This window comes from Bradyrhizobium sp. C9, assembly GCF_002532045.1.
Lineage (GTDB): Bacteria > Pseudomonadota > Alphaproteobacteria > Rhizobiales > Xanthobacteraceae > Bradyrhizobium.
In genome coordinates this window covers 1-57,671 of sequence record NZ_NWTG01000031.1, presented here as the reverse complement: position 1 = coordinate 57,671, position 57,671 = coordinate 1, and the positions used below count along the sequence as shown (strand labels likewise).

Below are 57,671 nucleotides of genomic sequence, written 5' to 3'. Positions count from 1 at the left end.
GCTGCTCGCACATGCCGGGGCCGACGATTTTTCCGCCTGGGTTTCGGCCGGCTTGCGCGCAAGCGGCGGCCGCGCTTCGCGCCGGCGCGCCTATTTCGCGCTCGACGATCCGCTCTCGCTTCGGCTGTTCGCGGTCGGCCGAACCGGCGATGATCTTGCGCGCCTGGAAAAGCGCCTCGCCGCAACCACGATCGCGCTCTGGAACAGGAAGCCGCGTTTCCGCAAGCTTGCGGTTGCGCCGACGCCGGTGCCGCGGCGCGCCTCGCTCGCCGCCGGCCTGATCGGCCTCCCGGAGACCTTCCCTGGGTTCGCGGGCGAGGGGGCGGATGCCATCTATCTCGCCGCGGTCGCGCATGCCGGCGCGCATTTGGTGCACTCCACGGTCCGCTTTCCTGTGGGGCGGCTGAAGGCGCTGCAGATCGCGCTGGTCTCGTTGATCGAGGATGCCAGGGTCGAGACGCTGGCGCTTGGCGAGATGCCCGGGCTGCGCCGGCTGTGGTTGCCGTTTCACAGTGCGACGCCATCAGGCCAGGCGACTGCCGCCGGACTGATGATGCGGTTGGCGCGGGCGCTGATTGATCCGGACTATCAGGACCCGGATGCGTGGGTGACCAAGGGGCGCGCGCTGTTTGCGGCAGCCGCCGACCGCTGGATTGATCCGGCCATCAGCCGCGAGATTGGCGGGCTGCTCGGCAACGACATCGGGCAGATGCGGCTGCAGTTCAACGCCAAGAGCTACGTCGTCGAACCGGCCTATCGCGATGACAATCTGGCGCTGTGGGATTTCGGCGATCAGCCGGACAGCCCGACTGAGACGATCGAACTTGCGGTCGATTCGGTGCGGATCGAGCGCCGCGACGACGCCGATGGAAAATCCACCGACGACAACGCAAAGCCCGACGAAACGCTGCGCGCGAAGGCCGCAGCGGTCACGCTGCTGGATGGATTTCCGGTCGCGACCTATCCTGAATGGGACTATGCGACGCGGACCGAGCGAGCGGACTGGACCACGATCCTGGAGGCTGATGCCGCGGTATCCGCGCAGCCGTTCGACCCTTCGACGGAATCCGAGGCGATGCGCTGGATCACCGAGTTGACCCGCGACGCCTCGATCGGCCGCCGCATCAGACACAAGGGCCAGCGCGACGGTGACGCGCTCGACATCGACGCGGCGATCGCGCTGACGATCGAGCGCCGTGCCGGCAGTATCAGCGAGCCGAGGGTCTACCAGCGCGATGCGCCGGGACCGCGCGATCTTGCCGTGCTGCTGCTGCTCGACCTGTCGCAATCGACCGCGGACCGCGATCGTCGCGGCCGGACGGTTCTCGACGTCGAGCGCAAGGCCGCCGCGATCATGGCGACGGCGGTCGAGGCTGCCAATGACGCGATCGCGGTGCACGGCTTCAGTTCCGACGGCCGCGAGCGCGTGCGCTATCTCCGCATCAAGGGTTTCGAGGAGCCGATGGACGCCGTCGTGCGCTCGCGTCTCGCGGGCCTTGGCAGCAGCCATTCCACCCGGCTCGGTGCCGCGTTGCGTCACGCCGGGGGCTACCTCGCGGGGCGGCGTGCGTTCCGCAAGGTGTTGCTGGTCCTGACCGACGGCGAGCCGTCCGACGTCGACGTGCCCGATTCGCAATATCTGGTCGAGGACGCGCGCCGTGCCGCTCAGCAGCTGCGGCGGCGCGGCACCGATATTTTTGCCTTCGGCATCGGTGAGGACAGATTTCCGCAGCTCGATCGCATTTTCGGCGAGCGCCATGCACTCCGGGTGCCGCGTATCGAGGTACTGCCGCAACGGGTGATGCAGCTTTATGCGGAACTGAAGAAATAAGCTGCCGCCGCGAGCGGGCTCGGATCCCATTCCATGAGCCTACGCACCGCTGTCACACTTCGACGCTAACGTTGCAGATTGGACACAGCCGCCCGCCCGGGAAACAATCGACGCGGATACGATGAGCAATGGATATCTTTCGAGGGGCCTGGCAGGGCGCCCCTCAGACGCTCGTCGGTTGTGCGTTTTGATCTGCCTCTGCATGCTGGGTGCGGGCAGCGATGTTGCGATGGGGCAGCAGAGTCCGACTGCCGCCGCGCCGCGCCTCGCCTTCGATATTCCGTCGCAACCCCTGACATCCGCACTGGAAAGTTACGGCGCCACGTCGCGGCGTGAGGTGCTTTACGATGCGCGGCTTGCGACTGGCCGGCGCTCGGGCGAGGTGAGGGGCGTCTTCGCGCCATCAGAGGCCTTGCAGATTCTGCTTGATGGCACCGGCCTTGTCGGCCGCCTGACGTCGGAGAATGCCGTGGTGATCGTGCCCTCGGCTCCGGCCGCCGGGCAGCCAACGACGACCGACGTCGATGCGCGAAAAGGCGATCCGATCATTCGCGCCCGTTACTATGCCGTGGTGCAGGAGCGTGTTCGGGACGCTTTCTGCCGCGACGCTTTGCTGCGGCCGGGCCGCTATCGGATCGCCGTGCAGTTCTGGATCGCGCCAACGGGATCCGTGCACCAGACCAGGTTGTTGAGCAAGACAGGCGATGACCGCGTCGACAGCGCGATCGAGACGACGCTTCGCGGATTGAGAATGAACGAGGCGCCGCCGCCCGACATCTCGCAGCCCCTCACGATGGTCGTTGCGGCGCGACCGCCGGAATGGACGCAGGACTGCGCCGGGATCGACGCAATCCGGACCAGCGGTGGGGTGAATTGAGCGTGCCGCAATGAGCGACGCAACCCGGACCATGCTGCGCAGCTTCCTGGCTGCCCGTTATGACGATCTCAAGCTGCGGCTGAGCCGTCGTCTCGGATCGGCGGAGCTTGCCGGCGATGCGTTGCAGGACACCTATCTGCGTCTCGGGCGGGCCGAGGTCACCGAGGCGGTGCAGAGCCCGGCCGCCTATCTGTTCCGCATGGCCTTCAACGTCGCAATCGACCGGCAGCGGGCTGAAAAGCGGCGTCTGGCGCGCAATGAGGTTCAGGATCTGCTTCACATTGTGGACGATGCGCCGGGGCCGGGTCAGATCACGGAGGCTCGCTTCGAGATCGAGGTGCTGGAGAAGGCGATCGCGGAGCTGACGCCGCGCCGCCGGGTCATCCTGCTGGCCGCGCGGCTTCAGGGGATGCCGCAGCGGGAAATTGCCAGCCGGCTAGGAGTCTCGTTGCGCCTGGTTGAGAAGGAACTTCGTATCGCCCAGGAACACTGCGCGCTGAAACTGGGAAAATAGTTGTGCGGTTGATGGCTATCGCGAACGTCAAGTGGATAGGCGGACGGTTCGGCCGCATAGGCTGCCGTTTGCCGGCGCGGCGAGGCAAGGCCGCATGACGCGCGAAGGCGGTAAATCGACGATAGGGCTCGGCGCGATGGAGCGGGAGGCACATGCCTGGGTGAGGCGCTTGACGTCCGGAGACGCAACGGTCGAGGACGCCGAGGCATTCCAGCTGTGGCGCCAGCAGAGCGCTGCCCATGCGATTGCCTTTGCCACGGCAAGCAAGCTTTGGGAGACGGTCGGCCAGGCCGGCCATAACCTCCGGTATGACCAAGCGTCGCTCGGCGCGTTGCTTGACGGCGAAGCCAAGCGCGTGATGACCCGCAGGCTGGTGCTCGGCGGGGGGCTTGCGACCGCCGCTGCCGCCGTCGGAGCCGTGACGCTGCGGCCCCCGCTCGAGCTCTGGCCATCATGGTCCGAACTTGCGGCCGACTACCGGACCGGTACGGGAGAGCAGCGCAAGGTTGCCTTGAGCGGCAATCTGTCGGTCAACCTCGACACACGAACCAGCATCGCGCTGCGCCCGGATCATGGCGACACCAGCCGGATCGAATTGATCACGGGACAGGCATCGATCGCGACGGCCCCGCAGCAGTCCCGACCGGTGACGGTGATCGCGTCCAGCGGTCAAACCGTTGCATCGCAAGCCTCGTTCGACGTGCGCTACCTCGGAGCCGAGGTTCGTGTCACCTGTCTCGGCGGTGAGGTTCGCGTCGAGCATCAGGGGGACGCCCGTATTGTTCGTGAAAGGCAGCAGATCGTCTATGACGAGCGGCGCTTGAGCGACATCGTCGCGATTGATCCGGCCGTCGAGGCGGCCTGGCAGGATGGATTGCTGATCTTCCGTTACACGCCGCTGCCCAAGGTGGTGGAGGAGGTCAACCGGTACCGGTCGGGTCGGATCTTCATCGTCAATGCCGGGCTCAACGCCCATCTGATCAACGGCCGCTTCCATATCGATCGGATCGACGAGGTTCTCCTGCAGCTCGAACAAGCCTTTGGCGTGAAAGCCAAAACACTTCCCGGCGGCATTGTGCTGCTCAGCTGAGGAGGCTTGCCGCGGCCTTGCAAAAAATTTCGAGTCCGGTGTGCGGGCCGGCCCATTCGGGATCGTCACAGCCGCGAGGGTCTCGGTACTGGCGCTGAGACGCGAAATCTTCGGCTGTCGTCGCCCCTGCGCAAGAAAGCGATTCCATGGTTCCCCGACTCTCCAGGTCTCTCACCCGCGCGACCGTTCGCACCACATTGTTCGGCAGCGTCAGCGTCGCGGCACTTCTCGCCAACACGCCGGTGGTCGCGCGCCCGTTCGGATCGAGCTGGACGGTATCACCGTCGGCCGCGGCGATGGCGGCTTCGCAGTCGGCAGCCCAGGACGCGGCAGCAGCCGGCAAGCAAGGGCAGGATGCGATGGCGCGGGCCACGCGCGCCATCCAGGCGATCCAGGGCCTGCAGAACGCGGCGCGTGCCGCGGCGCAGACCTCGCAGCGTTCGGTGACGCTGCCGCAGCTCGCCGTGCCCAACGGCCTTGCGCCCGGCGGCCTGCAGGTGGCGCCGGGATGGCAGGGCGCGAATGCGCCGACGCAGGCGATCGATGCCGCCGGTCAGACCCAGGTCGGCATCGCGCAGACCAGGGCGCAGGCGATCCTCAACTGGAACTCATTCAACGTCGGCGCGCGCACCACGCTGACCTTCGACCAGCAAGGCCATGCGAATTGGGTGGCGCTCAACCGCGTCGTCGGCAGCACGGCGCCGAGCCAGGTCCTCGGCAATATCAAGGCCGACGGCTCGGTCTATCTGATCAATCAGAACGGCATCATCTTCGGCGGCGCGAGCCAGGTGAATGTCGGCTCGCTGATCGCCTCGACCGCCAACATCACCGACACCCAGTTCCTGCGCAACGGCATCTACTCGCAGCAGTCCGGCGGCCAATACGCGCCGAGCTTCACCGATGCCCGCGGCGCGGTGAGGGTCGAGGCCGGCGCGCTGATCTCGACCAGCGCACCGTCGTCGGTGACGCAGGGGGGCGGCTTCGTCCTGTTGATGGGAACCGAGGTCAGCAATGCCGGATCGATCAGCGCACCGCGAGGTCAGGTGCAGCTCGCCGCCGGCAACGACTTCCTGTTACGGCCGGGTCACAGCACGGACGCCAACCAGGCCTCGACCACGCGCGGCAACGAAATCTCGCCGATCGTGCGCGACGCGGTCGCGGCCGTCGGCAATTCCGGCCTGATCTTCAGCCAGCAAGGCGACATCACGCTTGCCGGCCGCAGCATCACCCAGAACGGGGTGCTGGTCGCCACGACCTCGGTCAACACCCGCGGCACCATCCATCTCCTCAACGCGGCCTCCGATGCCGCGGGCAGCATCACGCTCTCCGGCGGCAGCCTGACCGCGATCCTGCCCGAGCTCGACAGCAGCGACACCGCGCTCGACAGCCAACGCAGCCAGTTGGTCGCCGATTCCAAGGCCTTCACCCACGCCCCGGTCGCCAACGCCCAGTTCGATAACCTCTCGCTGCTTTCTGACCGGCTCGACCAAGGACGTATCGAGATCGTCAGCGGCGGCAGCGTCAACTTCAAGGACGGTTCGACCACGCAGGCGCAAGGCGGTCAGGTGGCGGTCAGCGCCGGTCGCCGCGTCTTCGCCGAGAGCGGATCGATCATCGACGTCTCGGGCGTGCGCGGCGTGCTGCTGCCGATGTCGACCAACAATCTCCTGATCAACGTGCAGGGCAACGAGCTGCGCGACTCGCCCGCCAATCGTGATCGGGACAATCTGAAGAACGCGGATGTCTGGATCGACGCGCGCGATCTGGTGTTGTTGCCGGCAGGCACCGGCGGCTATGCGACCGACCGCTACTACACGCCGGGTGGCCTGCTCGAGGTCTCGGGATATCTCGCCAATACCGCCCACCGGATCGGCGAATGGGCCGCGGTGGGCGGCACCGTCACGCTGTCGGCGCAGGAAGTCGTCGCGCAGAAGGGCGCGGTATTCGACGTCTCCGGCGGCTCGGTCAGCTATCAGGGCGGCTACATCCGCACCACCAATTTCCTTGGCGCGGACGGCCGTCTCTACAGCGCCAACCAGGCGCGCGCCGACATGCAGTTCTACGGCTTCGGTGGGGGTTTCATTCGCGAGCACATGCTCGGCGGCAAGGTCGCACCGAATCTGACCGAGATCTGGACCAGCCCGTTCGGCAAGGGCCGCGTGACCACCCGCTGGGAGGACGGCTACACCATCGGCCGTGACGCCGGCTCTCTCGTCCTGTCGACGCCGACGGCAGTGTTCGAAGCTAACATCGTTGCTGATGTCGTCACCGGTTCGCGCCAGACGACCGCGCGGCCGGACGGCACCACCGACGGCTACAGGCTGTCCCAGAATGTCGCGCCGCTCCAGGGCAGGCTCGCGCTCGGGGGCTATTCGGGGCTTGGCCTCACCGGTGCATCTGCCGCGCAGGTCGTCTTCGGCCGGACGCCCGAGATCACCGATGCGCTGAACGCCACGTCGGTCCTGCCCGACGATCGGATCGGGACTGCATTGTTCAATTCGGACGCGCTCAGTGCCGCCAGGCTGGGCGGTCTCAGTGTTGCGAGCAGCAAGGACATCCGCGTCGAGGCGCCGCTCGAGCTTGCTCCCGGCGCGCAGGTGACCTTCATGGCGCCGCATGTCGAGATCGGCGCGAACGTCACGGCGCATGGTGGCAGCGTGACGCTGACCAATCTCATGCATGCCGTATTCGGCCAGGGCCAGAACGAGCAATGGTGGGCGCTGCGAGACGCCGACGGCAAGTCGCAGGTGACGGTCGGCGAGAACGTTACCGTCGATCTCAGCGGGCTGTGGAGCAACGCGCTGACCGGAGCGGATATATCCGGCCAGGCACATGTCGATGGCGGCAACTTCACCGTTTCGACGACCGGCGGCATCACGCTCGCGGGCGGGTCGCAGGTCGATGTGTCGTCGGGTGGTGCCATCCTGGTGACCGGCAAGACGAAGGGCGGTAAGGGCGGCAATGCCAGCCTCGTGGCCAATGACTATTCGCATCTAGCCTGGACGCAGTTCTTCACCAACCCGCTCATCCTCGACGGCACGATCCGCGCCTATGGCTTCACCGGTGGCGGCACGCTGACGCTCAACGCAGGCCATGAGATCGCGATCGGCAAGGCCGTGGCCGATGCGCTGGTGCTCGATCCAGCGATCTTCCAGTCCGGCTTCACGGCCTACAACATCAGCAGCAACACCGGCATCCGGATCGGCGAAGGTGTCCGCGTGGACGCCGAGGTGCCGGTTTATCGCTTCACCTCGCGCAGTTTCACCACGCCCAGCGGGAGCCTCGTCACGGAGGCCGCGGAGCTCTGGACGCCCCCTCGATTCACGATCAATTCCTTCGCGCGCAGCGCCACGCAGCGGGTCGGCGCCGATCTGACGTTCTGGAGCCTGCACGATTTCACACTGGCGAAGGGCGCATCGATCGACGTCGATCCAGGGCATTCGGTCTCGATCTTCGCAAATCGCCAGACCGTGATCGACGGTGCGATCAAGGCACCTGCCGGTAATATCCTGATCACGAGCCTGCAGGATGCACCCGGCGACACCCGCTACAACATGGGTTACGGCGAGTTCGGCCTGACGCGTTCGTTCTGGATCGGCGACGACGCGGTGCTGGACGTCTCTGCGCGCGACGCGGTCGGGCGCGATGACCATGGGATCTCCTACGCAGTCGTGCCGGACGGCGGGACGATCCGCATCGGCGGCACAGGGGCGCTGGATCCCAAATATCCCATTGTCAGCGATGCCTTCGTGATCGTTCGCCCGGGTGCGCTGATCGATGCGTCGGGCACCTCCGCGGTGGTCGATGTCCAGAGCGGCAACCGCTATATCCCGACTCTTGCCGCGAGCGATGGCGGGACGATCTCGCTCTATTCCAGCTTCGGCATGGCGCTCGACGGCACCTTGCGCGCGGCGGCGGGCGGCAGCGGCGCGTCCGGCGGCGCGCTGAACCTGACCATGTCGTGGCGTGGCTACATCGTCGGCCAGCCCGACTCCAGTTCGCCCTATGCCAGCAGCGAACTGCCGCCGGAGTTCCAGAGGTCTCGCGATATCACGCTGGTGCAGAACGCTACGGGTAGCGGCTTGAGCGCCGGTCTGTCGCCCGGCCAGGCCGATCCGGCGCTGCAGTTCGGGCGGACGGTGATTGGTGTCAATCAGGTCGAGAAGGGCGGCTTCGGCTCGCTCGCGCTCTACACGCGCGATCTTCTCGTGTTTGACGGCAATGTCGATCTCAGCCTGTCGCGCAGCCTTCGGCTGTCGAGCGGCGTCATTGCGGCGGCGGCCGGCACGCCCAACAGCACCGTCACTTTGTCCGCGCCCTATGTCAGGCTTGATGGCGTCTACAACGCCGCAGATGCGCAGACGGCGGTTGGGTATTCCCCCGGGATCAACAATCTCCGCGTCCGGAACCCGGCTGCGGGCGGAAGCTTCACAATCTCCAGCGATTTGATCGATGTCTACGGCGCCGTCCAGTTCGGAGCCACCGGTGATCAGGGCAGCGGTGCTGTGGATCTCGGACCTGGTCGTCCGATCAGCCTTCCATTCGACGCTCGTGGTTTTCATCAGGTCGCGCTGCAGAGCAGCGGCGACATCCGCTTCGGTACCGGCGGGCTCGATGTCGAAAACCTCGCGCTGACCGCGGACCAGATCTATCCGTTGAGCGGCGCGGTTGCCGTCATCAAGGTCGGGCTTCGTCCGAGCGGGACCTTTTCCGCCTATGATCCCGACGCGGATCTCATCATTCGGCGCAACGACGACGCAACCCCGGCGGTTCCTGCGTCGGTGTTCGGCGATCTGGTCTTAATTGCAGCCAATGTCGATCAGGGCGGCGTCGTACGTGCACCGCTGGGGCGCATCTGGTTCAATAATTATACGAGTATCGTTGTCAACAATACGCCGTCCAATGCGCGCGTCACCTTCCGCAGCGGCAGCATCACCTCCGCGAGCGCGGCCGGCCTGGTCATTCCTTTTGGCGGGACCTCGGACGGGGTCGCCTATCAGGGCGCGGACGGTACGCTGCGCAATCTGGCGGCCGCCTCCTATGACGATCATGCAAGTAACGTCCTGATCGCAGCCGGTATCTCGATCAACGCCGCATCAGTCATCGGTGAGGCCGGAGCCGTGCTCGATCTCACCGGCGGCGGCAAACTCACTGGCGCGGGCTTCATCTCCGGCCGCGGCGGCTCGGTCGACGTGCTGAAGACGGCGCTCGTCAACGCCAATCCGGTCAACAGCTACAGCACCGCCGGCAACAAGGTCTATGCGATCGTACCGGGATCCGCGGTCGATTACGCGCCGGTGATCGCGACCAACGGCGCCGGCGATCCCGTGATCGGCCAGCAGATCACGCTTCCCTCCGGCGCGCCGGGAGTGCCGGCGGGCACCTACACGCTGCTGCCATCAAGCTACGCGCTGGTGCCGGGCGGCTATCGCGTCGAGCTCGGCGCGACCGGAACGACTGTGATGCCTCCGGTGACTGCCGGCAATGGCTCCGTGGTCGCGTCGGGCTTTCTCGGCATCGCTAATACCGGAATCAAGGATACGCTGCCGACGCGCGTCATCCTGACCTCCGGCCAGACCACGCGGCTCTATTCGCAATACAACGAGACCAGCTATGCCGATTTCGAGCGCGCGCAGGCGGCCACGTTCGGCGGCTTCCGGCCGCGTTTGCCGGAAGACGGCAAGGTGCTTCAAATCAGTCTTCTGCCGCCGCTCGACGGCAGCAGCTCGCTGTCCTTTGCCGGCACCGCATTGTTCGATGGCGCCAAAGGCGGCATTGACGGCACGCTGATCATCAAGCCGTCGCTCTCCCCGTTGGGGGCTGCCGTGCTCGACATCGCGGCGCCAGGCGCAACGCCCGTCGCCGGGCACACGACGGTTTCGAGCGACGTCATCAATGCCTTCAAGGCACCGACGCTCATGCTCGGTGGCACGAGCACTTTCTACGCGGAAGGCCCCGGCGATGGCGCCAAGATTTTTTTCAGCGGGGTCTCAACCGAAGCCGTCAACCTGCTCGATGGCGCCACCATCCGCGCGGGCCGGGTGTTCCTGGTCGGCAAGGCCGTCAACATGGCGGGTGGCGCGACTATCGATACGCGTGGGCTGAACAACAACGCCGTCGATTCGACGCTCGGTTATGTCTATTCCAACATCGCGCCGTATTCGACGGCCACGCCCGATGGCAGTCCGGCCGTGCTCGCGGTCGCCAATGGCTGGTTCCAGTTCCTGAATGCGGTTGGACCGGGCAAGATCAACATCGCGAGCGGCGCCTCGCTGCTTACCGATGGCAGCATCGTGCTGGCCGGGCCGGGCGGCCTCACCATGGGCGACGTCAATTTCGCCGCGCGCTATCTCAATGTGACGCAGGAACAGGTCAATGTCGGCACCGAGGCTGCGCTAGCAGCGATGCGGGCCGCGGGCCGGTTGCCGTCCGGATGGAACCTGACCCAGACGGTGCTCGACAAGCTGTTGCGGCCGTCGACGACCGCGGGGAGTCCGGCGCTCGAACAACTCGTCATCACAGCGAGTGGCTCCTTTAATTTGATCGGCAACGTCGACCTGGATGCCACGCGCCAGGGCGGCTCCACCTCCGATCCGCTCGAATTCGTTCTCAATACGCCGGCGGTCTATGGCCTTGGTTCGAGCAGTGAGACCGCGAGCATTACCGCCGACACGATGATCTGGAACGGTATCCGCAGCGGCAGCGGCTCCTCGTCAGGCCCCTTTGGCAGCCAGGCGCCTGCCGCCGTTGTGCCCGGCGGGCCCGGCACGGGATCGGGGCATCTCGCCATCGCGGCCAATGAGATCCTGTTCGGCTACGACGCTGTGCACAGCAGGCCGACCGATGGTGCAACGCTGAACCGTCTCATCCTCGGCTTTTCGGACGTTACGTTGACGGCGGCGAAGCACCTCACCGCGAACAGCGATGGCACGCTGAAGGTCGGCCAGAGCCAGGACAGTAGCGGCGCCCTACAAGGCGGAGCTCTCACTGTTGCGACCCCGCTGATCACGGCAAGCGGTGGGGCAAAGCTCGACGTCAGCGCGGGCGCAGCCCTGCGGCTGGTCACGCCGGCCGGAAGCGCTCCCGCCGATACGCGTAGCGTGACGGATCTCGGCGGCACGCTCTCTTTCACCGGCGACAGTGTCCTGCTCGACACCGCGTTCGCGCTGCCTTCGGGCAAGCTGACGCTCAATGCGACGCACGACGTCGTGCTTGGCGGAAACGCAATGATCGATCTGTCGGGCCGCGGTATCGCCTTCTTCGACGTCACCAAGTTCAGTTGGGGCGGCGATCTCATTTTGAGTTCCACGAACGGCAATATCGTCCAGAACGCGGGCTCGGTCATCGACGTCTCCGCCGCAATCAATGCCGCGGGCTCGATCTCGGCCAAGGCGATCGACGCTGCGCATGGGCAGGTCGCGTTCGGCGGCACGCTCAAGGGATCATCGACGGGTGGTTTCGACAGCGGCCAGTTCACGGTCGCGGCGCAGAGTTTCGGCGATTTCGCCGCGCTGAATGCCAAGCTCAACGATGCCGGATTCTTCAGCGCCCGCAGCTTCGATCTCCGTCAAGGCAGCCTTGTCATTGGCGATGGCGTCAAGGCGCGCTACCTCGCGGTCTCGGTCGATCAAGGCAGCCTCACAGTCGCGGGCAGGATCGACGCGGGCGGGGCCAAGCCCGGCACCATCCGCCTGTCCGCGCGCGACGATCTGAGGCTCACCTCGAATGCCGTGCTCGATGTCCACGGCAGTGTGCTGCAGACCGATTCTTACGGCGCGCCGATCGAAGCGAACAACACCGCGCACGTCGAACTCACCGCCACGCACGGCACAATGACGCTGGCCGCGGGCGCGACCATCGACATGACATCGCCGGACGGTGTGGCCCGCGGCAGGCTCGAGCTCAACGCGCCGCGCCGCGGCGGTGCCGGCGGGGACGGTGCGGGCGCCAACGATATCGCAATCGACGCGCGCGGATCGCTCAATATCCGGGGTGCCGGCAGTATCGCGATGAACGGCTTCCGCACCTACGATCTTCCGGGCGGCAGCGCCATCGATCAGGCCTATCTCGACGGCCTGCATGACGACAGCACGAAGTTCATCAACGCGGCGCTCCAGAATGGCGATCTGCAGAACCGCCTGGCCGGGCTTGCGGCCTATGGCTCGGCCTTCCATCTGCGGCCCGGCGTTGCCATCACCTCGAGCGGTGATCTGTCGACGAAGGGCGATCTGGATCTCTCCGGCTATCGCTACGGGCCGAATGCTGATCCGGCCGTGCGGGGCTCGGGCGAGCCGGGCGCGCTCGTCGTCCGGGCCGCCAATGATCTCAAGATCAACGGCAGCATCAATGACGGCTTCGCGCCGCCACCGGCGTCACCCGATGCAGTGACCGTGATCGTCTCCGGCACCTTGTCGGACGCCTACACGGTCAAAACGGGCGGTGTGCTCCTCGGTGCCGGCTCGACGATTTCGAGCAATGGCACCATCAACATGGAGCTCAACCTCGTCGGCGGAAGTGTCGAGCGAAGCCCGGACGCCGCAAATCCGCTTCCCGTCGCGATCAAATTGACGGAGGACTTCACGGTGAGGGGACCCCCCACGCCAGCAAGGAAGGTGAATGGCGGGCGTATCATCACGCCGGACCAGATTTACAACCCGGGTGATACGATTCCCGTTGGAACGGTGTTTCCGGCCGGCACTGTATTCGAAAAAGGCCTCTATTTCACCGGAAGGGTCTTCATCAATGCATTCAACAGTCTGGCGCTTGAGCCTGTTAATCTGCCGGCGGGGACCAGCCTTGTCCTGTTCGGCGGATACACGTTCACGGCCGATACTCCGCTTCCCAAGGGGACAGTGCTGCCGGCCGGCATGACGAACGTCAATCTGACCGGACCAGGCGATCGCCAGATCTGGGCGACTTCGCCAATGCTCGATCCGGGAACGCAATCCTGGTCGATGCGGCTCGTCGGCGGCGCCGATCTCGCCAGCGCCGACAGCCGCGCGCTGCAGACGGTCGGTGCGCTCGCCGGTTCGGGTAACGTGGTGTTGAACGATCCGTTCAGCGTCACCATCAACAAGCCGTCCTCACCAGGCGTCAGCGTCGTCCGCACCGGCACTGGTAATCTCGAAATTCTCGCCGGCGGCGACTACGACCAGCAATCGCCGTTCGGGGTCTATACCGCAGGCACCGCGATCAGGACGACCGGCACGGCGGAGAATGATCCCTACAATGTCGACCGGGGCACTTTGGCCGACGGCACGGTGCTGGGATCGGCCAATGCAGGTTATGAAGCGACGCTCGGCTCGCAGCGGATGTACTACCCCGAACATGGCGGCGATTTCCTGCTGGTGGCGCAAGGCGACTTGAACGGCACGCTGACGAAGGGAGCAACCCAGATCGGGTCCTGGCTGTGGCGCCAGGGCGGCTCGGAGATTGGTCAGCGGACCGCCTGGGGCGTCAACTTCGGCAGCTATACGCTCGATCAAGTCCGTGACCCGAGCATCTTGTCTTTGGGACTATCGGCGTTCTCCGGCCTCGGTACGCTCGGCGGCGGCAACGTCACGTTGCAGGCCGGCGGCACGATCGGCGACGTGGGCCGGGGTCTGGTCATTGCCGTCGGCGGCAGCGGTCGCGTGATGGCCGATGGCTCCCTGGTGCAGACCGGCGGCGGCACAATGTCGGTGAGGGCCGGCTATGTCGGCACCGGCGGCAATCAGTTCGTCAATCTGCGCGGAGCGATGGATGTCGCGACAGGGGATTTCGGCAGCCTCGTCGCAACCAACGACCGCAATGCCAGTGGGGTGGATCCGCGGCCGATCAACCCGCTGACCTCCTATTCGATGACCAAGCTCGCCGGGGGAGATTTCGCTCCGGGCGACAGCGTGATCAACATTCGTGCGCGCGGCGACCTGGCCGCGGGATCCATCCTCGATCCGGGCCGTGTCGGCCTCACCAGCCTGACGGCAGCCGACAACGGCAACGCGGCCGGCCGGGGCGCGAGCTGGTTCACGCTGTGGACGGGGGCGACCGCGGTCAACGAGTTCGCGGCGGGCGGTTCGCTTGCACCGGGAAGCGCTTCGCCGTATTTCCGCTTCCTGCCTTCGATCATGCGCGCGGTCGCCGCCAACGGCAGCATCTACAATCCAGGCGACGGGACGCTGCTGCCGTCGGAGGACGGCGTGCTGGAGGTGCTCGCGCAAGGATCGATCTTCGGCGATACGATCCTGATGGGCCCGTCAATGGCGCCGCCGTCGACGCTCGCAACGCCGTTCCGGCCCGGCTGGGCAATCCTGAACGGTCCAATCGGACTGACCGTCGCGGCTTCCAATTATTGGAGTGGCAATGCCGTGAGCGACGGTGGCAGCTCACTGGCCGTGTACGCCTATGATGCCGGCGGGTATCCCTTCGTCTTTGATGCAAACACGGTCAAGGACAGGGCGCTGTCGTACGACGGCAATCTGTCGCGCATCTATGCCGTGAGTGGCGACATCTCCGCAATCACCTATGGGCAGATCGCTACGGTGCGCCAGACGATTGCCGGCATCGACGTGAGCAATACCTACTATCAGGCAAGCGGACCGCTGCGGATGCTTGCGGGCGGTGACATCGTCAATACCAAGGGCTTCATCCTCCACAACGATCCCAACGATGTGTCGACCATTGCGGCTGGCGGCAGCGTCATTTACGCCGGCTGGCCCGGGGTCGACTTCGCCGCGAATCGGGGCTGGGCGATCGCCGGACCGGGCACCTTCGAAATCACGGCGGCCAAGAACATCTACCAGGGATCGACGGCGACGATCGAAAGCATCGGAGCACTGGTCGCCGGCGACAGCCGGCAGGGCGCAAGCGTCGTGATGCAGGCCGGCGTCGGCGCGGGTGAAGTCGGCGTCGGGCAGGTCGACTGGACCGGCTTTGCCAGGCTCTATCTCGATCCGGACAATCTCGCAGCCGCCGGTCCGCTCGCCGACCAGCACGGCAGGGTGGCGAAGACCTACGCGGACGAGCTCTATGCCTGGCTGACGGAGCGCTTCGGCTATAGTGGGGCGAAGGCCGATGCGCTCGGCTACTTCCTCGCGCTGCCAGGCGAGCAGCAGCGCATCTTCCTGCGGCAGGTCTACTATGCCGAGCTGACCGCGGGCGGGCGCGAATACAACGAGGTCGGCGGCCCGCGCGCGGGCTCCTATCTGCGCGGGCGGGAGGCGGTCGCGGCGCTGTTCCCGAACCAGTCCGCCTATCGCGGCGACATCACGATCTTCACTGCGGCAACCGGCACACCCGGCGCGGCGAACTTCGCGATCACGAGCGGCTTTGTTCACACCGATTTCGGCGGCGACATCCAGTTCTTGACGCCGGGCGGCGGCGTCACGATCGGCACCGAAGGGCTGCTGCCGGGCGCCGATGCCGGCCTGATCACGCAAGGCGCGGGCAACATCCAGATCTATTCGCAGAACAGCGTGCTGATGGGCCTGTCGCGCATCATGACCACGTTCGGCGGCAATATCGTGATCTGGTCGGCGGAGGGCGACATCAACGCCGGCCGCGGCGCCAAGACGACGGTGATCTATACACCGCCCAAGCGCGCCTACGACAATTACGGAAACATCACGATATCGCCGGTGGTGCCGTCCAGCGGTGCCGGCATCGCAACGTTGCAGCCGATCCCGGAGGTGGCGCGCGGAACCGTCGATCTGATTGCGCCGCTCGGCACCGTCGATGCGGGCGAAGCCGGAATCCGCGCGTCGAGCTTCGTCAACATCGCTGCCTTGCATATCGTCAACGCCGCCAACATTCAGGCGCAGGGTGGCGTGATCGGCGTGCCGCAGGTCCAGGCCCCCAACATGGGCGCCCTGAGCGAGGCCTCGAACACGGCGGGCGCAGCTGCCAAGCAGGCGGCCGTGCCGCGGCCACGAACAAACGAGCAGCCCTCCGTCATCATCGTCGAAGTGCTCGGCTATGGCGGGGGCGACGGCAGCGACGATCAAAAGCGGCGCAGCAACGACAAGCAAAGTCAATACGACCCGAACAGCGCCTTCCAGTTGATCGGCGACGGACAGTTGACCGCGGAGCAGATGAAGAAGCTGACGCCGGACGAGCGCCGTCAGGTCGCGAACTGACTTCAGCCTGCGTGGCGGCCGCTGCGACTTGGCTTGAGCGATGCCGGTCTAGCCCGCAGCGCGGGGCAGGGAGCCGTTGGCCGTGATCTCGGCCGAGAGCTCCTCGATGGTCTTGCGCTGTTCCATGGCGGCCCGCCGGATCAGCGCAAAGGCGGCCGGCTCGGCGAGTGCATGGGTGTGCATGACCTGAAGGACGGCGGCGAGCACGACGCGGCGGGATCGAAGACGCTGTTCGAGCTTGAGCACCTGCTGCTTCAGCTCGCTGGTGCGCTCGCTTCGCTCGAAGGCCAGGACGAGCGCGGCATAGATGCCGGCCGAGCGCAGCGGCTTGACCAGGAACGAGGCCGGATCGAGATCGAGCACCAGCTTGAGGCGGCTCGGCGTCTCGGTACCGAGCAGGGCGATGACCGGACTTCGCCCAAGCGCCGCGCGCTGCGCCGGCGAGGCGAGCGGCAGGAATTCATCGTCGATCAGCGTCACGTCGGGCCGGCAGTCGATCTTGGCGCCAGGCTCCCATGTGACGATGTCGATCCCGAGACGCTCGAACTGACGCCTGACGATGGTGGCGTCGCGCTCGTCCTTGATGGCGACGAGCGCCTTGCGTCCGCGCAGCGAAAATGACGACGGCTTGCTCATTTCACGACCCGCAAATGGGGCGCATTCGGCAACGTTCCATCCCTTGCGGGGCTGGCGGCGATGTCGAGCTGCGTCAGATAGGGATCCGGCTTAACCGGCGCTTCAGCTTCCCAGAAGATGTCAAACTGTCCTTCGTCGTTGGAGACGGCGAGCCGCGGCGTCAGGACGCAGTGGTTGTTGCTGCCGTCGATCCAGACCGGACCTTGTGGCGAATTGTAGCGATGGCCGGCCGCGGCGCGCCGCACCTCGCCGATATCGGATGTGCCGGCACGTTGCAGCGCACGGGCCAGCAGATAGACCGCGACATAGGCGGATTGCCCGTCCACCGACGGGCTGCTGTGCGCGCCGTGACGCGCCTTCCAGCGCGCGACGAAGGCCTGGTTCTCGGGCAGGCGAATGCTTTCGAAATAGGCCGACGACGTGATGCAGCCGGCCGATGCGGGACCTGCGATCTTGAGTTCGGGCTCACACAGGCTGCAGCTCAGCATCGGGATGTCGAGACCCGCCGCAAGGGTTGCGGCATGAAACGCACGGATGAAATCATAGCTCGAACTGCCGACCAGCGTGTTGAACACGACCGGCGGCCGGCGCCGCACGATTTCGTCGACGATATGCGTGACCGCGCTTTCACCGAGCTCGAGCAGGCGTTCCGCAAGAATCCGTCCCCGCGCCGCCGTCACCAGCTCGCGGGTGACGCGATTGGTCTCCCAGGTCCAAACATAGTTGGAGCCGACGCAGAAGATCTCGCGCGACAGGTTGTCGAGCACGTAGCGCACCAGCGGCAGCACGTTGTGATTGGGCGAGGCGCCGACATAGATGACGTTGTCGGAGCATTCGAACCCCTCGTAGCGTGCCGGATACCAGAGCAGGCGGTCGGTGCGTTCGACGATCGGGAGCACCTGCTTGCGCGAAGCCGAGGTGTAGCAGCCGACGATGTGCTCGACCCCGACATTGCGAATGAGATCGTCGCAGACCGTATGATATTCGGAGATGATGCCGCGGGGGTCGCGGACGTGCGCCGATAGCGCGAAGTCGAACTCGTCCTGCTCGTTGATCTCGTCGACCGCCATCATGGCGCTCTTCAGGATCTCGCGCCCCATGGCCTGATAGGGCCCATGCTGCGAGCAGATGATGCCAACGGGAATGGACGGCTTCGTCATCGAGGACTTTCAGTGCACTTCATGCAGGAAACCATCTTCGCAGAGACCGGCGCAAGTGGTCGTGCCGATTTGCTGCGCAGCACCTCGCGAAATTTGTGCAGCCAGCCTCGTTGACAACGCGCTGCACACCTCCTTAGAATTTTCTCCTACAGGGCTTCCTGTCGAACCTTGCGTGCGTCGATCTGGCCGATGACGTCCCGATCGCCGCGCAGAGTGCTCCGTTCGACCCCGGACCCACGCGATAGTTCATAGCCGCGGCATTTGGGCCATTCGTCACCTTCGTTTCGGAGGGGCGGGTGGCTTTTTGCTTTTGCCGCCAAACAAATTGGCGACACGTCCGTGTCGCCAAGCCGGAGGCGCATGCGCGGTGATGGGCAGTGCCTGCGCTTGCGTCGTGCCAAGTGCGGGGACGAGAAACGATGCCGACGACGGATCTTCACTATCTCGGGCTCATTGAGGTCGGGCAGCAAATTCAGGCCAAAAAGCTCTCGCCGGTCGAGGTGACCAAGGCGATGCTCGGGCGGATCGGGCAGCTCGACGGCCAGCTCAAGAGCTACGCTCATGTGATGGGCGATGCAGCGCTCGCCGACGCCGCGGCCGCCGAAAAGGAGATCGCCTCCGGCAAGATCAAGGGGCCGCTGCACGGCGTGCCGATCGCCGTCAAGGATTTGTGCTGGGTCAAGGGCGCGCCGGCCGCGCACGGCATGACCATCCACCGTGATTTCCGGCCGAGCGAGGATGCCACGGTCGTCGCGCGGCTCAAGGATGCCGGCGCGATCATTCTCGGCAAGTTGCAGCAGACCGAGGGCGCCTATGCCGATCATCACCCGAAGATCGATCCGCCCAAGAACCCATGGAATGCCGATCTGTGGTCTGGCGCGTCATCCAGCGGGTCCGGCGTCGCCACCGCGGCGGGGCTTTGCTTCGGATCACTTGGAACCGATACGGGCGGCTCGATCCGCTTTCCCTCGGCCGCCAACGGCATCACCGGGCTGAAGCCGACCTGGGGACGCGTCAGCCGTTACGGCGCTTTCGAGCTCGCGGCCACGCTGGATCACATTGGTCCGATGGCGCGCAGCGCGGCCGATTGCGGCGCGATCCTCGGCGTGATCGCGGGGCAGGATCCCAAGGACACCACGTCGGTGCCGCTATCCGTGCCGGACTATCTCGCCGGCCTGACCGGAGATTTGCGCGGTGTGACGATCGGGGTCGATCGGCGCTGGACCAGCGAGGGTACCGACGAGGCCGCCGGCAAGGTGCTCAGCGAAGGCTTGCGGGTTGCCGCTGATCTCGGCGCGAAGATCAAGGACATCACGTTCCCCGATCCGAAGGCGGTGATCGAGGACTGGTTCCCGCTATGCGGCATCGAGGTGGCGGTCGCGCACGAAGAAACCTATCCCGCGCGCAAGGATGAATACGGTCCGGCACTCGCTGGCCTGCTCGATCTCGGCCGGGCGCAGTCCGGCATGGACTATCAGAAGATCGTGCTGCGTCGCGAAGCGTTTCGCGGCGCCGTGCGGCTGCTGTTCGAGACGGTCGATCTCATCGCGGTTCCAGCCCAGGCGTTCGCTGCGCCGACATTAGCCAAGATGGCGGCGCTGGGCGAGGACCCGTCGCTGATTACCGGGCTGCTGCGCTTCACCTGTCCGTTCGACATGACCGGCAGTCCGACCGTGACGCTTCCCGGCGGCTTTGCGCCGAACGGCGGTCCGGTCGCCTTCCAGTTCGTCGGCCGTCATTTCGACGAGGCAAGTCTCGTCCGTGCGGGCGATGCCTTCCAGCGCGTCACCGACTGGCACAAGCGCCATCCCGCGATCTGAGTTGAGGAGCCGTTCGCATGACCGAAGACTGGTTGAAGAGTTCCATCATGGCCAAGCGCGCCGTCGCCAAGGGCGCGACCGGCACGACCCATAGTTTGACCATCGAGCAACAGGGCAGCTTCCATTACGTCTATGGGCCCTACGCCAAGCCGACGCTGTCGATCGATCCGGGCGAGGTGGTCGTCGTCGAGACCGAGGATGCCTTCGGCGGTGTGCTCACCAGCGAAAGCGACAGCCCCACCGCGAAGCTGAACTTCCCCTATTTGAACCCGCAATGTGGGCCGATCGCGGTGAAGGGCGCCAGGAAGGGCGATTGCCTCGCCGTCTATATCCGCGACGTCGAAACCCGCGGCGCGCAGCCGGCCGGCACCACCTGCATCATTCCGGAGTTCGGCGGCCTGGTCGGGACTGCCTCCACGGCGCTGCTCAATCCGCCGCTGCCGGAGCGCGTCAAGAAGCTGCATGTCGATCGCAACGGCGTGCGCTGGAACGACAAGATCACGCTGCCCTACGAACCGTTCATCGGCACCATCGGCGTGTCGCCCGAGATCGAGGCGATTTCCTCGCTGCAGCCCGACTATCACGGCGGCAACATGGACCTGCCTGACGTCGCACCTGGCTCGATCATCTATTTTCCGGTGCATACCGAAGGCGGGCTGCTCTATGTCGGCGACTGCCACGCCACGCAGGGCGACGGCGAACTCTCCGGCGTCGCGCTCGAGCAGCGCGCCACCGTGACGCTGCAGATCGATCTGATCAAGAACTGGAGCTTTGCCTGGCCGCGGCTCGAGACGCGCGACTTCATCATGACGATCGGCAGCGCGCGGCCGCTCGAAGACGCGGCGCGGATCGCCTATCGGGAGCTCGTGCGGTGGATGAGTGCCGATTACGGCTTCGATGAGATCGACGCCTACATGCTGCTCAGTCAGGCCGGCCGCATGCGGCTCGGCAACATGGTCGACCCCAAATACACGATGGGGGCGTCGATCCTGAAGAATTACCTCAAGGCGTGACGTCCAACATCTTTCAACAAGGAACATCGCGATGAATTCGGGGCGTATATTTGGAATGGCTTTGCTTGGTGCCGTGCTCGTGACGGCTACAATTGGTGCAGCTCGGGCGGCAGACCCGCCGCTCAAGGTCGGCTTGCTGGAGGATGTCTCCGGCGACCTGGCATTCATGGGCATGCCGAAGCTGCACGGCTCGCAGCTTGCGGTCGAGGAGATCAACAAGAGCGGCGGCATTCTCGGCCGCCAGATCGAGCTGATTCACCTTGATCCCCAAGGTGACAATGCCCGCTACCAGGAGTTCGGCCGAAGGCTGCTCAACCGCGACAAGGTCGACGTGCTGATCGGCGGCATCACCTCTGCCTCGCGCGAGGCGTTGCGCCCGATCGTCGATCGTACCTCGACGCCATACTTCTATACGAACCAGTATGAAGGCGGCGTGTGCGATGCCTCCATGGTCAGCATGGGCGCGGTGCCGGAGCAGCAGTTCTCGACGCTGATCCCCTGGATGGTCCAGAAGTTCGGCAAGAAAGTCTACGTCATCGCCGCCGACTACAATTTCGGCCAGATCTCCGCGGAGTGGAACCGCAAGATCATGAAGGACCTCGGCGGCGAGGTCGTCGGCGAGGAGTTCATCCCGCTCGGCGTGTCGCAATTCGCACAGACGATCCAGAACATCCAGAAGGCGAAGCCGGATTGGCTGCTGACGATCAATGTCGGCGCCGCGCAGGACTCGTTCTTCGAGCAGGCGGCTGCCGCCAACCTCAATCTGCCGATGGGGTCGTCGATCAAGGTCATGCTCGGCTTCGAGCACAAGCGGTTCAAGCCGCCGGCGCTCAACAACATGCACGCGACCGCCAACTGGTTCGAGGAGATCGATACGCCCGAAGCCAACGACTTCAAAAAGCGCTGGCACGCCAAGTTCCCGGACGAGCTCTACATCAACGACATGGGCTACAACGCCTATAACGCGCTCTACATGTACAAGGCGCTGGTCGAGAAGGCGAAGTCGACCAAGCTCGAGGACATGCGCAAGGTGATTGCAACAGGCGATGCCTGCATCGACGCCCCCGAGGGCAAGGTCTGCATCGATCCGAAGAGCCAGCACACGTCGCACCGCATGCGCCTGATCTCGGTCGGGCCCAAGCATGAGGTGACGGTCGAGAAGGACTACGGGACGATCCAGCCGTACTGGCTCGGCGAGATCGGCTGCGACCTCACCAAGAAGAACGACAAGGACCAGTACACGCCGAGTCATCTTCCCAGCAAGTCGTGACGCGTACGGGCACGAATCTTGCTCGTGTTTTGCATCTCGAGTTTGAAGCGAACCGGCGCCGCAATGATGCGGCGCCGTGATCACGGAGAGCGGAATGTCGGCTGAACTCTTCTCGGTATTCTATCAGTTCGCCGACGTCTTCGCGTTCCTGATCCTGTCGGCGGCGGGCCTTGCCATCGTGTTCGGCATGATGGGGGTCATCAACATGGCGCATGGTGAGTTCATCATGTGCGGGGCCTATGTGACGGTCGGGCTCGTCAATCTCGGCGTGCCGCTGCCGATCGCTCAGATCCTCGCCGCACTGACCGCGGGGATCATCGGCATGGTCGTCGAGTTGCTGATCGTGCGCCGCTTCTACAAGCGTCCGCTCGACTCGCTGCTGGCGACCTGGGGCCTCAGCCTGATCGTGACGCAGTCGATGCTGCTGATCGTAGGTTCCGCTGTACGCGGAATCGGTACGCCGGAAGGAAGTTTTGCGATCGGGGGCTACACGTTTTCGACCTACAGGCTGGTGCTGTTCGGCTGTGCAGTGGCGGTGCTGGCCGGGCTCTACGTCATCTTCATGAAGATGCGCTTTGGCGTGATCGCGCGCGCCACGATGCAGAATGCGGCAATGGCAAAAGCGCTCGGCGCGCGCACCGGGCGCATCTATTCCATCAGCTTCGGGATCGGTACGGCGCTCGCGGGGCTCTGCGGTGCGCTCTACGCGCCGACCATGACGCTGATCCCGACCATGGGCGCGACGTTCGTAGTCGAGAGCTTTGTCACCGTGGTGATCGGCGGCGCCAATGTCCTGCTCGGCACCGCGCCGGCTGCGGTGTTCCTGGCCATGATCAGGATGGCGCTGAATGCCAGCTACGGCCAGATCATCGGGCAGATCGGCATGCTGTTTGCTGTCATCCTGATCATACGGGTTTTGCCTGAAGGACTATCCAGCGTGTTGGTTCGTCGTGGGCGCTAGACGGGAACTTTTGATGTTGAAGCTGCTCGACGGTCCGCAGACGCTCGGACGCGGAAGGATCTTCTGGTCCTGCTTCCTTGCCGTGCTGACAGGGGCGCTGATCTATCCGCTGTTCGCCGACTCCTACGATGTCGGCAACTTTGCTTACTTCCTGATCTGGATCTTCATGGCGCTCGGGCTCTGCCTGATGTGGGGCTACGGCGGCATGCTGTCATTCGGGCAGACCTTCTTCTTCGGCATCGCCGGCTACGGCTATGGCGTGCTCGCGATCAACATGGGCGGGGGAACGGCGACGATCGCGGCGCTCGTGCTCTCGGTGATCATTGCGATGATGGCGGCAGGGGTCCTCGGCTACTTCATGATCTGGGGCGGCATCAGCGGGATCTTCTTCGGCATCGTGACGCTGTCGGCAACGCTGGTGCTGGCCTTCTTCCTCGGGCAGACCGCAGGACCCGAATGGCATATCGGTCCGGCGCGGCTCAATGGCTTCAACGGCATGAAGGGGATGGACCCGCTCACCGTCGGCAGTTTCGACATCGAGGGATCGGCGCTCTACTATTTGATGATCGCGCTGATCGTGATCGTCTATATCGCGCTCCGCATGCTGGTGAACTCGAGCATCGGCAACGTGATCGTGGCGACGCGGGAAAACCCGCAGCGCGCCGAGATGCTCGGCTACGACGTCCGCAAGTACCAACTCCTGACATTCGTGATCGGCAGCGGCCTCGCAGGCCTTAGCGGCGCGCTGTACACGTCCTGGGGGCAGTTCATCACGCCATCCAGCATCGGCCTGCCGGCGGCGGCGATGCCGATCGTCTGGGTGGCGTTCTCCGGACGCAATGATCTGACCGCGACCCTGGTCGGGTCGTTCCTGCTGCTGTTCGGCTTCCAGACCATCACGGTCTACAGCCAGCAGGCGGCACTGGTGCTGATGGGCGTGCTGCTGCTCGCCACCGTGATGCTGGCCCCGCAGGGCTTCGTGCTCGGCATCGGCAAGCTCGTTGTCGACTGGTGGACGAGGCGCCGGCGGCGCGACGAGGCCCCCGCGCTGGCGGACGCCGGCCGTCTGCAATCGGATGGGACCTGATCCCATGGCGCTGGTCGATGTAAAAGGCGTATCGAAACGTTTCGGCGGACTGACCGCCGTCTCCGACGTCGACCTGACGGTCAATGCCGGTGAGGTCCATTGCCTGATCGGACCCAACGGCGCCGGCAAGAGCACGCTGTTCAAGCTGATCGTCGGCCTCTATCCGCCGACCACCGGCAGCATCTTCTTCGACGCCGTCGATATCACCGCGGAGCGGCCCTACGCGCGGGTGCAGCGCGGCATGAGCATCAAGATGCAGGCGCCGAGCGTGTTCAAGGAATTGCCGGTGCGGCAGAACATCCAGATCGCACTGCAGGAGCGGCTTTCGGGTGCGGAATGCCGGGCCGAGGAGGAGCGGCTGCTGGCGCTACTTAATCTGGCGGAGGACGGCGCCAAGCTAGCCGGGGCGCTGTCGCATGGCCAGCAGCAGTGGCTGGAGATCGGGATGGCGTTGGCGTTGCAGCCGCAGCTTCTGCTGCTGGACGAGCCGACCGCCGGCATGTCGCCGGAGGAGACCTACAAGACCGGCGAACTGATCAAGTCGTTCAATGCCGAGGGCATGACGGTTCTTGTCGTCGAGCACGACATGGCGTTCGTGCGTCAGGTCGCTCAGCGCGTCACCGTCCTGCATCTTGGCAAGATCTTCGCGCGCGGCAATCTGGAAGCCATTCTTGAAGACGAGAAGGTCGCGGAAATCTATCTGGGTAAGACCCATGCCCACTGATCGCATCCTGGACGTATCGGGACTTTGGGCGGGTTACGGCGCGACGCCGATCCTGCAGGGCGTCAGCATGCAGGTCGCGCGCGGCGAGATCGTCGGCGTGATCGGCCGCAACGGCGTCGGCAAGTCGACCCTGATGCGCTGCCTGATCGGGCTGCTGCAGAGCTGGCGCGGCACCATCACGTTCATGGATCAGGATGTCACGCAGCTCGAGGCGGACGCGCGGGCACGCGCCGGCTTCGGCTACATTCCGCAGGGCCGCGACGTGTTTCCGCAGATGAGCGTCGAGGAGAATTTGCAGGTCGGCGAACTGATCGGCGGGCCGGAGGGAAAGAAGCTGCCCGAACTCGTCTACGAGTATTTTCCGCGCCTCAAGGAACGCCGCAGGCAGATCGCGGGCACCATGTCGGGCGGCGAGCAGCAGCAGCTTGCGATCGGCCGCGCGCTGATCGGCAATCCGTCCTTGATGATCCTCGACGAGCCGTCCGAGGGCGTCCAGCCCTCGATCGTGCAGCACATCTGCGAGGCGCTGCAATCGTTCCGCAGCGAGCTCGGGACGACGATCATCTTCGTTGAGCAGAACCTCGACACGATCCTGGCGATTGCCCAGCGCTGCTACATCATGGAGAAGGGCAAGATCACGCGATCGCTGGCCGGTGAGGAGGTCAACGCGGACAATGTTCGCGCGCAATTGTTGCTTTGATCGGCCACGTCATGTGGTGAGGAAGTACGCGTTCCATAATCGATAACAACGGAGGGAATGGACATGGATCTGGGACTCAAGGGCGCAAGGGTTCTCGTGACCGGCAGCACCAAGGGAATCGGCCGCGCGATCGCCGACACGTTCGCGGTGGAGGGTGCCAATGTCGGCATCTGCGCGCGCAACCAGGCCGATGTCGACACTGCGGTCGCCGCGATCAAGGCCAAGGGCGTTGCGGCGTTCGGTGGGGCAGTCGACGTCTCGAACGGACCGGCGCTGAAAGCCTGGGTCGCCGATATGGCGTCCAAGCTCGGCGGTATCGACGTCGTGGTCGCCAATGTCAGCGCGCTCTCGATCGGGCAGGACGAAGAGAGTTGGGAGAAGGAATTCTCCACCGACATGATGGGGACGGTGCGGCTCGTCAACGCCGCGATGCCGTATCTCGAGAAAAGTGCGGCGGCGGCGATCGTCACGATCTCCAGCGTGTCGGGGCGCGAGGTCGATTTCGCCAGCGGTCCTTACGGCACCTTCAAGGCCGCGATCATCCACTACACGCAAGGGCTGGCTTACCAGCTCGCGGCCAAGGGAATTCGGGCCAATTCGGTGTCGCCGGGCAACACCTATTTCGAGGGCGGCGTCTGGAACATGATCAAGGACGGCAATCCCGAACTGTACAAGTCCGCGCTGGCGCTCAACCCGACCGGGCGCATGGGCACGCCGCAGGAGATGGCCAACGCCGCCGTGTTCCTGGCGAGCAAGGCGGCGAGCTTCATCACGGGGACCAACCTCGTCGTGGACGGTGCCCTGACGCGCGGCGTCCAGTTCTAGCCGGGGCCACAACGACATGTCAGCGGATCCATTGCACTACAAGTCGATCACCGAGATCTCCGGGCTCATTCGCCGCGGTGAGGCGAAATCCTCGGAGATCACGGAGGCGATCCTCGGCCGGATCGCGAAGCTCGATGGGCAGTTTCATGGCTACGCGCTCGTCCTTGCGGAGCGGGCCATGGCGCAGGCGAAGCAGCGCGACGCGGAGATCGCCAAGGGCATCTGGCGCGGCCCGCTGCATGGCGTTCCGATCGGGCTGAAGGACCTCTGCTACACCTCGTTTGCGCCGACCGCGGGCGGCACGACGATCCATGCGAAGTTCGTGCCGTCCTTCAACGCTACGATCGTCGACCGGCTCGAACTCGCCGGTGCGATCACGCTCGGCAAGCTCAAGATGACGGAGGGCGCTTATACCAGCCATCATCCGGCCGTGCAGACCCCGCTCAATCCGTGGAATGTGGACTACTGGGTGGGCTCCTCGTCGACTGGATCGGGCGTCGCGACGTCGGCGGGCCTCTGCTACGGCTCGATCGGTAGCGACACCGGCGGCTCGATCAGGTTTCCGTCGGCGACCTGCGGCTTGACCGGCATCAAACCGACCTGGGGCCGCGTCAGCCGCCACGGCATCTTCCCGCTGGCGGACTCGCTCGATCACGTCGGACCGATGTGCCGTAGCGCTGCCGACGCCGGAGCAATGCTCGGCGTCATCGCCGGCGCGGATGCCAACGATCCGACTGCCTTGCGGGCGCCGGTGCCGAACTATCTGGCCGGCGTCGGCGAGAGCATCCGGGGCCTACGGATCGGCGTCGATCGCAGATACACCCAGGAGGGGATCGATCGGCAGGTCGTTGCCGCTTTGGTGCAAGCCGAGCGCATGCTGGCCGATCTCGGCGCAGACATCCGCGAGGTGCATTTCCCGCCGTATCAGAAACTCGTCAGCCAGTGGATTGCGATGTGCTCGGTGGAAACGGCTGAAGCGCATTTGGACACCTACCCGTCGCGGAAGTCGGAATATGGGCCGGACCTCGCGCAGCTGATCGAGCAGGGCAGGGCGACCAGTGGCGTCGATATCGCCGCGATCCATCATGAGCGGCTGAAATTCAGCGGCAGCCTCGCCGCGATGTTCGAGGATATCGATCTCTTGCTGATCCCGACGATGCCGGTGCCGATCCCGACGCTGACCAAGATGAGCGAGTACGGAGCCGATCCCAACGTGCTCCTGAACATCCTGCGCTTCACGGCAGTGTTCGACTTCTCGGGCAGCCCGACCATCACGCTGCCGATGGGGATGGCGTCGGACCAGATGCCGCTCAGCATGCAGCTGGTCGGCCCGCATCTCTCCGAGGACGTGCTGGTCCGCGCCGGCGCCGCATTCCAGTCGGTGACGGACTGGCATACGCGGCGGCCGCCGATCGATTGAAGCGTCGTCGACCGTTCCCCCGTCGCAAGCCGTCAGGCCTTGCCGGCAAGTCTGGCCGCGATCGCGCGATAGCCGCGCATCCACATGTGATCGAGATCGAGATCCATCGGCAGGGGCTGCGAGGAGACACGCGCGATCACGGTCTCGTTCGTCGGATCGACGTAGATCCACTGGCCGTGGATGCCGACGGCCGCGAACGGCGTTTCGCCGCGGTCGAGCGTGTACCACTTGTTGCGGTAGTTGCCGTTCGGAAAAACCTTCGTCAGGTCGCCGCGCGACCAGGCCTCGGCATTGCCGTTCTGCCTGATGTCGTCGACCCACCAGGTGGGCACCACCTGCCGTCCGTTGCTGATGCCGTGGTTGCGCATCATCTCGCCGAAGCGGGCGAGATCGCGTAGTGTGGCGCAGATGCCACCGGCGACGCGCGCCGCGCCGCGCGAGTCGACGGTGATGTAGGCATCGTGCTCGGCGCCCATCGGCTGCCACAGATATTGCGTGAGGATCTTCGCATAGGACGTGCCGCAGGCGCGTTCATAGACCCAGCCGAGCACGTCGGTGTTGGTCGAGACGTAGTGGAAGGTCTGGCCATGGGGCGCGCCATTCGGCCGCAGCGTGCGCAGATAGTCGCGCAGATTGCTCGGCGGAATGGCCGGGTCCGGCAGCTCCCAGCCGGTCGAGCGCCGGTAGTTCATGACGTCGCCGTCGCGCGCCATGTAGTCCTCGTCGAAGCGGATGCCGACGCTCATGTCGAGCAGATTCCGCACCGTGCAGCTGCCGCCATAGACCGATCCCTCCATCTCCGGGATGTAGCGCATCACCGGCGCGTCGGGATCGAGCTTGCCGCGATCGGCCAGGATGCCGCCAAGCGTTCCCGCGACCGACTTGCTGACCGAGAAGATCAGATGCGGGGTGTCCGGCGTCAGGCCGTGGGCATACCATTCGAAGGCGATTTGTCCGCGATGCGACACGACGATGCCGTCGGTGTGGCTTGCACGCAGCGCCTGGCCGACGCCGACCGTTTCACCGCGCGGGTCAGCGAAGCTGACGTCGTCGAGATAGCGCGGCGCAAAGGACAGCGGCGTCGGCGCCGAGGCCCGTGCGATGTTGGCGGTGGGCAGCAGCTCGCGCACATTACGGAATGCCCACTCGCTGAACGGATGCTGACGCCAGTTGGCGAGCGTGACCTGTTCGTCGGCCGCCGACGGGAAGGCGGCCATGATGCGACGCGAATTCATTCTTGATCCAGCAATGACATTGGGAAGTGTGCGAAAGTTCCGCGTCGGTCGCGTTGCCCGCAATCAACCGGATGGTGGAGGAGGTTATCAGGTTACTTCGGCGTAACCGTTTCCGGGATGTGCGTTTGGCCCGCAATTTGCTTGACTATGCCCCGCGTCTGTCTCAGCGTGCCGGTCATGCGACGCGCAGACGTTCGCCATCGGGAAACATCGGGAGGTAGGTCATGATCGCGCTTCTGGGCCGACCGGATCCGGCGACCACGCAAGCCATTCAGTTCGCGCGAGGGATTCTCGAAGGCTCCGCGACCGCGTTCTACGAGGTCGACGGCAATCTGACCCTCAACCGCTTCGTGCTCTCCAGCAACGTCCCGCCGAGCTTCCACGACCAGTATCTTGCCGGCATGAACCGGCTCGATCCGTTGCATCCGCGATCCGCGAGCAACCGGCCGATCGCCCGGCTCAGCATCGCGCTCGACCAGTGCGCATCCCAGGAGGCGGCGACCTACCGCGCCTTCGCCGGCCAATGCGGCGTCGCCGACATGATCGAGTTCTTCTTCCGCCGCAACGACCGGATCGTGGCCGGAATGAGCGTGCTCTGGGCGCCGGGCTGTGCGATTCCCGACGGCAGCATGCACATTGCCGAGAAGATCCATGACTACCTCGAATTCAACCTGACCAGCCGCCTGTCGCCAAATGCCGACGAGCCGGCGCGCTACGGACTGACCTCGCGCGAGATGGAAGTGGTCGAGCTGTTGTGCTGCGGCCGCACCAACCGCGAGATCGGTGAGTGCCTGAGCATCGGTCTTGCGACGGTGAAGACGCATTTGATCCATATCTTCGAGAAACTCGGCGTCGAGACCCGCTCCGCCGTCGTCGCGCTGATGTCGCGGCCGCATTGAGGGCGTGGGTTGTAGATTGCGAGCACGGCTCTCGCCCACACGTCGTCCCGGCGAAGGCCGGGACCCATAACCACAGGGTTGTGTTGGTGAGGAAGGCTGTGGCCCCAGCGTCGCGTAACAATTCGCATTCGTGGTAATGGGTCCCGGCCTTCGCCGGGACGACGCCAAGTGTGTGTTGTCGCTTGCAAGTCGAACATCAGCATTCCCGCGGCATGATTTGCCCCGCGTTCACCCGCTCCACCGTTAGGTGGATTGCCGCTCACCGTGCCGTCGACCGAAAGTTCCCCCAAGGGACCGGTGTCGTTTTCGACAATGTTGGCGAGCGGCTGCCGCTCACAGATTGAAGGATCCGACATGCGTGATTTCATGGCCATCGGCCGTTCCGTGGCGGTTGCGGAGCGTGGCATGGCCGCGACCTCGCACCCGCAGGCGACCCTTGCCGCGGTCGAGATGTTGAAGGCCGGCGGCAATGCCGTCGATGCCGCGGTGGCGGCGGTGGCGCTGCAGGGCGTCGTCGAGCCGCAGATGACCGGAATCGGCGGCGACTGCTTTGCGCTGTACTCGCCGAAGGCCGGCGAGCCGATCGCGCTGAACGGCTCGGGCCGCACGCCGGCCGGCACCGATGCAGAAAAATATGCCGGTAGCGGCACGCGCGACATTCCGCCGACCGCGCCCGAGGCTGTGACCGTGCCGGGCGCCATTGACGCCTGGTGCAGGCTGGTCGCCGATCACGGCAGCAGGTCGCTGGAGGAGATCTTCCGGCCGGCGATCGCGGCGGCCGAGCAGGGCTTTTGCGTGACACCGCGCGTCGCGGAGGACTGGCGCCGCTTCCGGGCCCGGATCGAGATCGACGCCAATGCGGCAGCGCAGTTCCTTCCCGGCGGCAAGGCGCCTGAGGTCGGCGACATCCGCACGCAGCCTGCGCTTGGCCGGACCTTGCGCCGGATCGCGCAGCACGGGCGTGATGGGTTCTACGCAGGTGAGGCCGCCGACGAGATGGCCGGCATCCTGCGCGGGCTGGGCGGCGCCCACAGCACCGAGGATTTCGCGGTGCAGACCTCGGACTACGTGCAGCCGATCTCGGCGCGCTACCATGACCACGACGTGGTCGAGTGTCCGCCGAACGGGCAGGGCCTGGCGGCGCTGATGATCCTGCGCATGCTCGCCGGCTTCGATATCGGCGCGCTGGCGCAGGCCGATCGCATCCATCTGCTCGCCGAGGCGACCAAGGCGGCCTACCGTGCGCGCGACGCCTTCTTCTGCGATCCCGCCACCAGCAAGGTCGATCCGGCCGCATTCTTGGCCGAGGACTATATCGGCAGGATCCGCAGCAAGATCGACATGCGCCGTGCGTCCGCGCCTGCGATCTGGGACGATATCGAGCATCGCGACACCGTCTATGTCACGGTGGTCGACCGCGACCTCAACGCCGTCTCGCTGATCAACTCGCTGTTCTATCCGTTCGGCAGCGGCATCTACGCGCCGAGATCAGGCATCCTGCTGCATAACCGCGGCTGGAGCTTTCGCGCCAGGCCCGGACACCTCAATTCGCTCGGGCCGCGCAAGCGCCCGATGCACACCATCATCCCGGGCCTGCTGCGCAAGGACGGCAAGACCGTGATGTCGTTCGGCGTGATGGGCGGGCACTACCAGGCCGCCGGCCATGCCAATCTGCTGTCGAACATCTTCGATCTGAAGATGGACATCCAGGCGGCGGCCGAGGCACCGCGCTCCTTTGCCTTCGACGGCGCGCTGTCGCTGGAGACGACGATATCGCCTGATATCCGTGACGAGCTGCGCGCCCGCGGCCACGATGCCCGCCTCTCCGAGGAGCCGATCGGCGGCTGCCAGGCGATCCGCATTGACCATGCGCGCGGCGTTCTGCTCGGCGCCTCCGACCATCGCAAGGACGGGCTCGCGCTCGGTTTCTAGCGACAAACCAGGTTACCTCGACGCTATCGTTCTAACGGTTGATTGTTACCGCGCTGCGCGCTCGCCAAGCTGGATGCTGGGGGAATGCATCATGAGCGGCAAGCGCGGCGCTGCCGACATGGCCGGCGTGTCGATCGTCGAGTCGGTCGATGCGAACGACTATGCCGGTCGCATGAACGGCTGGAACATGCGGATGGACCAGGTGTCGTCGGGAAGGTTTACCGGGCGCCTCGTGATGATCCGCCTCCGCGGTCTGGAGATCGTCCGGGAGACGACGACGCAGGCGCTGCTCAAGCAAGGCTCTGCCTGGCCGGATGCGCTGGTCTTCAGCCTGCCGCTCGAAATATCCAACCCCGGATATTACAATGGCCGTCCGCTGGAGTTTCCGCAGCTCCTGCTCAGCGATGGCGCCAACCTGCTGCCTTTGCTGACGTCGACGCGGGTCGACGTCGTGTCGGTTGCCGTCGCCCGCGATCGGCTGTTTTCATGCCTTGATGCGCTCGGCGAGACCCGTGCCGCCGACTTCATCGCGGGCCTTCGCGGGCAGCAGCATTTCTTCAGCGGACCCGTCCTGGCCGGTCTTCAGTATGGCCTTCGTCGGCTCTGTGACCAGGGTGAGCGGCTCGGACCGGCGCTCGCGTTCGAGCACGTGCGCCGTTCGCTTCAGGACACCGTCGTCGGTGCGCTGGCCGACGTGCTGTCGGAGAACGACTGGACCGACGTGCGCGGCTCCACCGCACAAAAGCAGACGGTCGACCGCATCCGCGAATATGTGTTCGAGCGGGTCGAGGATCCGCCACGCATCGCCGAGCTCTGCCGTCATGTCGGCGTCAGCCGCAGGACGCTGCAAGGATGCTTTCAGGACGCGCTCGGGCTGACGCCGTTGCAATATCTGCGCATGCTGCGGCTGAACGCGGTGCGCCGCGAACTGCGTGCGCTCGCCGCCACCGGCCAGCCGGTCTCGATCGGCGACGTCGCGGCGAGGTGGGGCTTCTGGCACTGGAGCCGCTTCACCGAAAATTATCGGCAACTGTTTGGCGAACTGCCCTCGCACACCGTGCAGCGTGTGGCATCCGCCTCACGCTAGGGATATTCACTGCACGGCGGTTGCTTCTGCCGATTCCGGATAACGCCGGTTGAAATCCCCTTTCTAGATTTCGCCCGCTCCGCGCGGAGCCTGCACGATCGATCCTCGATCGTAAATGCAGCGCAGCGCGGTCGGACAAGGGGGCTACATGACCACACATCGAAAGATTGCCGCTGCTGCGCTGATCGTGGCAAGTGCGGGGGCGACATCGGCCAATGCGTACGAGTTCGGTTCGCCCGGTTGGGCGCAGAAGCCGGGCATCACGCTCGGCGGAGGCACGGCCGGCACGCCGCCGCCCGGGCTTTACAGCTTCAATCAGGTCTTCACCTATCAGGCGAACATCGTCGGCCCGGGTGCGCCCAACGTCGGTGGTGCGTCGACGCCCGTCCACGCCGCCGTCGAAGCATCCGGTCTGTTGTGGGTGCCGGGCTGGACGTTCCTCGGCGCGACCTATAACGCGGTCATCGTGCAGCCCTGGATCATGGCCGATGTCGGCGGACCGATTAACGTGCAGCAGGCCGGCATGCACAACACCTTCATCGTGCCGGGGGAGCTGAGCTGGAAGCTCGGCGACAGCGGCTTCTTCGTCAAGACCGGCCTTGGCATGTACGTGCCGAACGGGTCGATCAGCGGTCCGTCCGGCTTGAACAATGTCGGCAATCCCTGGTGGACCTTCCAGCCCGAACTGGTCGTGTCCTACCTCAAGGATGGCTGGAATCTCACGGCCAATCTGTACCATGAGATGAATACCAAGAATTCGATCACCGGCTATCGCTCCGGCGACATCTTTCACGCCGAGTTCACCGCCGCCAAGACGATCGGAAACTGGACCTTCGGGCCGATTGCCTACTACGCAGGACAGGTGACCGGCGATACCTCGAGTGCGTTCTACAACGGCGCGATCAACGTCAACCGGTACAACATCTGGGCCGGCGGCGGTCTGGTCGGCTACAATTTCGGGCCGGCTGCGCTGACGGTCTGGGCCACGCACGAGTTCTCCTCGAACGCCTCCGGCGGCACCGCAGGGCCGCCCGGAGTAGATACCGCGTCGATCACCAAGGGCTACTCGGTGTTCGCCAATCTGAGCTTCCGGCTGTGGGCGCCGGACGAGCCGGCGACGCCGCCCAAGCGTCCGATGTTCACGAAGTAGCGCACGCGCCGGCGTACAGCACCAGACGGATTGAAGGGGAGCCGCGCCGATCGCGCGGCTCCCCGACGGCTGCCTGTTTCAGCCTGCTGAATCCGCCGGGCCGTAGCATCCACCGGATGGTGGATTGTTCCCGACGCTGACATGCCGAACCTTTGCCATCATGCCGGCGCCGTACGCGGTTCCGACCTGTGCACCGCACGGCGAAGGCTGATCGCTCCGGACTTTCCCAATCGAGAAGTTGATCCGTATGAACAGGACATTCGCCGACACGGTCTTCCGCAACGGCCGGATCTACACGTCGAACCGGGAGCTTCCGTGGGCGACATGCGCGGCGGTCAAGGCCGGCCGCTTCATCGCGGTGGGCGAGGAGCGCGACGTCGCATCGCTGATCGGCGAGGGGACCAAGACCGTCGATCTCGGCGGACGCATGGCGATGCCGGGGATCGTCGACATCCACAATCACATCATGATGGGTGGGCAGGCCGATCTCTACGAGCTGCGCTTCTCCAACGCCGACAGCGTGCCCAGGATTGCCGAGACCCTGCACAAGGCGGCGTCCGCAGCTGCGCCCGGCGCCTGGATCGTCGGCGGGCAGTTCGGCAACAATCTCCTGAACGAGATGAACACCACGGAGTCCTGCGCGCTGCTGGACGCGGCGTGCCTCGGGCATCCCGTCGTGCTGCGCGACGACACCTATCACAATCGCTGGGCGAGCTCGGCGGCGCTGCGGCTGGCCGGCGTGCAGGCCGATACCCCCGATCCGACCGACGGCGAGATCGGCCGCGACCTCAAGACCGGGACGCTGACCGGGATCATGATCGAGGCCGCCTCCGGCCTGGTCGAGCGGGCGCTCGCGGCCTCCGGTCACTACACGGCCGAGATGGATCGCGCGGCGGTGGCACGTTCGATCTCGGTGCTGAACGCCTATGGCGTCACCGCCTTCATCGACGCCGCCAGCATGCAGCCGATCATGGCGGCGCTGAAGGGACTCGACGATCGCGGCGAGCTGACCGCCTGGGCGGTCTGCGCGATGCCGGTGGTCGAGCCGGGCTTCATGTTCGGCAAGGCCGGCGAGGAGCTGTTCGCCCTGCGCGAACATTATCGTGGCGCGCATGTGAAGCCGGACTATGTGAAGGTGTTCCTCGACGGCGTGCCCGGCGCCAAGACTGCGGCGTTCCACGAGCCTTATCTGGCCGATCCCGTGCGCGGCTGCTGCTTCCGCGGATCGACCATGCTGACCGTGCCCGACCTGATCCGCTGGCTCGGGCGCTGCGAGAAGCTCGGTCTGGCCGCGAAGATCCATTGCGCTGGCGATGCCGCGGTGACGCAGGCGCTCGATGCGATCGATGTCGTGCGCAGCTTCAACGGGGCGACCCATCTGGTTCACCAGATCGCGCATGCGAGCTACATCGCGCCCGACGACATCAAGCGCTTCGCCGAGCTCGGGGTTGCGGCCGATTTGTCGCCGATCATCTGGTATCCGACCGTCTTCCTTGAAGCGCACAAGGCCGCGATGGGCGATGAGCGCGCGCAGCGCTTCTGGCCGAACAAGGACCTGAAGGCGGCCGGCACGCTGATGGCCGGCGGCTCGGACTGGCCGGTGATCCCGATCCCCGATCCCTGGCAGGGCATCGAAGGCATGGTGACCCGGCAAAATCCCACCGGGGATTTTCCCGGCAAGTCGCTGTGGGCCGAGCAGGCGCTCGATCTCGTCACCGTGATCGACATCTACACCATCGATGCCGCGCGCGCAGCCGGCCTCGGCCAATCGATCGGCTCGATCGAGGTCGGCAAGTCGGCCGACCTGATCGTACTCGACCAGATGATCTTCGACATCCCGCCGGACCAGCTGGCCGACACGCGGGTCGAGATGACCTTCTTTGAAGGCCGCAAGGTCTACCAGCGGGGCGCGTGATGGACACGGCGGATCAGATCCCGGTCACGGTGCTGACCGGCTTCCTCGGCAGCGGCAAGACCACGGTGCTGAACCATCTGCTGCGCCAGAGCGAGCTCAATGGCGTCGTCGCCATCATCAATGAGTTCGGCGAGGTGGCGCTCGATCATCTCCTGGTCGAGAGCAGCGAGGATCGTCTCGCGCTGCTCGACAATGGCTGCATCTGCTGCTCGGTGCGCGAGGATCTGATCGAGACGCTGGCCGATCTTGCCGCCCGCCGCGCCACCGGGACGATCCCGCCGTTCCACCGCGTGCTGGTCGAGACCACCGGCCTCGCCGATCCCGTTCCGGTGCTGCACACACTGATGACGGCGCCTGATATCGTCGGCCGCTACCGGATCGACGGCGTGGTTGCGACCGTCGATGCCGTCAACGGCGCGCACACCCTTGCAGCACATGACGAGGCCGTCAGGCAGATCGCGGTCGCCGACCGGCTGCTGGTGACCAAGACCGACCTGGCCAGCGACGATGTGCTGGCACGGCTCGACGCGCGGCTCGCGGCGATCAACCCGGTCGCGTCGCGCGCGCATGTGCGGAACGGGATGGTCGATCCGGCGAGGGTGCTCGATGCCGGGCTGTTCGATCCGGCGGCCCGCTCGGCCGACGTCGTGCGCTGGTTCGATCTGGCATCGCAGGCGGCCAATGCGCCGCATCATCACGCCGCTCACGATTGCGATGGCGCGGAGTGCGGTCATCACAGCCACCACGCGCATGACACGGAAGTATCGTCCTACAGCCTGATCATCGACGAGCCGATCCAGCGCGAGGCATTTGCGCGCTGGCTCGACTATGTCGCGGCGCTCAAAGGCGAGGATCTGCTGCGCTTCAAGGCGATCGTGCATGTCGCCGAACAGCCTGACGCGCCTGTCGTGATGCATGGCGTGCAGCACGTGTTCCATCCGCCGATCACGCTTGCCGGCTGGCCGTCGGCGGACCGGCGCTCGCGGCTGGTCTTCATCGTGCGCGGCATTCCGCGCCAGATCATCGAGAACACCTTGTACAAATTTGCTGCGGTCAGCCGGTCGGCGATCCAGCGATCCGCGGCGTAGGCGAGACCTGCTTCAAACAATTATGAGGGGAGAGGGACATGACTGAGAATTCAAAGACGACATCGTCCGGCCGGTTCGACCGGCGCACACTGCTGAAGGCGGCCGGTGCCACCGGTCTCGCATCGGCGATGAACGTGCCGCTGGTCAACGTCGCGCGGGCCGCCGGTAACACCATCAAGATCGGCTGGGTCGGATGCCTCTCCGGCGTCCGCGCCCAGTTCGCCGAGCCCGATCCCTGGATCCATGAGCGCATCAAGGCGCGGCTGAAGGACGGCCTGAAGATCGGCGGTAAGACCTATCAGGTCGAGCTGGTGTTCAAGGACAATCAATCCGACCCGAACCGCTCGTCGGTGATCGCGAGCGAGCTGGTGCTGCGCGAGAAATGCGACCTGATCCTGATCGAGGACGGCGACGCGCAGCCGCCGGTGCAGGAACTCGCCGACGCCCGCGGCATTCCCACCATCTCGACCCAGGTGCCGTGGCAGGGCTGGATGTTCCCGCGCAAGTCGACGCCGGACAAGGGCTTCCCCTACAGCTATCACTTCTTCTGGGGCGCCGATGACGTCGCCAGGAACTTCCTCGGCATGTGGCAGTCGGTCGAAACCAACAAGAAGGTCGGCACGCTCTATATCGACAACCCGCCGGGCCAGGCGTTCTCCGATCCGAAGCTCGGCCTGCCGGCGGGCATCTCGGGCGCTGGTTATCAGGAGTTCTCGGCCGGCAAATTCCAGATCGCGACCGACGATTTCACCAACCAGATCGCCTCGTTCAAAAACAACGGGGTCGACATCGTCTCCGGATTCACCTTCAGCAATCACTGGGTGACGCTGTGGAACCAAGCGGCGCAGGCCGGCTTCAAGCCGCAGATCTGCACGGTGGCGGCCGCCTTCCTGTTCCCGGCCGCGGTGAACGCGCTCGGCGACCGCGGCGACGGCATGTCGACCGAGGTGTGGTGGACGCCGGCCTATCCGTTCAAGTCCTCGCTGACCGGGCAGAGCGCCGCCGAGCTCGCCGCCGAGTGGGAGAAGACCACCGGCAAGCAGTGGACCCAACCGATCGGCTATGCCCATGCGCTGTGGGAGGTCGGGCTCGCGGCGCTGCAGAACAGCGATCCCAAGGACAAGAACTCGCTGCGCGATGCGATCGCCGGTCTCGACATGGAGACGGTCGTCGGCCGGGTCAAGTTCAAGGACAGCCCGATCAAGAACGTCGCGGTGACCTCGCTGTCGGGCGGGCAATGGCGCAAGACCAAGGGCGGCAAGTCGAAATACGAGCTGCTCATCGTGCACAATGGGACGGCGCCGTTCATCCCGAAGCAGGCCGATCTGCAGCTGCTCTCCAAGCTGGCCTGAGATGGCACCGCTTCTGCGCGTCAGCGGCCTCTCGAAGCGTTTCGGCGAGATCGTAGTCGCCGATAACGTCAGCTTCGAGCTGGCGCGCGGTGAATGCCTCGGCGTGATCGGCCCCAACGGCGCCGGCAAGAGCTCGCTGCTCAACCTGATCGTCGGCCTGCTTACGGCCGACGGCGGTTCGATCAGGCTCGACGACACGGAGATATCAGGCCTGCCGCCGCATCGCCGGGCGCGGATGGGGCTCGGACGGGCGTTCCAGATTCCGCAGCCATTTCCGCATCTATCCGTCTACGAGAACGCGCTGGTCGCCGCGTCTTACGGCGCGGGTCTCTATGGCGAGGCAGCGTCCGACTGGACCATGCAGGTGTTGCAGCGGACCGGGCTCGACGCCAAGGCGGACAAGCTCGCGGGCGCCTTGCCGCTGATCGATCGCAAGCGGCTGGAATTCGCCAAGGCGCTGGCCTCGAAGCCCAAGCTGATCCTGCTCGACGAGATCGCCGCCGGGCTGACCGAGCCCGAGGTCGAGCGCCTGGTTGCGATCATCAAGTCGGTGAAGGCAGATCACGCCATGATCTGGATCGAGCACATTCCGCACGCGCTGCGCGCGGTGTCGGATCGCATCCTGGTGCTCGATTTCGGCCGCAAGGTGCTGGAAGGACCGCCGGCCGAGGTGATGGACAGCGCCGTGGTACGCGAGATCTACATGGGATTGAAGGCCGATGGCGTTGCTTGATGTGAACGGCCTGCAGATCTTCTACGGCGATCTCCAGGCCGTGTTCGACATGAACTTCACCGTCGCCGACGGCGAGGCGGTGGCGCTGGTCGGCGCCAACGGTGCCGGCAAGTCAACGTTCCTGAAAGCGCTCGTCGGGCTCAACGAGGAGCGGCACGGGGCGGTGCATTTCGACGGTGTCGACATCTCGCAGATGCCGGCCGAAGAGGTGTCGCGGCTCGGGCTCATCATGGTGCCCGAGGGTCGGCTGCTGTTCGATTCGCTGACCATCGAGGAGAACCTGCTGATGGGCAGCGTCAACCGGCGCAAGGGCAGCTGGACGCTGCGGCGGGTGTTCGACTTGTTCCCGATCCTGGAAGAGCGGCGGCGGATGTTTCCGGGTCAGCTCTCCGGCGGCCAGCAGCAGATGGCGGCGATAGGCCGCGCGCTGATGTCGAACCCGCGGCTCCTCTTGTGCGACGAGATTTCGCTCGGACTCGCGCCTGTCGTGGTCGAGCAGATCTATCGCTCGTTCGCTGACATCCGCCGCGAGGGCACCGCTGTGGTGCTGGTCGAGCAGGACGTCAAGCGCGCGCTCGCGACCTCGGAGAGGATCTATTGCCTGTTGAAGGGGCGGGTGTCGCTGACCGGCCCGGCGCAAGGATTGCAGCCGGAGCAGCTAACGCACGCCTATTTCGGTAACTAGCCAGGATTGGCACGACATGATCTGGGTTGAGACATTGATCAACGGGGCCCTGCTGGGCGGGCTCTACGGCCTGCTCGGCATCGGGCTAGCTTTGGTGTTCGGCGTGATGCGCGTCGTCAACATCGCGCACGGCGAATTCATGGTGCTGAGCGCGTTCTGCGCCGTGCTGCTTTCCAACCTGTTCCCGCAGGTCTCGCCGCTGCTGATGCTGATCCCGGTAATCGCGCTGTCCTTTGCGGTCGGCTGGCTCTATCAGGCCGCTATCGTCAACCGGGTCGTGACATCGCCCGATCCGCTGTCGCCGCTGCTGCTGACCTTCGGCGTCTCGGTGATCCTGCGCAACGTCATGGTCGAGATCTTCGGTGCCGACGTGCGCAGCCTGCAGGTCGGCGAGCTGTCGCGCGCCAGCCTCGAGATCGCCGGCCTCAACATCGGCATCATGCCGCTGCTCACCCTGGTGCTGGCGGCGCTGTTGTTCATGGCGCTGCAGCTCGTGCTGCGCCACACCGAGTTCGGCCGGATCGTGCGTGCCACTGCCGACCGCCGCGACATCGTCCGGCTGTCAGGGGTCAAGCCGGATCGGGTCTATAATTACGTCATGGGCCTGTCGCTCGCGCTCGGCGCGATTGGTGGCGTACTGCTCGCGGTGCGGTCGAGCTTCACGCCTTTCTCGGGCGCCGAACGGCTGCTGATCGCCTTCGAGGTCGTGGTGCTGGGCGGGCTCGGCTCGTTCTGGGGCGCGCTGCTCGGCGGCATCGCGCTCGGCATGGCGCAGTTGATCGGCCTGAAGATCGATCCGAATGCGGGGCTGCTCTACGCGCATCTGTTGTTCTTCATCATGTTGTTGATCCGCCCGTCGGGTCTCGTGTCGAGCAGGGTGTGACGCCGATGCCGACACGGACAATTCTCATGGCTTGCGCCGCCGTCCTGATCGCGGTGATCGCCGGCGCGCCCTTCCTGCTGAACGAGGGCATCCTGCGGCTTGCGACCGAATGCCTGCTGCTGCTGACGATGGCGCAGATGTGGAATCTGCTGGCGGGCTATGCCGGGCTGGTCTCGCTCGGCCATCAGGTCTTCATCGCCTTCGGCGCCTATGCGCTGTTCCTGACCTCCGGCTGGCTCGAGGTCACCCCGATCTGGGTGCTGCCGGTGGCGCCGCTGGTGGCCGCGGCCGTTGCGGCGATCATCGCCTTTCCGCTGTTTCGTTTGCGCGACGCCTATTTCTCGATCGCGATGTGGGTGTTCGCCGAGATCATCGGCGCCTTCACGATGAAATCGCAAGCGGTCGGCGGTACTTCGGGCGTGCCGCTCGCCACCAGCAAGTTGATCGATTTCGACTGGTTCGAGCCGACCATGTTCTGGCTCGCCGGCGGCCTGACGCTGATCACCATCGCGGCCCTGTACAAGATGATGACCTCGAGCTTCGGGCTCGGGCTGATGAGCGTGCGCGACAATGATCTCGCCGCGATGAGCGTCGGGGTCGACGTCCGGCATAATCGCTTCATCGCCTTTGTCCTGTCGGCGGCGGGATGCGGGCTTGCCGGTGCGTTGAGCTTCATGGGCAATCTGTTCATCGCGCCGCTGGCGGCCTTCGACGTCAACTGGTCCGTCTACATGATGTTCATCGTGATCATCGGCGGTATCGGAACGCTGGAGGGCCCGATCCTCGGCGTCATCATATTCTTCGGCCTGCGTGAGCTGATGACCGGGCCGCTCGGCCTGTCCGGAGGCTGGTACCTGGTCGGGCTCGGCATCATTGCGGTCGTCGTGATGATCGTGGCGCCGCGCGGCATCTGGCCTGTCTTGCGCGATCGTCTCGGCGTGCGGCTGCTCGACGTGCACCGTGCCGCGCCTCGGCCGGCTGCGGCCACGATGCTGCCGGGCGCGTCGGAACGGGTTACCGGGTGAGGCAGGCCTTCACGCCGTCACCATTGCTTGTATTCTGAGCGTTCTGGCTTTGAGTGGAGGGCGTGATGGCTCTGATTTTCCGGCATTGTGGATTGGTATTGGCCAGCCTGATTGCGGCAACGCTGGCGCCGCCGCCGCCGGCGCAGGCCGAGCGCAGGATGTGGCCGCAAGCGGCCGCGATGCACCCGATGGACGGGCTGACGACGGACGAGATCCGCTCGGTCTCCGAAGTCCTCCGCGGCGCCGGCAAGTTCGAGGATGCGACGCGGGTCGTCTCCATGACGGTCGACGAGGATCCCAAGGACGAGGTGCGGGCGTGGAAGCCCGGACAGCCGTTCACGCGGCGCGCGAGCGTGACGCTGCTGAGCGGCGGACATCTCTATGAGGCGCATATCGATCTTGCCGCGCGCAGCCTGCGCGGCTGGGACGAGATCCGGGATCATGAGGCCGCGCTGACTATCGATGAGCTGATGTCGGCCGGCGATCTGCCGAAGCAGGATCCGCGCTGGATCGCCGCGATGGCCAAGCGCGGCATCACCGATTTCCACAACGTGCTCTGCCTGCCGCTCACGGTAGGGCCAGTGAGCGACCCGGCCCTGAAGGGCCGCCGCCTGCTCAACGTGCCCTGCGTCGACACGACCGGCGCCGCCAACAACCTCTGGGGCAAGCCGATCGAGAACCTGGTCGCCCAGGTCGATCTCAAGAGCAAGACGGTGCTGTCGGTGACCGATCTCGGCGTGGTGCCGCCGCCGCCGCAGACGCCGTCGCATGCCTATGCCGACTCCGGAAAATACCGCAAGCCGCCGAAGCCGATCGAGATCATCGCGCCTGAGGGCAGCAATGTGAAGGTGGAGGGTGGCCAGGTCCGCTGGGACAACTGGTCGTTCCATGTCCGTCTCGAGCCGCGCGTCGGCGCGGTGCTGTCGCTGATCCGCTACGACGACCACGGCACGCTCCGCGACATCGCCTATCAGATCTCGGCGAGCGAGATGTTCGTGCCCTATATGGATCCGGCGCCGACCTGGTCGTTCCGCGCGTACATGGACATCGGCGAATACGGTTTCGGCGTGCTCTCCAGCGAATTGCAGCGCGGCATCGATTGCCCCGAAGGCGCGCATTATCTGGATCTGACGATCTCGGACACCAAGGGCATGCCTGTCGTCTCCAAGGGCGCGGTCTGCATCTTCGAGCGCCCGACCGGCGATCCGATCTGGCGCCACAGCGAACTGCTCAACAACACCGCCGAGGTGCGGCCGAACAATGAGCTGGTGGTGCGGATGGCACCGGTGGTCGGCAACTACGACTATCTGGTCGACTACGTGTTCGACCGCGCCGGCAATATCGACGTGCGGCTCGGCGCCTACGGTATCGATGCAACCAAGGGCGTGGCGAGCAAGACGCTGAGCGACCCGACGGCGAAGCAGGATACGGCCTACGGGACGCTGGTCGACGAGCGGTTGCTGGCCGTCAATCACGATCACTACATGACGTTCCGGATCGACATGGACGTCGACGGCACCTCTAACCGGTTGGTCGAGGACCGCTTCAGCGTCCGCCGGCTGGATGAAGGCCAGCGCAAGAGTCTCTGGCAGGTCGACACCAGACCGGTCGCGACCGAAGGGCCGATCACGACACCGTTGAGCGCGGCGCAGTTCAGGATCGAAAGCACGGGCAAGACCAACAAACAGGGATACCGCACCAGCTATCAGCTGCTGCCGGGCCACTCCGACGTCTCATTGCTCGCCAAGGACGATCCGATCCAGCTGCGCGCCGGCTTCAGCGCCTACACGCTGTGGACCTCGGCCTACGCCAAGGACGAGAGATACGCTGCGGGTATGTATCCGAATGAAAATGCCGAGGTCGATGGCCTGCCGAAATGGACCGCCGCGAAGCGGCCGATCGAGGATCGCGATCTCGTGCTGTGGTACACGGTCGGCTTCCGCCACGTGCCGCGCGCCGAGGATTGGCCGGTCATGCCTGGCCTGTGGCATGGCTTCCGGTTGCGCCCATTCAACTTCTTCGACCGTAATCCCGCGCTTGACGTGCCGCCGATGGTGAATGCCAGGGACACCAAATGAGAGACCGCGTGCATCGCACGGGAGCGGTCGTCGGCGCGCTGTTGGCGTTGTTTGCAACAGGGCCAGCTGCGCGCGCGGCGGCGACGGAAAGCGGCGCTGACGATGCGTCCTTGCTCTATCTGAGCAGCGGCGACTGGCAGCGCCAATCCGCGCCGCGCAAAGTCGCGCTGGCGGCCGATTTCATGCGGATCTTCTGCACCGATCAGAGAATGTCGGCATCATCGCTGGCCGATTGCCTCGACCACGACAAGGCCGATGGCGCGCTGTTCGAGCGCGCCATGGCCTGTGTGAGTGCGCTGTCAGCCGGCCGCTGAGAGGCCGGCGTCGATCCCATCGGCGATCGCCTGCACGTCCAATGCGGTGAGGATCAGGGGCGGGGACAGGATGAGGTTATTGCCGGAGACGCGCAGCATCACGCCGGCCTCGTAGGCGCTGTCCGCCACCTTCGCCATCGTCTTCTTGTCTGCGGGCTTCTTGCTGTCGCGATCGGCGACCAGTTCGAGCGCGGCCATCAGGCCCTTGCCTCTGACGTCGCCGACCAGCGGATGTTTCGCCTTGAGCGCCGCCAGCGACTGCGCAAGGTCCTTGCCGCGCGCGGTGGCATTCTCGTCGAGTTTGAGGCGGCGGGTCTCGGCCAGCGCCGCAAGGCCCGCGGCGCAGCCGACCGGATGGCCCGAATAGGTGTAGCCATGGCCGATCGAGCCGAAATTGGTGGTGTCAGTCTCGAAGGCTTCCGCGACGTGTTCACCGATCAAGGTCGCACCGAGCGGGAAATAGCCCGAGGTGATCGCCTTGGCCATCGTCATCATGTCAGGCTTCACGCCCCAGAGACGTGAGCCCGACCACGCGCCGGTGCGTCCGAACCCGGTGACAACCTCGTCCGCGATCATCAGGATGCCGTGCCGGTCACAGATCTCGCGCATTAGCTTCATGAAGCTGTCCGGCGGCACGATCACGCCGCCGGCCCCGAGCACCGGCTCCATGATGAAGGCCGCGATGGTATCGGCGCCCTGGAACGCGATCTCCTCCTCCATCGCCGCCGCGCAGAGCTGCGCGAGTCTGGCGGGATCGGTCTCGTTGAAGGGATTGCGATAGGTCGACGGCGCCGGGATATGGAATACGCCGGGCAGCATCGGCTCATAGTTGCGGCGGAAATTGGCATTGCCGTTGACCGACGCACCGCCGAAATGGGTGCCGTGATAGCCCTTCTTCAGCGCCAGGAACTTGGTGCGGTCGGCCTGGCCCTTGATCTTCCAGTATTGCCGCGCAAGCCGCAGCGCGGTCTCGACAGAGTCCGATCCGCCTGATGTGAAGAAGGCCCGAACCATGCCTTCCGGCTTGAACCATTCGGTGAGCTCGTAGGCGAGCTCGATCGAGGGGCCGCTCGAGGTGCCGCGGAAGCCGGAATAATACGGCAGCGCGTTGAGCTGGTCTGAGATCGCCTGCTTGATCGGGTCGCAGCTATAGCCGAGATTGACGTTCCACAGGCCGCCGACCGCATCGATCACGCTCTTGCCGTCGATGTCGGTGACGTGGACGCCTTCGCCCTTCATCACGATCCGCGGCGGCTGCGCCCGCATCTCGGCGGGATGGGCCATCGGGTGCCAGATCGGCTTGGCGTTGTTCTCAACCAGGAAGTTTCTGTCACGCATGATCGCTCTCTGTCGTTAACGCGCTTTCTTCATGCGAACCGGTACCAATTTCGCTCGAAAACGCTTCAGTCGAATTGCAGCCCGAAATGCCGCAGCGCTTCGCTGTAGGACGCGACTGGATTGCGCACGTCAAACAGCACCGTGCGCATGTTGCACGCGGCGGCGCCGGTGATGTTGCGGCGCTGGTCGTCGACGAAGACGCAATCTTCTGCCTCCAGCGCCAATTCGTCCAGCACGCTTTGATAGGCGCGCTGGTCGGGTTTCAGGATTCCGGTATGGGTCGCGTCGACGATGGTATCGAAGCGCTTGAGGATGGAAAGCCGGGCGCGAAACTCCGCGCCGTAGAACAGGTCGAGCTCGTTCGAGAGGATGGCGAGCCGGAACCCGGCGTCGGCGGCCAGCGTGATCGCGCGCGTTGCCTCGGGACGGATCACGGTGTCGGGATCGGCGCCGCGCGCACGCTTCACGAAGGTTTCCATATCGCGCCAGTCCTCGCCGACCATGCTCCCGACCTCGCGGCTGCGGGTCAGCCAGTAGTCGCGCTCGGAAATCTCGCCGCGCTGCATCGCAGCCCAGAGCGGATCGCTGTCGGGAGCGAATGGTCCGAGCCATTTCAGCGTGCACGGTGCGAGCCCGAGCGCAAGCTCGGTCAAATCATGGGTCTCGAACAAGGTCTTCGAGATGACGCCGCCGAAGTCGAGCACCAGCGCCTTTGCGAGCGGCTTCGTCATGCGGCAACCGTCGCGCGGCCGGGGCGGACGATGCCGGCAGCGACCCAACGATCGAAGATGCCGAGCACCGTTGCATTGAACGCCGCGCTGTTGATGTGGTCCTTGATCTCGTGCAGCTCGACCGGCGGCCGGATCGCCGACCGCATCGCGTCGACGAAGGCGGCAAGGGCGTCGGGATCGTGCAGGGCTTCGCCTTCGCGGTCCCATTGCTGGATGCCGCCGGCCGGCAGCACAAAGGCGACCGGCGCGCTGGCGCCGGCCAGCTTCTCCGCAATCGCGTGGGCGATCCGGCGGCGATCGGCGGCTCCCGATGTCGCCGACGCGAGCAAGCGGTTGTGTGCGTGGAACGGCCGATCCGACAGCTCGTTCGGAACCCCAAGCCATGCCGGGAAGTCGACCATGTCGACCGCCCCGGGAGCGACGATCTGCGGAATGCCGGCTCGGCCTGCATTCTCCAGCCGGTCGGCGCCCGAATTGACCACCGAGCCGGTGAGCTGATTGGCGACCTCCTGCAGGCTGAGGTCCAATACCGCGGCAAAGCCGCCCTGGGCGGCGATCGACTCCATCGCGCGGCCGCCCATGCCGGTGGTGTGGAAGACCACCACCTCGTAGCCGCGCTGCTCGAGCTGCGGCTTGAGCTCCACCATGTAGCGCAGGCAGCTCTTGCCAAGCGATGTGATCGCAACGACCGGCCGGTCCCGGCTCGGCTTGACGGCGCTCTTTGCGGCGCCGACGATCGCGCCGCAAGCTTGCGACAGCACGGCGGTGCAGGTGCCGTTGAGGCCATAGAGGCCGCCGGCCCACAGGATCATCATCAGATCGGCGGCGACGCGCTCGGGCGGGATCAGATGCGAGAATGCGACGGTCGAGACGATCAGCTTCGGCAGGCCGAGCGGCAGCGCCTGTGCGACGTCGAGCGCAAGGTCGGTTCCCATCGTGCCGCCGATCGCGATCACGCCGTCGATGGCATCGCGCGCCGCGAGCTCGCGTGCGAGATTCGCCGCGCCGATTGCCATCAGCGACATCGCGGAATTTTCGTCGCCGCTGGATGCGATCGCCGCGATCGTGGTCTTTGCGGCCGCCGCCACCGCGTGCTTGTCATGCGCGGGCTGGTACGGCGGATCGCCGAGCACGCTGATGTCCATCATGATCGCGCTGCCGCCGGCGCGCGCGATGCACTCGCTCATGAACAGCAGTTCGTCGGCCTTGGTGTCTCCAGTGCCGATCAGAAGAATGCGGGGCTGCGTGATCTCGGGCATGACCTTCGGCTCGCCGGCGGCGTGAGGGATGTGGACGAGTTGGTTTGCACCCAGCGGGCAGGGCGTTCGGCCATCGTGCGATCACGCTATGAGGCCGCTGGCCACGGCGACATCCACCTATCGGTTGATTGCTGCCAAGGCCTTGATTTGGCGAGGATTGCACCATGCCAGCGGTCTCCGGTCGGGAGCTGCTTTCGTCACCGTCACAATGATCCCGCATGCAGCAAGCCCAGATCGATCTGTTACGCTCGGCCGCAATTCCGGCCCAGCAGCTCTTCATCGGCGGCCGGCCGGCGCAGGCGGCTGGCGAGGCACGGCTCGACGTGGTGTCGCCGATCGACGGCATGGTGCTGACGACCATTGCAGACGGCGATGCGGCCGATATCGACCTCGCGGTGAAGCGAGCGCGGCAGGCGTTCGAGCGGGGAAGCTGGTCGCGCGCGGCACCGGCGCAGCGCAAGAAAGTGCTGCTGCGGTTCGCCGAGCTGATCGAACAGCACGCGCTCGAGATTGCGGTGCTCGGCGTGCGCGACAACGGCACCGAGATCGGCATGGCCTACAAGGCCGAGCCGCTGTCGGCGGCTGGAACCATTCGTTACTACGCCGAGGCGATCGACAAGGTCTATGGCGAGATCGCGCCGACCTCAGGTGACGTACTCGGGCTCGTGCATCGCGATCCGCTTGGCGTCGTCGGCGTGATCGTGCCATGGAATTTCCCGCTGATGATCGGGGCGTGGAAGATCGGTCCGGCACTCGCCGCTGGAAATTCGGTGATTGTCAAGCCGCCGGAGCTGGCATCGCTGACGCTGCTGCGGCTTGCCGAGCTTGCGACCGAGGCGGGCCTGCCCGACGGCGTGCTCAACATCGTCACCGGCCGCGGTGCATCGGCCGGCGAGGCGCTCGCGCTGCATATGGATGTCGATGTGCTGGCCTTCACCGGCTCGGGCCCGGTTGGCCGGCGGCTGCTGGAATGTTCGGCGCGGTCGAACCTGAAGCGGGTTCACCTTGAGCTTGGCGGCAAGTCGCCCAACATCGTGTTTGCCGATGTGCCCGACATCAAGCAGGCGGCCAAGGTCTCCGCGAACGGCATTTTTCGGAACTCGGGCCAGGTCTGTGTCGCCGGCTCGCGGCTGCTGGTGCAGTCCGCGATCTATGATCGGCTCATGGATGCGTTGCTCGATGCGACCGCAAAGCTCAGGGTCGGCGATCCCCTCGATCTGGCGTCGGATATCGGCGCCATTTCAAGCAAGGCTCAGTTGCGAAAGAACCTCGATGCGGTTGCCCGCGCAGAAGCGCAGGGTGCGAAGCGGCTGGTCGGTGGCGAGCAGATCCGCGTCGAGAGCGGCGGCAACTTCATGGCGCCCGCGATCCTCACTGAGGTGACACCGTCGATGGAGGTCTGGCGCGAGGAGGTGTTCGGCCCGGTGCTGGCGGTCACGCAGTTCGGCGGTGAGGAAGAGGCTACAGCGCTCGCCAACGCGACACCCTATGGACTTGCGTCGGCGGTGTGGACCGGAAGCCTGTCAACGGCGCATCGCATGGTGCGCTCCATCAAGGCCGGCGTCGTGCACGTCAACGCCTATGGCGGCGCCGATATCACGGTGCCGCTCGGCGGCTTCAAGCAATCCGGCTTCGGACGCGACAAGTCGCTCCATGCGCTGGACGCCTATACCGACCTCAAGACCGCCTGGATCGCGCTATGACATCAGCAACTACTGAGCGCGCGGGCGTTCTGAACCGCTTGCTCGACGCCGAGCAGGAACGCTTCCGGGCACTGCATCCGCGATCGGCGGCGGCCTGGCAGGAGGGCCGGCAGCATTACCTTTATGGCGGCCCGTCGCACTGGATGCGGCGTTGGGCCGGCGGTTTTCCGATCTATGCCGACGAGGCGCACGGCGCGCATATCAGGGACATCGACGGCCGCGACTACATCGATTTCTGCCTCGGCGACACCGGCGGCATGTGCGGCCACGCGCCCGAGGCCGTGACGGAAGCCGCGCTGCATCAGCTCAAGCGTGGCGCGACCATGATGCTGCCGACCGAGGACAGTATCTGGGTCGGCGCCGAGCTGTCGCGCCGCTTCGGTCCGAAATACTGGACCCTGACGACGTCGGCAACCGATGCCAATCGCGCCGCGATCCGCATCTCGCGCATGATCACCGGCCGGCGCAAGGTGCTGGTGTTCTCCGGCTGCTACCACGGCGGAGTCGAGGAGGCGCATGTCGAGATCCGCGACGGCCGGGTCGGCCTGCGCAACATGATCCATCCCAACGGCATCGATCATGACGCCGTGAGCCGGGTCGTCGAGTTCAACGATGTCGCCGCGCTCGAGGCGGCGCTGGCTCAGGGCGACGTCGCCTGCGTGCTGACCGAGCCGCTGATGACGAATTTCGGCATGATCCCCGTCGACCCTGGTTTTCACGAGGCGTTGCGCGACCTGACCCGCCGCGCCGGCACCGTGCTCATCATCGACGAGACGCATACGCTGTCCTGCGGACCGGGCGGCTATACCGAGAGCCACGGGCTCGAGCCCGACATCTTCGTCGCCGGCAAGGCGATTGCAGGTGGCATTCCCGCCGGTGTGTTCGGCCTCAATCAGGAGATTGCCGAGCGGCTCTGGAAAATCGTGCCGCATGTCAATCCGCGCGAGCGGCAGTCCGCGCATCTTGGTTTCGGCGGCACGCTCGCCGGCAACGCGCTGACGGTCGCGACCATGCGTGCGGTGCTGGAGAAGGTCCTGACCTCCGCGAATTACGAGCGGATGATCGGGACCGCGACCCGGCTCGCGCAGGAGGCGCGCCGGCTGATTGCGGCGGCCGGATCACCCTGGCATGTCACGCAGATCGGCGCGCGTGCCGAGATCATGTTCATGCCACGGCCGCCTCGCAGCGGCGCCGACGTCATTGCGGGCCGGCAACCCGATCTCGAGACCTTGCTGCATGCGTTCTACATGAACGAGGGCATTCTGGTGACGCCGTTCCACACCATGCTGCTGATGTGTCCGGCAACATCCGGGCAGGACGTCGACAAGCATACGGCGGTGTTCGCGGAGTTCATCGATTTGCTGGGCGGCGCGGGAGCCATCTGATGCAGGCGATTCCGTTCAAGGTTGACGGCCGGGTCGCCATCGTCACGGGCGGGGGCAGGGGGATCGGCGCCGCCATCGTGACACGGCTCGCGCAGGCCGGCGCGTCCGTGGTGATCGCCAACCGGACCCTCGATGTGGCCGAGGCGCTGGCGCGCGAGCTGGCGGCTGATGGCCGGACCGCGCATTGCGTTCCGTTCGACAAGTTGGACCGTAGCAGCCTGCGTGCGATGGTTGACGATGTCGCCGCTCGATACGGCCGGCTCGATATCATCGTGCACAACGCCGGCGGTTGCCCGTGGGCCTCGCTTGACGAGCTCGATGAAGCAAAGCTCGACGAGACGCTGGCGCTGAATCTCAGCGCCAGCATCTGGCTCGCGCAGGCCGCAATCCCGCATATGCGCGCCGTCAGCTTCGGACGCATTCTGGTGACATCCTCGGTCTCGGCGCGGGTCGCGATGGGCGGCGGCGCGCACTACTCGGCGGCGAAGGCCGGCGTGAACGCATTCATCCGCGGCGCTGCATTCGAACTGGCGCGCGACGGCATCACCGTCAACGGCGTCGAAGCCGGCTTCATCGAGAAGCCGGGCCGCGGCACCATGAGCGCGCCGGAGAACAAGGCGAAGCTCGAGCGCTTCATCCCGATGGGGCACATGGGGAGCGCCGACGACATCGCGTGCGCGATGCTCTATCTCGCCTCCACCGAGGCCGGATATGTCACCGGGCAGACCATCGTCGTCGACGGCGGTTCGACCTTGCCGGAGACCGGATTTGCCGTCGAACGGCAGTGGGGAGCCTAGATGAGCATGATCTTTTCGGAAAACCGGCTTCCACTTCTCCGGATCACGCTCTGATGCCGCGGCTGGACGGAAAGACGGCGCTGGTGACGGGCGCGGCCACGGGAATCGGCCGGGCCACGGCGGCGCTGCTGGCGCTGAGCGGCGCGCGCGTCGTGCTGTTCGGGCTCGGTGAGGCCGAGTTGCAAGCAGCCGCGGCGGAGTGCGGCGCGCAGGCGGTCCATGGCGACGTCACGCGGCCGGACGACATTGCCAACGCCGTCGCCGCCTGCGGCGCGTGGCTTGATATCGTCGTCAACGCCGCCGGCCTGATCGTGCCGGATCAGCCTGCCAGCGTCTCCGACGAGGTCTGGGCCAGAACGCTCGACGTCAACCTCACGGGGACCATGCGGGTCTGCCGGGCATCGCTGCCGCTGCTCCGGCAGCGCGGCGGAGCGATCGTGAACATCTCCTCGGTTGCCGCGTTCAACGCCAGCCCGGACAGCGCAAGCTACGCCGCGAGCAAGGCGGCCGTCGTCGCCTATACCCGGTCGCTGGCCTATGCCCACGGCGCCGAGGGGATTCGCGCCAATGCGGTGGCGCCCGGCTGGGTGCGGACGCCGATGAGCGCCTATGAAATGCAGCTGCTCGCGGACCAGAACGGCACCGCGCCCGACGCCGAGTTTCGTAGCGTCGAACGGCGGATCGCGCTGGGCCGGATGGCCGAGCCCGCCGAGATCGCGGCGTGCTGCCTGTTCCTGGCCTCGGACGAGGCGTCCTTCGTGACCGGAGCGGTGCTGGTCGCCGATGGCGGCGGCCGCTCGCCGACACAGAATCGCGCCGTGTAGACGGCCGGTCGACGTCGCGGCGCAGGCGGCCTGCACCTTGATAAGGACCGGCGGATTTGGCACTCTCGCGTCGTCACGTCATTCGATCGAGGGGCGTTATGAACAAGTCATTTTCTGTGATCATTGCCGCGGCCGCTTCAATGGTCGTTCTGTCATCGACGGCGGCGCGATGCGGCGACTATCCGTTTGGCGATCCGCCGTACCGGCTGGACTACGTGCAGGAGCCTCAGATCGAGCAGGGCTGCTGGAAATGGAATTGGCAGCTGTATCAGTGGCAGGACCACTGTCCGGTCTACGTCTATCCGAAGGCGTATATGTTCTCGCGCTCATCGCGCGCTGTGCTCCGCACCAAGGGCTGAGGAGCGGCCGGCTTTACGACGTGCTTCGTGTCACCCCAGCCGGGGGGGGGGGGCGCAGAGCGCGCAGTAGGACCGGGCTGAACGCTGTCGTTTGACCGTCTTGTTTGGGCACGAGCCCCGCGCAAGCGCGGAGCGCTTGTCGCGAGGGAAGGCTGCTTCGTGGTTTTCCGGATCAGGCTTTGATCAGTGCGCGATGGCGCAGGCCACCTGGTGGTGCTTGCCGAAGTTGAGCAACGCGTTCTCCCGGAAGCCGTCCAGCCATACGCCGTGACCAGCATAGCGATAACCGACTCCCATCGGCACCAGCCGCACATGCACGCCGCCATGGCCGGTCAGCAGCGAGGCCGTGACGACTTCGCCCTCGACCGACACGGCGCGCGGGCAGAGCGGATATTGATGGCCGTTCTCGCAGGTGAAGACGATCTCGGAGCAGGTGCCTACCGGTGCCTTGGTAACCAGGCCGAGGTCCGCGGCCGCCGCCGGCCGGGAAGCGGCTGATAGCGTTGCGCCCAAGGCCAACATGCCCGCCACCATGTAGCAAATCCGAATACGCATCAGTGCCCCCTCGTCCAGCGATAGGCTAAGTAATTGAGCAAAAATATCTCGCGCTAAATGAGCAAAAAAAACCTCCAAGGTCAAACCGCTCCGCCTGGTGCAGCGCGGCGGATCGTAGCAATCACTTGAGGATTCGGCGTTAGGTGTTGCAAGTTTGCTGCAGTGGAACGGAATTAAGCCGGAGGCTGTCCGGCTGCGACAACGTGCCTTTACTGGCCACAATTGGCCTGCAAGTGGTGAGGGGTAGTTGAGTCGTTTCGCAGGGACTGCTTCAAGCGCCTGACCAGATCGCATCGCGAACGGGTTTTTGGGGCGAATATCGGGGGTGGGAATGAACTTCCGTGGTGCCATTGCAGGTTCGCTGCTCGCCTTGATGATCGTTCCTGCGGCACATGCGCAGACGCCATCTCCTCAACCGAACGGCCGGGCAGCAGCGGCTCAGCCCGCTCAAGCCGATCAATCGTTCTCCGGCCCGAGCTTTCGCAAGGGCTTGTGGCGCTTCATTCGGACGCTCGACGTCGTCAAGAGCGCAAACAAGAATTTCAAGTACCGGGTGGTCAACGCGGAAACGACGCGCTGCGTCGACCCGACTTTCGCCATGAAGGCGACCTTCTCGCCAGACCCGGTCGGAAGCTGCGTCTCGGACAAGCCTGAAAAGGTCGGGAATCAGTACACCTTCGGGCATCGGTGCGATTACATGGGCGCGGTCAGCACCGTGATCACCGTGCGCAGCGACGAAGCGTATACCGAGCTCAACGAGGTCAGCACCGGTGAGCATCCGAGGACCGATACGGTGGTCGCGACGAGGATCGGCGACTGCGACGATGGCGGCGTTGCCAACACCGAAAAATCCGCTGCGGCGCGTTTGCAGTAATAGCCCTTGATCAGCCGAGGCAGCTTGCCAGCATCAGGCTCTTCGAAGGCTGGAGCTTGGGCCTGGTTCGCGACGGGCTCCGGAGGGCGGACCGTATTTTTCCGGAGCGGGTTTTCCGCAGCCGGCCTTGATCGTGCTTCGCGCCGGGTGGAGTCTTGACGGCGGAGAACTCCAGCCAAAAGGGCGAGTGTTTACTCGACTTTAACGTGAAGTGTTCTGGAATGAAGTGAGGTGAGGCGTGCTTCAAGTGAAGTCACGCGATGCGCATCGTGCAGCCGACAAGGATTCAACGAATGACTTCGCGTGGGGGCTTCGGGCAGTCGAAGGTCTTCGCATGCACGCTTGGCGTCGTGGCCACCGTTGCTTTGTCTTTGCTCGCATCCCACGGCGCGGCGGCTGAGGAGAGCTTCAGCGGGCCGACATTCCGAAGGGGGATGTGGCGATTCACGCGGACGCTGGAATTGGTCTCGCCCTCGAACGTCCGGCAAAAGCTGCTCGAGCGCGAGATGACACGGTGTGTCGACCCGACCCAGGCAATGAAGGCGACGTTCGCATCCCCGTCGATCGGAAATTGTCATTCGTCAAGGCCGGAGAAGATCAGCAACAGGTACGTCTTCTCCAACCGCTGCGACTATATGGGGCCGGTCAGCACCGTCATCACGGTGCTGAGCGACGAGGCCTATACCGAGGTCAACGAGGTGCACGGCCAGGCGCCGCGGATGGACCGGGTGGTCGCCCGCCGGATCAGCGATTGCCAGGAGGACCGGGCACAGCTTGGCCGGCCGGCAGCCGGACCGAGCGAGATTGCGCCCGACGTCGAGCAGGAAACGGCCGACGGCGAGCCGCTCTGAGGCGGTCCCCGGGCCCGCAACGCCTGGATGCCGATGCGCACCCCTGCAGGGACGCGCATTGAAGATCGCCGGCGGCGCGATCAGATCTTTTGCTGGTTGCCCGGCCCGCTCACCTTGACGGTGATTTTCTGAATTTCGGTGCGGCCGCCTTGATACTTGACCTCGAGGGTCAAGGCGTCGTCACCGAGGAATTCGGGCGGCGCCTTGTAGAAGGCGACATAGGCGGGCACTTCGAGCGCCAGGCAGGCCTTGTAATTGGTGGCCTTGGCCTTCGCTGACTTCACCACGACCTTCCCGGCGGTGGGTGGGCTGACCAGCCGGATGGTTGGCAGCGGTCCCGACGTGCAGTCAGGCAGCACGTTGAGGTAGAGGCCGATCTGGGTGTCCCGGTTGGCCAGGGCCTGAACCTGGCGCTCGACCGTGGTCTCGCGCGGGACGGGTGGTTGCGGGGCTTGCGCGGCCACCGCGCCGAAGGAGTCCCAAATCAAGACGGCGGCACAAGCCAGAAGAAGAATCACCCGCATCGAGCGCTCCAATAGCCGGCGAGAACGAACGGGGCCGGACAAATACTGCCTTTCGACCAACTCAAACGGGCTAAGCCGTTGTTCTTGCAGCGCCGACCTGTCCGATCTTTACCACACTTCGACGGAAAGCATTGATTAACCAAATACATTCCTTGACCGGGGGGAGGGTTAACAATAGCCTAAAACTAAATTTTTCTACAATTTTTCCTCTAAACGCATTTATGCGGAGTTGATAATGCAGGGAACGTTTCAGGTCGCTCAGGCTACCGGCACCGGCAATTCCAACAATTCGGCTCCCGTACGAGTTTACAAGCTGACGAAGCCACTGACGGATCAGGCCGTCATCGTCAATCTTGGATACGACCAGAAGGCGAAGGTCGACTTCTCGTCGATCGCCAATGAAAAGATCACGCTGGTTCATATCGGCGAAAAGCTGATCATCCTGTTCGACAACCAGTCGACCGTCACGGTTGAGCCGTTCTTCGACTCCCGCGCGGACGGGCAGAACAACGTCACCATCGAGATGGCGCCCGGTCGCGACGTCTCGGTGCAGGAGTTTGCAAGCCTGTTTCCGATCAGCACTGATTCCTCCGTGTTGCCGGCGGCCGACAATGGCGGCAACTCGAACGGCAACGCGCAGGCGAGCGGTGCGAATTTCAGCCCGTTCGCGGTTGATCCGCTGGGCCCCGTGGGCACCAATACGTTGGCTGGAAACGAAGAGCTGCCGGGCTTCACGATCACGCTGCCGACCGGCTTTGTGCTCACCGGGACCGCTCCGCCTCCGACCATTTCCGGCGGTCTTGTGCCGCAACTGATCGTCGACGAGAGCTTCCTGACTGCTGCGACCAACCACGGCGTCGCCGGCTCGGGACAGGGGCCGGCAGGGGTAACGGTTGCGACTGTGCAGGTGTCGTTCAACGTCGTCGTGCCGGGCGGCCAGCAATCGCTGACCTATGCGTTGTCCATCAGTTCGCCGCACGCCGACTCCGGTCTGATCGATTCCGGGACCGGTCAGCACGTGCTGCTGACGGTCAACGCGGCCGGCGTGGTGGAAGGACGCACGGCCATCGGTGGCGATCTCGTCTTCACCGTTGCGGTTGATACCACGGGCCATGTGACGCTGACGGATCTGCGCGCAGTTCATGAGTTGACGCCTGGTGACTTCAATGAAGGCATTTCGCTGGCGTCCGGCCTGGTCACGCTGACCGCGACGGTGACGGACAATTTCGGCCAGTCCGCAACCGCGACCACCGATGTCGGTTCGCATCTGACGATCCTTGATGATGGTCCGCTTGCGATCAATGCGAGTCTGGTTGGGGCGGTCGACGAAGATTCCCTTCCCGGTGCGTTGGCGCCGGGTGAGGTGGCGGCTGCGCCGGCGACGGCGAACGGCAACGTCTCGGCGTTGTTCGTATCGGGGGCGGATGCCCCATTGAGCTTCTCCTTCACCTCGAGCCTAGCCAGTCTCACGGCGGAGAATCTGTCGTCCGGCGGTGTTGCGCTGAGCTATGCGGTGAGCGGCGTCGGCAGTGGCACGGAGACGCTGACGGCGAAGGCAGGCGGCACCACGGTGTTCACGCTGACGCTGAACGAGACCACCGGCGCCTACACCTTCACGCTCGATGCGCATCTCGACCATCCCGCCGGCGGTGGCGAGAATAATCTTGTGATCGGGCTTGGCTCGGTGATCCAGGCGACGGATGCCGATGGCGACAGCGTCGTGGCGACCGGTTCGCTGGCGATCACCGTGATCGACGACATCCCGGTTGCGACCGCGACGGTGCTGACCGGCACCGTGGACGAAGACTCGCTGCCTGGCGCGCTGGCGCCGGGTGAGGTTGCGGCTGCGCCGGCTTCGGCGCATGGCAACGTGTCGGCGCTGTTCTTTGCCGGTGCGGACACCCCGCTGCACTACTCCTTCTCCTCGGGCACCAGCAGCCTGACGGCGCAGGGCCTGACCTCGGGCGGCGTGGCGCTGACCTATGCGGTGACGATCGCAGGCGGCGTCGAGACGCTGACCGCGACCGCGGGCGGCACCACGGTGTTCACGCTGA

At 65.2% G+C, this 57,671-nt stretch carries 43 protein-coding genes (1 of these 43 running past the window's edge); 35 read left to right on the top strand and 8 right to left on the bottom strand.

The annotated features are described in order from the left end of the window. The 5 genes from CO675_RS35310 to CO675_RS35290 form a co-directional block, all read left to right on the top strand. A protein-coding gene (locus tag CO675_RS35310) for a nitric oxide reductase activation protein NorD (RefSeq protein WP_097676500.1) crosses the window boundary here: on the top strand, positions 1 to 1,831 show its 3' portion. It extends 458 nt beyond the left edge of the window; 1,831 of the gene's 2,289 nt are visible here — the last part of the coding sequence; its start codon lies beyond the left edge, outside the window; it ends in the stop codon at positions 1,829 to 1,831. Positions 1,832 to 2,060: 229 nt separating this feature from the next. Further along, positions 2,061 to 2,708 carry a secretin and TonB N-terminal domain-containing protein gene (locus tag CO675_RS35305; protein WP_158231354.1) on the top strand — a complete coding sequence of 216 codons (648 nt, stop codon included), beginning with the start codon at positions 2,061 to 2,063 and terminating at the stop codon, positions 2,706 to 2,708. Positions 2,709 to 2,718: 10 nt separating this feature from the next. After that, positions 2,719 to 3,222 (top strand): RNA polymerase sigma factor, encoded by a 504-nt coding sequence (locus tag CO675_RS35300; protein WP_097676498.1) that lies wholly within the window; start codon positions 2,719 to 2,721, stop codon positions 3,220 to 3,222. A gap of 94 nt (positions 3,223 to 3,316) precedes the next feature. Then, complete coding sequence (locus CO675_RS35295; protein ID WP_097676497.1) at positions 3,317 to 4,312, top strand: FecR family protein; 996 nt, start codon at positions 3,317 to 3,319, stop codon at positions 4,310 to 4,312. 146 nt (positions 4,313 to 4,458) lie between these two features. Further along, positions 4,459 to 16,425: a filamentous hemagglutinin family protein gene (locus CO675_RS35290; protein WP_097676496.1), complete on the top strand. Its 11,967-nt coding sequence runs from the start codon at positions 4,459 to 4,461 to the stop codon at positions 16,423 to 16,425. A gap of 48 nt (positions 16,426 to 16,473) precedes the next feature. Here the strand turns inward: CO675_RS35290 and CO675_RS35285 are convergent, their stop codons facing one another. Both CO675_RS35285 and CO675_RS35280 read right to left on the bottom strand, forming a co-directional pair. Then, a complete protein-coding gene (locus CO675_RS35285; RefSeq protein ID WP_097676495.1) occupies positions 16,474 to 17,061 on the bottom strand; it encodes an ANTAR domain-containing response regulator in 588 nt (195 codons plus the stop codon). Continuing rightward, complete coding sequence (locus tag CO675_RS35280) at positions 17,058 to 18,221, bottom strand: transporter substrate-binding domain-containing protein (protein ID WP_097676494.1); 1,164 nt, start codon at positions 18,219 to 18,221, stop codon at positions 17,058 to 17,060. Before CO675_RS35280 ends, CO675_RS35285 begins: the two co-directional genes overlap by 4 nt. Before the next feature lie 419 nt (positions 18,222 to 18,640). Here CO675_RS35280 and CO675_RS35275 point away from each other — a divergent pair, with 419 nt between their 5' ends. The 9 genes from CO675_RS35275 to CO675_RS35235 all read left to right on the top strand — a co-directional run bounded on the left by CO675_RS35275 (position 18,641) and on the right by CO675_RS35235 (position 28,041). Further along, entirely contained in the window at positions 18,641 to 20,041 is a 1,401-nt protein-coding gene (locus CO675_RS35275; RefSeq protein WP_097676493.1) for an amidase, read from the top strand. A gap of 17 nt (positions 20,042 to 20,058) precedes the next feature. Further along, complete coding sequence (locus tag CO675_RS35270; protein ID WP_097676492.1) at positions 20,059 to 21,054, top strand: acetamidase/formamidase family protein; 996 nt, start codon at positions 20,059 to 20,061, stop codon at positions 21,052 to 21,054. A 55-nt stretch (positions 21,055 to 21,109) separates the two neighbouring features. Continuing rightward, entirely contained in the window at positions 21,110 to 22,324 is a 1,215-nt protein-coding gene (locus tag CO675_RS35265) for an urea ABC transporter substrate-binding protein (protein ID WP_245453047.1), read from the top strand. A gap of 94 nt (positions 22,325 to 22,418) precedes the next feature. Beyond that, positions 22,419 to 23,285 (top strand): ABC transporter permease subunit, encoded by an 867-nt coding sequence (locus CO675_RS35260; RefSeq protein ID WP_097676490.1) that lies wholly within the window; start codon positions 22,419 to 22,421, stop codon positions 23,283 to 23,285. A 13-nt stretch (positions 23,286 to 23,298) separates the two neighbouring features. Beyond that, on the top strand, positions 23,299 to 24,372 hold the full coding sequence (locus CO675_RS35255; protein WP_097676489.1) for a branched-chain amino acid ABC transporter permease: 1,074 nt from the start codon (positions 23,299 to 23,301) through the stop codon (positions 24,370 to 24,372). Positions 24,373 to 24,376: 4 nt separating this feature from the next. After that, the gene (locus CO675_RS35250) at positions 24,377 to 25,096 is read left to right on the top strand and encodes an ABC transporter ATP-binding protein (protein WP_097676488.1); all 720 of its coding nucleotides are present in this window, start codon (positions 24,377 to 24,379) and stop codon (positions 25,094 to 25,096) included. Further along, positions 25,086 to 25,796: an ABC transporter ATP-binding protein gene (locus CO675_RS35245; RefSeq protein ID WP_097676487.1), complete on the top strand. Its 711-nt coding sequence runs from the start codon at positions 25,086 to 25,088 to the stop codon at positions 25,794 to 25,796. Before CO675_RS35250 ends, CO675_RS35245 begins: the two co-directional genes overlap by 11 nt. Positions 25,797 to 25,859: 63 nt before the next feature. Continuing rightward, positions 25,860 to 26,621 (top strand): SDR family NAD(P)-dependent oxidoreductase, encoded by a 762-nt coding sequence (locus tag CO675_RS35240; RefSeq protein ID WP_097676518.1) that lies wholly within the window; start codon positions 25,860 to 25,862, stop codon positions 26,619 to 26,621. Between the two features lie 16 nt (positions 26,622 to 26,637). Continuing rightward, a complete protein-coding gene (locus CO675_RS35235) occupies positions 26,638 to 28,041 on the top strand; it encodes an amidase (protein ID WP_097676486.1) in 1,404 nt (467 codons plus the stop codon). Between the two features lie 32 nt (positions 28,042 to 28,073). Here CO675_RS35235 and CO675_RS35230 read toward each other — a convergent pair whose 3' ends face one another. Next, entirely contained in the window at positions 28,074 to 29,276 is a 1,203-nt protein-coding gene (locus CO675_RS35230) for a serine hydrolase domain-containing protein (RefSeq protein WP_097676485.1), read from the bottom strand. A gap of 224 nt (positions 29,277 to 29,500) precedes the next feature. On the opposite strand from CO675_RS35230, the gene CO675_RS35225 reads away from it, so the two are divergent. From CO675_RS35225 to CO675_RS35165, 13 genes are all read left to right on the top strand, one after another. Further along, entirely contained in the window at positions 29,501 to 30,175 is a 675-nt protein-coding gene (locus CO675_RS35225) for a helix-turn-helix transcriptional regulator (RefSeq protein ID WP_097676484.1), read from the top strand. A 354-nt stretch (positions 30,176 to 30,529) separates the two neighbouring features. Then, positions 30,530 to 32,107, top strand: coding sequence for a gamma-glutamyltransferase family protein (locus tag CO675_RS35220; RefSeq protein ID WP_097676483.1), 1,578 nt, complete (start codon positions 30,530 to 30,532; stop codon positions 32,105 to 32,107). Positions 32,108 to 32,198: 91 nt separating this feature from the next. Next, complete coding sequence (locus tag CO675_RS35215; RefSeq protein ID WP_158231353.1) at positions 32,199 to 33,194, top strand: helix-turn-helix domain-containing protein; 996 nt, start codon at positions 32,199 to 32,201, stop codon at positions 33,192 to 33,194. Between the two features lie 148 nt (positions 33,195 to 33,342). Continuing rightward, positions 33,343 to 34,344: a SphA family protein gene (locus CO675_RS35210; RefSeq protein ID WP_158231352.1), complete on the top strand. Its 1,002-nt coding sequence runs from the start codon at positions 33,343 to 33,345 to the stop codon at positions 34,342 to 34,344. A gap of 247 nt (positions 34,345 to 34,591) precedes the next feature. Then, positions 34,592 to 36,259 carry an amidohydrolase gene (locus CO675_RS35205; RefSeq protein WP_097676480.1) on the top strand — a complete coding sequence of 556 codons (1,668 nt, stop codon included), beginning with the start codon at positions 34,592 to 34,594 and terminating at the stop codon, positions 36,257 to 36,259. Then, positions 36,259 to 37,347: a CobW family GTP-binding protein gene (locus tag CO675_RS35200; RefSeq protein ID WP_097676479.1), complete on the top strand. Its 1,089-nt coding sequence runs from the start codon at positions 36,259 to 36,261 to the stop codon at positions 37,345 to 37,347. Before CO675_RS35205 ends, CO675_RS35200 begins: the two co-directional genes overlap by 1 nt. 38 nt (positions 37,348 to 37,385) lie before the next feature. Further along, positions 37,386 to 38,699 (top strand): ABC transporter substrate-binding protein, encoded by a 1,314-nt coding sequence (locus CO675_RS35195; RefSeq protein ID WP_245453046.1) that lies wholly within the window; start codon positions 37,386 to 37,388, stop codon positions 38,697 to 38,699. Between the two features lies 1 nt (position 38,700). Beyond that, entirely contained in the window at positions 38,701 to 39,432 is a 732-nt protein-coding gene (locus CO675_RS35190) for an ABC transporter ATP-binding protein (protein ID WP_097676478.1), read from the top strand. Further along, positions 39,419 to 40,117 carry an ABC transporter ATP-binding protein gene (locus CO675_RS35185; protein WP_097676477.1) on the top strand — a complete coding sequence of 233 codons (699 nt, stop codon included), beginning with the start codon at positions 39,419 to 39,421 and terminating at the stop codon, positions 40,115 to 40,117. Before CO675_RS35190 ends, CO675_RS35185 begins: the two co-directional genes overlap by 14 nt. A 16-nt stretch (positions 40,118 to 40,133) precedes the next feature. Next, positions 40,134 to 41,000 carry a branched-chain amino acid ABC transporter permease gene (locus tag CO675_RS35180; RefSeq protein ID WP_097676476.1) on the top strand — a complete coding sequence of 289 codons (867 nt, stop codon included), beginning with the start codon at positions 40,134 to 40,136 and terminating at the stop codon, positions 40,998 to 41,000. Between the two features lie 26 nt (positions 41,001 to 41,026). Beyond that, positions 41,027 to 42,025 carry a branched-chain amino acid ABC transporter permease gene (locus tag CO675_RS35175; RefSeq protein WP_245453045.1) on the top strand — a complete coding sequence of 333 codons (999 nt, stop codon included), beginning with the start codon at positions 41,027 to 41,029 and terminating at the stop codon, positions 42,023 to 42,025. Between the two features lie 65 nt (positions 42,026 to 42,090). Continuing rightward, complete coding sequence (locus CO675_RS35170) at positions 42,091 to 44,103, top strand: copper amine oxidase (protein WP_143279199.1); 2,013 nt, start codon at positions 42,091 to 42,093, stop codon at positions 44,101 to 44,103. Positions 44,104 to 44,111: 8 nt separating this feature from the next. Beyond that, positions 44,112 to 44,417: a hypothetical protein gene (locus CO675_RS35165; RefSeq protein ID WP_143279198.1), complete on the top strand. Its 306-nt coding sequence runs from the start codon at positions 44,112 to 44,114 to the stop codon at positions 44,415 to 44,417. Here the strand turns inward: CO675_RS35165 and CO675_RS35160 are convergent. The 3 genes from CO675_RS35160 to CO675_RS35150 all read right to left on the bottom strand — a co-directional run bounded on the left by CO675_RS35160 (position 44,403) and on the right by CO675_RS35150 (position 47,745). Continuing rightward, positions 44,403 to 45,755, bottom strand: coding sequence for an aminotransferase class III-fold pyridoxal phosphate-dependent enzyme (locus tag CO675_RS35160; RefSeq protein ID WP_097676472.1), 1,353 nt, complete (start codon positions 45,753 to 45,755; stop codon positions 44,403 to 44,405). The genes CO675_RS35165 and CO675_RS35160 overlap by 15 nt on opposite strands. 65 nt (positions 45,756 to 45,820) lie before the next feature. Further along, complete coding sequence (locus CO675_RS35155; protein ID WP_097676471.1) at positions 45,821 to 46,486, bottom strand: HAD family hydrolase; 666 nt, start codon at positions 46,484 to 46,486, stop codon at positions 45,821 to 45,823. Next, positions 46,483 to 47,745, bottom strand: coding sequence for a Tm-1-like ATP-binding domain-containing protein (locus CO675_RS35150; protein ID WP_097676470.1), 1,263 nt, complete (start codon positions 47,743 to 47,745; stop codon positions 46,483 to 46,485). Before CO675_RS35150 ends, CO675_RS35155 begins: the two co-directional genes overlap by 4 nt. Positions 47,746 to 47,963: 218 nt before the next feature. Here CO675_RS35150 and CO675_RS35145 point away from each other — a divergent pair, with 218 nt between their 5' ends. The 5 genes from CO675_RS35145 (at position 47,964) to CO675_RS35125 (ending at position 52,813) form a co-directional block, all read left to right on the top strand. Continuing rightward, complete coding sequence (locus CO675_RS35145) at positions 47,964 to 49,448, top strand: aldehyde dehydrogenase (RefSeq protein ID WP_097676469.1); 1,485 nt, start codon at positions 47,964 to 47,966, stop codon at positions 49,446 to 49,448. After that, a complete protein-coding gene (locus CO675_RS35140; RefSeq protein WP_097676468.1) occupies positions 49,445 to 50,833 on the top strand; it encodes a transaminase in 1,389 nt (462 codons plus the stop codon). Before CO675_RS35145 ends, CO675_RS35140 begins: the two co-directional genes overlap by 4 nt. Then, a complete protein-coding gene (locus CO675_RS35135; RefSeq protein ID WP_097676467.1) occupies positions 50,833 to 51,630 on the top strand; it encodes an SDR family oxidoreductase in 798 nt (265 codons plus the stop codon). The genes CO675_RS35140 and CO675_RS35135 overlap by 1 nt, the downstream gene beginning before the upstream one ends. A 53-nt stretch (positions 51,631 to 51,683) precedes the next feature. Further along, positions 51,684 to 52,454, top strand: a complete 771-nt coding sequence (locus CO675_RS35130) for an SDR family NAD(P)-dependent oxidoreductase (RefSeq protein ID WP_097676466.1) — start codon at positions 51,684 to 51,686, stop codon at positions 52,452 to 52,454. A 98-nt stretch (positions 52,455 to 52,552) separates the two neighbouring features. After that, positions 52,553 to 52,813 carry a hypothetical protein gene (locus tag CO675_RS35125; protein WP_097676465.1) on the top strand — a complete coding sequence of 87 codons (261 nt, stop codon included), beginning with the start codon at positions 52,553 to 52,555 and terminating at the stop codon, positions 52,811 to 52,813. A gap of 183 nt (positions 52,814 to 52,996) precedes the next feature. Here CO675_RS35125 and CO675_RS35120 read toward each other — a convergent pair whose 3' ends face one another. Further along, entirely contained in the window at positions 52,997 to 53,368 is a 372-nt protein-coding gene (locus tag CO675_RS35120) for a hypothetical protein (protein ID WP_097676464.1), read from the bottom strand. A 331-nt stretch (positions 53,369 to 53,699) separates the two neighbouring features. On the opposite strand from CO675_RS35120, the gene CO675_RS35115 reads away from it, so the two are divergent. Then, positions 53,700 to 54,242 carry a hypothetical protein gene (locus CO675_RS35115; protein ID WP_097676463.1) on the top strand — a complete coding sequence of 181 codons (543 nt, stop codon included), beginning with the start codon at positions 53,700 to 53,702 and terminating at the stop codon, positions 54,240 to 54,242. Between the two features lie 260 nt (positions 54,243 to 54,502). Then, a complete protein-coding gene (locus CO675_RS35110) occupies positions 54,503 to 55,093 on the top strand; it encodes a DUF3617 domain-containing protein (protein WP_245453044.1) in 591 nt (196 codons plus the stop codon). Between the two features lie 80 nt (positions 55,094 to 55,173). Here CO675_RS35110 and CO675_RS41700 read toward each other — a convergent pair whose 3' ends face one another. Continuing rightward, entirely contained in the window at positions 55,174 to 55,617 is a 444-nt protein-coding gene (locus CO675_RS41700; protein WP_224924351.1) for a hypothetical protein, read from the bottom strand. Between the two features lie 235 nt (positions 55,618 to 55,852). Between CO675_RS41700 and CO675_RS35100 the strand changes: the two genes are divergently transcribed. Then, on the top strand, positions 55,853 to 57,671 hold a 1,819-nt coding region (locus CO675_RS35100), incomplete at its 3' end, for a T1SS-143 repeat domain-containing protein (protein WP_198964859.1).

Coding starts and splice junctions, on each gene's coding strand:
- CO675_RS35305 (WP_158231354.1), top strand. CDS start 2,061: ATGGGGCAGCAGAGTCCGACTGCCGCCGCGCCGCGCCTCGCCTTCGAT.
- CO675_RS35300 (WP_097676498.1), top strand. CDS start 2,719: ATGAGCGACGCAACCCGGACCATGCTGCGCAGCTTCCTGGCTGCCCGT.
- CO675_RS35295 (WP_097676497.1), top strand. CDS start 3,317: ATGACGCGCGAAGGCGGTAAATCGACGATAGGGCTCGGCGCGATGGAG.
- CO675_RS35290 (WP_097676496.1), top strand. CDS start 4,459: ATGGTTCCCCGACTCTCCAGGTCTCTCACCCGCGCGACCGTTCGCACC.
- CO675_RS35285 (WP_097676495.1), bottom strand. CDS start 17,061: ATGAGCAAGCCGTCGTCATTTTCGCTGCGCGGACGCAAGGCGCTCGTC.
- CO675_RS35280 (WP_097676494.1), bottom strand. CDS start 18,221: ATGACGAAGCCGTCCATTCCCGTTGGCATCATCTGCTCGCAGCATGGG.
- CO675_RS35275 (WP_097676493.1), top strand. CDS start 18,641: ATGCCGACGACGGATCTTCACTATCTCGGGCTCATTGAGGTCGGGCAG.
- CO675_RS35270 (WP_097676492.1), top strand. CDS start 20,059: ATGACCGAAGACTGGTTGAAGAGTTCCATCATGGCCAAGCGCGCCGTC.
- CO675_RS35265 (WP_245453047.1), top strand. CDS start 21,110: ATGGCTTTGCTTGGTGCCGTGCTCGTGACGGCTACAATTGGTGCAGCT.
- CO675_RS35260 (WP_097676490.1), top strand. CDS start 22,419: ATGTCGGCTGAACTCTTCTCGGTATTCTATCAGTTCGCCGACGTCTTC.
- CO675_RS35255 (WP_097676489.1), top strand. CDS start 23,299: ATGTTGAAGCTGCTCGACGGTCCGCAGACGCTCGGACGCGGAAGGATC.
- CO675_RS35250 (WP_097676488.1), top strand. CDS start 24,377: ATGGCGCTGGTCGATGTAAAAGGCGTATCGAAACGTTTCGGCGGACTG.
- CO675_RS35245 (WP_097676487.1), top strand. CDS start 25,086: ATGCCCACTGATCGCATCCTGGACGTATCGGGACTTTGGGCGGGTTAC.
- CO675_RS35240 (WP_097676518.1), top strand. CDS start 25,860: ATGGATCTGGGACTCAAGGGCGCAAGGGTTCTCGTGACCGGCAGCACC.
- CO675_RS35235 (WP_097676486.1), top strand. CDS start 26,638: ATGTCAGCGGATCCATTGCACTACAAGTCGATCACCGAGATCTCCGGG.
- CO675_RS35230 (WP_097676485.1), bottom strand. CDS start 29,276: ATGAATTCGCGTCGCATCATGGCCGCCTTCCCGTCGGCGGCCGACGAA.
- CO675_RS35225 (WP_097676484.1), top strand. CDS start 29,501: ATGATCGCGCTTCTGGGCCGACCGGATCCGGCGACCACGCAAGCCATT.
- CO675_RS35220 (WP_097676483.1), top strand. CDS start 30,530: ATGCGTGATTTCATGGCCATCGGCCGTTCCGTGGCGGTTGCGGAGCGT.
- CO675_RS35215 (WP_158231353.1), top strand. CDS start 32,199: ATGAGCGGCAAGCGCGGCGCTGCCGACATGGCCGGCGTGTCGATCGTC.
- CO675_RS35210 (WP_158231352.1), top strand. CDS start 33,343: ATGACCACACATCGAAAGATTGCCGCTGCTGCGCTGATCGTGGCAAGT.
- CO675_RS35205 (WP_097676480.1), top strand. CDS start 34,592: ATGAACAGGACATTCGCCGACACGGTCTTCCGCAACGGCCGGATCTAC.
- CO675_RS35200 (WP_097676479.1), top strand. CDS start 36,259: ATGGACACGGCGGATCAGATCCCGGTCACGGTGCTGACCGGCTTCCTC.
- CO675_RS35195 (WP_245453046.1), top strand. CDS start 37,386: ATGACTGAGAATTCAAAGACGACATCGTCCGGCCGGTTCGACCGGCGC.
- CO675_RS35190 (WP_097676478.1), top strand. CDS start 38,701: ATGGCACCGCTTCTGCGCGTCAGCGGCCTCTCGAAGCGTTTCGGCGAG.
- CO675_RS35185 (WP_097676477.1), top strand. CDS start 39,419: ATGGCGTTGCTTGATGTGAACGGCCTGCAGATCTTCTACGGCGATCTC.
- CO675_RS35180 (WP_097676476.1), top strand. CDS start 40,134: ATGATCTGGGTTGAGACATTGATCAACGGGGCCCTGCTGGGCGGGCTC.
- CO675_RS35175 (WP_245453045.1), top strand. CDS start 41,027: ATGGCTTGCGCCGCCGTCCTGATCGCGGTGATCGCCGGCGCGCCCTTC.
- CO675_RS35170 (WP_143279199.1), top strand. CDS start 42,091: ATGGCTCTGATTTTCCGGCATTGTGGATTGGTATTGGCCAGCCTGATT.
- CO675_RS35160 (WP_097676472.1), bottom strand. CDS start 45,755: ATGCGTGACAGAAACTTCCTGGTTGAGAACAACGCCAAGCCGATCTGG.
- CO675_RS35155 (WP_097676471.1), bottom strand. CDS start 46,486: ATGACGAAGCCGCTCGCAAAGGCGCTGGTGCTCGACTTCGGCGGCGTC.
- CO675_RS35150 (WP_097676470.1), bottom strand. CDS start 47,745: ATGCCCGAGATCACGCAGCCCCGCATTCTTCTGATCGGCACTGGAGAC.
- CO675_RS35145 (WP_097676469.1), top strand. CDS start 47,964: ATGCAGCAAGCCCAGATCGATCTGTTACGCTCGGCCGCAATTCCGGCC.
- CO675_RS35140 (WP_097676468.1), top strand. CDS start 49,445: ATGACATCAGCAACTACTGAGCGCGCGGGCGTTCTGAACCGCTTGCTC.
- CO675_RS35135 (WP_097676467.1), top strand. CDS start 50,833: ATGCAGGCGATTCCGTTCAAGGTTGACGGCCGGGTCGCCATCGTCACG.
- CO675_RS35130 (WP_097676466.1), top strand. CDS start 51,684: ATGCCGCGGCTGGACGGAAAGACGGCGCTGGTGACGGGCGCGGCCACG.
- CO675_RS35125 (WP_097676465.1), top strand. CDS start 52,553: ATGAACAAGTCATTTTCTGTGATCATTGCCGCGGCCGCTTCAATGGTC.
- CO675_RS35120 (WP_097676464.1), bottom strand. CDS start 53,368: ATGCGTATTCGGATTTGCTACATGGTGGCGGGCATGTTGGCCTTGGGC.
- CO675_RS35115 (WP_097676463.1), top strand. CDS start 53,700: ATGAACTTCCGTGGTGCCATTGCAGGTTCGCTGCTCGCCTTGATGATC.
- CO675_RS35110 (WP_245453044.1), top strand. CDS start 54,503: ATGCGCATCGTGCAGCCGACAAGGATTCAACGAATGACTTCGCGTGGG.
- CO675_RS41700 (WP_224924351.1), bottom strand. CDS start 55,617: ATGCGGGTGATTCTTCTTCTGGCTTGTGCCGCCGTCTTGATTTGGGAC.